Source organism: Pseudomonas sp. IT-P253, assembly GCF_949768125.1.
GTDB lineage: Bacteria > Pseudomonadota > Gammaproteobacteria > Pseudomonadales > Pseudomonadaceae > Aquipseudomonas.
In genome coordinates this window covers 457,633-513,487 of record NZ_CATKPT010000011.1, presented here as the reverse complement: position 1 = coordinate 513,487, position 55,855 = coordinate 457,633, and the positions used below count along the sequence as shown (strand labels likewise).

Sequence of the window (55,855 nt, the reverse complement as noted above, 5' to 3'; positions counted from 1 at the left end):
GGGAAGCCTGTTGTGGTAGTGCTCGACCAGCAGGGCAAACTCTCGGCGGCAACGCTTGATGAGCTGAAAGCAGAATTCGCAAACGACACGGCGTTCGCGCCGTTGATCGCAGGTAGCAAGGCATCTGGTGGCGGGGCCAACGGTGCTGGGAATGGCGGCGGGGCCGCGAAAGGAAAAATTGGCGGCACCAAGGAGGAACGACAGGCAGCAATTGCGAGCCGGTTCCCCGATCTCCCTCTCAAGTAAGGAATTAATTCATGTCTCTGGCTCAAATGCAGGTTTTCAACGAATTCGTCATGCCTGCCACCCTGGAAACGCTCGATCAGATGACCGATGCGTTCAACCAGGCAAGCAACGGCGCGATTGTGCTGTCTCCAGACGGCTTCACTGGCGACTTCTTGCAGGAGTCGTTCTTCCAAAACCTGGCCGCCGCTCAGCGCCGTGTTGATCGTTACGCAGCCAACAACACCGTGAGCGCAACCGACCTCACCGAGCTGAAAAACACCTCGGTGAAAATTGCCGGCGGCTTCGGCCCGCTGCGTTATGAGCCGGCCCAGATGACCTGGTTGCAGCGCCCAACCGCGCAAGGCATTGAGGTCGCCAGCCGTGCGTTCGCTGAAGTTCTGCTGAAGGACCAACTGAACACTGCCATTGCAGCACTGGTGGCTGCGATCACCGCCCAGGCGGCTGCGACCAACGATGTGTCGGCCACTCTGGGCATTACCCAATCGGCGCTGAACAACTCGCACGCGAAGTTCGGCGACTCCAGCCAGAACCTGGTCACCCAAGTAATGCAGGGCTCGACCTGGCACAAGCTGGTAGGCCAAGGCCTGGTCAACTCGGCGAATCTGTTCCTCGCTGGCAACGTTCGCGTTGTCGACATTCTGGGCAAGATTTCCATCGTGACCGATGCCCCTGCGCTGATGCAGGCAGGCACTCCAAACAAGGAAATCATCTTGTCCCTGGTGTCTGGCGCTGCGCTGGTTCACGACAACCGAGACATCATCTCGAACGTCGAGACCACCAACGGCAAGGGTCGCATCGAAACCACCATTCAGACCGACTACACCTTCGGCCTGGGCATGAAGGGTTACACCTGGGACACCACTGCTGGCGGCGCTTCGCCGACCGATGCTGAATTGGCGACCGGTACCAACTGGGACAAAACCGCTGCCAGCATCAAGCACACCGCTGGTGTGGCTCTGATCGGTGATGCCTCCAAGTAACCGCTGATGGCTGAGCCGGACTTACGTCCGGCTCAGCGAGGACATGATCATGAGCAACAAGAACATCTGGTATCTCCCGGGGCCGTTCCACCAGTACCATGAAGACGTGAAGGCGCTGGCTAAGAAGGCAGGTCTACGCATCATCGACGCGAATGTTACCGAGAGTCGCGACGATGAAGCCGACAACACGCCCGAAGTCACGCTGAAGGAAGTCCAGCAGCATCTGGTGCTGGTTGTTGGTGCTGGTGACAACCAGGCGGAACTGGAAGAGCTGATCGGCAAGCTGCGGATTGAAAGCGATACGGTCCGAGCTGTAATCGATGGGCTCGACGTCGGAGAGATTGAAAAGCCGGAAGCCGGCGAGCTCGCAATCCGTCTGTTTCATGCGCTCGATGGAATTCGCCTGCAAATGGTTGAGCTGGCCGATGCGCGTGACGATCTCGCAACGGAAAACGAGACGCTGCGCAATGAGCTCGCCGAGTTGAGGGCGGGCGAAGGCGCGGAAGTCGAAGCCCTGAAGGCTAAACTCGACGCTGCTGGCGTGACCTACCGGGCCAACGCCTCGAAAGAATCCTTGGAAAAGCTCGTCGCTGATCTGCCCAAGGCGTGATACTGCTGGCTGCCGGTAACTCGGCGGCCAATCATTCAAAACTCAATCCTGCGAGTTGATCCATGACACTCATCATCGAGGACGGCACCGGCAAGCCAGACAGCGAAAGCTACGCGAGCGCCGCGGACTTGGCCATGTATGCCGTGAAGTTCGGTGTGGTAATCCCTGCCGATGTTGTCGCACAAGAAGCGCTGCTTCGACGGGCCGCCTTGGCGATGGATGGAAAGACCTGGAAGGGGCGCAAGACGGACAGCGATCAGTCTCTGGCCTGGCCGCGCCGGGGTGTTGAACTGGACTGCCAGATCAAGCCCGACAATTACCTGCCTGCGCGCATCCAGTATGGCCAGATGGCCTTGGCCGCCGAGATTCATCAGGACGATATCGACCCCGTAGAGAAGCGCAAAGGGGCGGTTCTACTGGATCGCGTCGAGGGGGCGGTAACGCGCCAGTACGCTGCAATCCCAAACACCAGTAACAGGCTGCTGCCAGCAGCGCCGGATCGTCCGAGCGCCACGCAGTTTGCTGATTACCTACAGAAGCGGGGCCTGTTCGCCGTCCGCGCATAGCTGCAACGGAGCTTTCATGGCCACCTTCTACGACGAAATGGCCGCGATGGCTCTGGAGATGATCACAGAGTTCGGCCAGCCCGTGATCATTCGGGCGACCACCGTCGGCGAGTACGACCCTGACGCCGGTAGTGCGCCGCCTGACACAGTCACCGAGCAGATAGCCCAAGGCATCCTGCTCGACTTCACCGGCCAAGAATTCCAGAACAACAGCCTCATAAAGCAGGGCGACAAGAAGCTCAAGATCGCCGCGCAGGGGTTGGCGTGGGTGCCTGACCTGCTGAACAAGGTCATTGTCCATGGGAGAACCTGGTCAATCGTCCCGCCATTGAAAGAGATCAACCCAGCCGGCACGCCGATCCTGTACGAATTGCAGGTGCGATCATGAGCCGAGCAGGGGCCGGCCAGTCAGGTAGCTTCGCGCTGAGCCTCGCCGAGTTCGCGGCCCAGGCCACGGAAGCCATCGACGCCAGCCTGCGCGAGATCATCATCGAGGTAGGTAGCAGCGTCATCCGCATGTCGCCGGTGGGTAACCCTGAAATCTGGGCGGCGAACGTTGCGCACCGTTCGGCCAACACCCGGGCAGCAGACGACTATGACTTCAAGGTGGCGGTCCGCAACACGGTCATCAACCTGACCGACAGCAACTTCACCAAGTCCGGAAAGTTGAAGGCTGGCGTGAAGTACGCCAAGCCACTGACCAAAGCCGAGCGGGACCAGAACTTCAACGTGAACGGTTTGGTCGCCGGCAAGGATTACGTCGGCGGGCGGTTTCGGGCTAACTGGCACCTCTCAATTGATGTCGTCGAGAACGTGACCTTCGACGAGGCTGACCCGAGCGGCCAGGAGACGATCGCAGCGCTGGTTTCAGCGGTCTGCGACTTCACCGCCGGCCAGACTGCGTACCTCATCAACAACCTGCCATACGCGATTCCTTTGGAATACGGGCACTCGCAACAGGCTCCAGGCGGAATGGTGAGAATCACCGTGGCCCGCTTCCAGCAGATCGTCGATGAAGCCATCAGGAACAATCAGGTATGAGCCATAAAATCATCCGCTCCCTGCTTGAGGGTCGATTGAAGACGTGGGCGGCCTCGCGCAGCCCTGTCTTGCGCATTGCTTATCAGAACGTCGTTTTCACACCGACGGCGAACGAAACCTACCTTCGTGCGTTCCTGCTTCCTGCTGGCACAAACAGCAATGACCTGGCTGGAGCCCATCGGCTGTACACGGGCGTGTTTCAGGTCACGATCGTGACACCTGTTGGCGGCGGTACCGGTGCAGCAGAGGGACTGGCCGACGAATTGGCCGCGCTGTACCCGCTCAACGATCAGTTGACCAAGACAGACTTCAGTGTCCAGGTGATGACACCTGTAGACCCAGGCCCTGAGCAGCAAGAAGACACCGCCCTAGCTTTGCCGGTTTCGTTCCAGTACCGGGCTGACACCACCACTTAATTCGCCCATTGGGCAAACCCAGAACCCGCCATTGAGCGGGTTTTGTCATTTCTGTAAAGAGGAAACCCCCATGGGTTACAAGCTCCCCAATGGCGCGACGTTCGAACACGCCGCTACCTACGCAGCACCACTCGCATTCTCGGCCATCTCCAACGCCTCCGAAGCAATCTGTACCGTTGTCGGTGCGACCTTGGTGGCCGGCGACATCCTGTTGGTCACCTCCGGCTGGACTGCGCTGAACAACAAAGTTGTCCGTGTGAAGGTTGCGACTGCGACCGCTATCACTCTGGAAACGATCGACACCACCAGTACTGCGATCTACCCGGTCGGCTCCGGCGTGGGCAGCCTGAAGAAAGTGCTGACTTGGGTGCAAATCCCGCAGATCACCGACGTAGCGTTCTCCGGCGGTGATCAGAACTACGCAGACATTGTCTTCCTTGAAGATCAACAGGGTCGCCAACTGCCGACCGATAAGTCTGCCGCCAGCATGGTGCTGACTGTTGCCGACGATCCGACTCTGGCCTACGTGCCAATCGTGACGGCCGCTGACGTTGCCCAGACCGCGCAGGCGGCCCGTCTGAACCTACCAGGCACAGACAAGCTGTACTACGGCACCTACACCTCGTTCTCGCTCCAGCCGTCCGTGTCCCGCAACAATCTGCTAACCCGGACCGTGTCACTGGCGCTGCAATCCTCGCCAACCCGCTACCTGTCGTAAGGAATCCTCATGGCAAAGTTTTCCATCGCGCCGAAACCGACATTTACCGTCGACGTCGCTATTCCGCAGGTGGGCGGCAAGCCAGCAATGGTGCCGTTCACTTTCAAGTATCGCGACCGTACTGCCCTAGCTGAGTTGTTCGACTCCTGGAAAGAAAAAGCGGAGGCGATCGGTGAGCGCTTCAAGGGCGTACAGCCAACTCTTGCTGAAGTAACCGCCGCCGAAGTCGAGCAGGGCGCTGATCAAATCAAGGACCTGGTCGTGTCTTGGGGGTTCGACGACGAGCTGAGCGACGAGTCAATTACTGCGCTGGTGAAGAGTTGCATCGGCGTTTCAGATGAGGTGGTTAAGGCCTACAGCGAAGCCTTCGGAAAGGCCCGCCTGGGAAACTAACCGCCGCCGCCCGTGCGCTATACGAGCCCACCGGTTCAGCCGAACAGTTGGCATTGTTCGGACTTTCGCTGGAGGACTACGACGAGACTTTCGAAGTTTGGCCGGACAACTGGAAGGCGTTCCTCGTCATGGATTCGATGGGGACTCAATGGCGCACAGGTGCATGCGGCGCAACCGGCCTCGATTACGGTGTGCTGCCAGACGTGATGAAACTCGTCGGCGTCCCTGCAAAGGATCGCCCCGGCGTGTTTCAGGACATCCGCATCATGGAGTCGGAAGCCATTGCGGCGATGGCCGAAGCCCGCGACAACAGCCCGTGAAGACGGGCACTTATTCAAGGTGAGTCGATGAACATTGCAGAACTCGGCATCAAGGTCGACTCCGCTGATGCTGCCCAGGCTGCGACCGATCTCGACAAGCTGACGAAGTCTGGTGATCGGGCGGAGCAATCCGCCGTCGGGCTGATGAAAGAGATGGAGGTGCTGGAGAGGTCGCTGTCGAAAGGCGCGACCACCACGCAGGAACTGGCCAAACAGCGCGATGGCCTATCAAAACTCACTCAAACCGGGGCTTATGGCGAGGCTGAATTCGCCAGGATCACTGCACAGCTCGACAAGCAACAAGTGGCTCTGGCCAAGTCGACACTCGATGAACAGAAGGCACTGAACAGCCTGCTTAGTGCAATCGATCCGGCCAAGGCAGCAATGTCCAAGCTGGACACTCAGGTTGAACAGTTGGGTAAGCACCTCGATGCCGGGCGCATCAGTCAGGATCAGTACAACTCGTCGCTGAGCAAGATCGATAAGGATTACGCCAAGCTCGAAAAAACCACTACCGGGTTCGACAAGCTCCGTCTAGGAACGCGCCAGGCTCAAGAAAACGTTGTTCAGTTGGGCAACGCGCTTTCTTCGGGCGATTGGGGTAGCGGAGTCCGCGCAGTCGCTCAACTGGGTGCTGGTGCCGGCGCTTCTGCTGCCGGCCTGCTGGCCATTCTCGCACCTATCGCGCTGGTAACCGCCGCAGTAGCATCATTGGGCGTTGCCTACTACAAGGGCAGCGAAGAGCAGGACGCTTACAACAAATCGTTGGTCCTTACCGGGAATTTCGCCGGCGTCAGTGCAGGGCAAATGGGAGAGCTGGCCCGCCAGGTCAGTGCGACTGTCGGCACAACCGGACAGGCGGCCGAAGTGCTCGCCTTGCTGGCTGGCAACGGCAAGATCGCTGGCGAAAGTTTTGGTGACATTACCAAAGCAGCAGTCTCCATGCAGGAGGCTACTGGCAAAGCTGTCAGCGAAACCGTCGCCGAGTTCTCGAAGCTGGCAGACGATCCGGTCAAGGCGTCCGCGGCTCTAAACGAGCAATATCACTACCTGACTGCTTCGGTTTATTCGCAGATAGCCGCTCTGGAAGAGCAGGGCGACCATGCTGGCGCTGTCAAATTGGCCACCGAACAGTATGCGGACGCGATCAACGAGCGCACGCCAAAAATCCTTGAAAACCTGAGTTTCTGGGAGAAGGGTTACAACGCTGTTGCGCGTGCGGCTGACAACCTGAAAAACATCGGTCGTAGCAACATCGGCTCCGATATTGAGCAGGCTCAGCGTGATCTGACCCGAGCAGAGTCTGGGGATGTTGGCCTGTTTCAAAACAAGCAGGAAATGATCGACCTCTACCGCAATCGGCTGAACATGTTGGAGGACCAGAAGGCCGCAGAAGCTGACATTGCCAAGTACGAAGGTGAGCAGGCCAAGGCGCAGCAAAGTGCAGTAGTCGCTATGTCGAAAGTCGACGCGATCACTAAGTCTTCGCTGACCAACGAGCAGAAGCGCGCTGAGGCGATTCAGGACTACAAGAAAAGCCTGGATGATATTCGGAGGGTCAACCCGAACGACTCCCGGCTTGATCCGGCTGCAGTCGCCAAGAACATGGCGAACCTCAACGACAAATTCAAGGATCCGAAGGGGGCTGCCGGTAGTGTTGATCTGACCAGCTTCAACGACGCGAAAAACGTATTGGCTGAAACGCTGGTCTATTACAAAAACGCGGAAAAGGAACTCGAAGCCTCTCAGCGTGCCGGCGTCATCTCCCAGGCCAGTTTCACCCAGCAGCGTGTCAGTCTGCTGCAGCAGGAAGCCACTGAGGTCGCGCAAAGTTATCAGTCGGAAATCGACGCGCTCGAAGCGGCCAAGACCAAGAAGGGCACCACCGCAGCGCAGGTCATCCAGATCGATCAAAAAATCTCGGACGCTCGTTCCGCCATGGTCAAGGCGCAACAGGACAGCGACAGCGAACTGTCGATCATTGCCACCAACGAAGAGGGCCGGCTGCGCAAGCAGACCCTGGCCGTCAACACGTATACCAGCGCGCTGCAGCAACAGGTCGAGACACTTCGACGGCAAGGTTTACGCGCTGCTTCCAGCCTGGGGCAGGGCGATCGACAGCGCGGGCTGACGGATCAGCAAAACGGCATCGATGACCGCATCAACCAGCAGAAACTGGATCTGGCGAACCAATACGGTGATGGCTCGCGCGGCATGAGCCTCGACGAGTACAACCTGAAGCTGAAGGCCGTTGCACAAAGTCAGCAGGACCTGCGCAACACCGTGATCGCCAACTACGACGACATGACCTCTGCGCAAGGCAGTTGGACCGCCGGCGCATCGTCGGCCTGGGAAAACTACCTGGAATCGACGCGCGATGTGGCCGGGCAGACGAAAAGTCTGTTCACCAACGCGTTCAGCTCCATGGAAGACGCGATCGTCAACTTCGCGCTGACCGGCAAGCTGTCGTTTGCTGACTTCGCAAAGTCTGTTCTGTCGGATATTGCGCGCATTGCAACTCGGCAGGCTAGCTCGTCGGCTCTGAGTGGGTTGTTTGGGCTGGCTACCAGTGCTGCGAGTTCCTACTTCGGCGGCGGTTCGTCGGCAGGGTCGACGCAGGCCGGCTACACCGGATCGGACTACTCAAACTGGGCGAGCGCCCAAGCCAAAGGCGGGGCCTGGTCTGACGGCGTGCAGATGTTCGCTAAAGGCGGGGCGTTCTCCAATGGCGTTGTTAGTTCGCCTACCACCTTCGGGATGGCCAGCGGGAAAACCGGCGTGATGGGTGAGGCTGGGCCTGAGGCGATCGTCCCTCTGGCTCGAGACTCGCAAGGTCGCCTCGGCGTTCGTGGCGGTGCCAATTCAAGCACCCTGAGCATTACCGTCAACGTCGATGCCAGCGAAGGTGGCGGCACCATACCAGATCCTGCGCGTCTTGCGGCTGCTATGGCGGTGGTTGCCAAGCAGGAAATCGCACTCGCGCGCCGTAACGGCGGGCAACTCACCTAAGGGGGAATCATGCTGACATTTACATGGCGGGCAACATATGACGCCTCGCGGGTGATTACCCCGACCGTCAAGGTAATCAAGTTCGGCAATGGGTATGAGCAGCGGCAGGGGACCGGAATCAACCGGCAGCCGCGAAAATACTCGCTGACGTTCAAGCGGATCACGTCAGAGATCGATGCTATCGACGCCTTCCTGATCGCCCGAGGCGCCATCGATGCCTTCAGCTACACGCACCCCGGCCATCCTGCCGGGGTTTTTGTTTGTCGCGAGTGGACGCGTACCGATGTGGTGCGCGGCATCGACAGTCTGTCAGCGACCTTTGAAGAGGTTTACGAATGAGTGAACTACAAGGTCAGCTTTCGCTCGCGAAAGGCCTGACGATTTGGGAAGGCTTCGAACTTGTTTTGCCTGACCAGACGCTTCGCTTTCACGCCGGGGTCAACGAAATGTTGGGGGTAGTCATCTGGCAGGGCAACCCATACACGCCGTGGCCGATCCAGGCTCAGGAGTTCGCTACACCAAGCCAAGGCTCGCCGGCCCGCCCAAAACTGCAGGTCGGCAATTTTGGCGGGAACGTTTCGGCACTGTGCAGGCAGTACGAAGACCTGCTCGGCGTGAAGCTCAAGCGTCGTCGCACAATGGTCAAGTACCTGGATTCAGTCAATTTCGCCAAGAGCAACTATCTGTTGTGGTCGGAAGATGCGACGCAAGCGGTGTGGACGAAGTCGGGAGTGACCGCATCGCTGCCAGCGCTGACTGATCCGTATGGATCGCAGGTAAGCCAGCTGGTCGAGGGGGCGGGCACCACTCACCAAGTTAAACAGGTTGGAGCGGCATTCCCTGGCGAGTATTACACCGTGTCGGCCGTGGTCAAACTGCGCGACGTAAGCCGGCCCCAGGTGCGTATTCGCCTGGCTGATAATATTGGCTTCCGTGCTGACAACTACATGGATTTGCAAACTGGTCTGACGCTAGCCGCGGCAAGCCAGGACCGGGGCCTGCTGGATCTTGGCGGCGGATCTTATCTGATCTGGTGCTCTGGCCTGTTAGATCCGTCGGCAACCTCGTTCGATTTCCGAGTCATCCCTCGCGATGCTTCAGGAAGTGAAACATATGCGGGCGACGGGGTCAGCGGCGTGTACGTCTCAAGCATGCAGGTAACAAGGTCGCGTGGATTGCTGGCTTACCAGAAGACTGGCGCCAGCTGGAACCCAAACGCCAACCCGGCCGAAGAGTACCCAGTCGAAACCTGGAACATCACGCGCAAGGCCAACGAGACGCCGGCCGCCATCGAGTTCGAACTCGGCTCGCCGCTCGACCTGCAAGGCGTCAAGCTGCCGCGCCGCCAAGTGGTAGCCGGCACTTGCCTATGGGCGTACCGCTCTGGCGAGTGCGGCTATGGCGGCGGGCCGGTGGCGGACTATGCCGACCGGCCGACCAGCGATATCAGCAAGGATCAGTGCAGTCGCTCCATGATCGGCTGCAAGCTGCGTTTCGGTGAAAATGGCGAGCTTCCTTTCGCCGGCTTCCCGGGCATTGCCCGCGTTCCGAGGCTTTAACCATGAGCGAACTATTCAGCAAGTGCCGAGCTGACGCCGAAGCGCATGCCCGTGCCGAGTACCCGCGTGAGTCGGTCGGTCTGGTCGTCAGCGTGCGCGGCAAGCCGGCCTATGTGCCGTGCCGCAACCAGTCAGAAGAGGCTGATCACTTCATTCTGCACCCTGAGGACTACGCCGCCACCGAAGACCTGGGCGACATCATTGCCGTCGTGCATTCACACCCGGATGCCGGTCCCGAGCCGAGCCTGCATGACATCGCGAGTCACGCGGCCAGCCGCATGACCTGGTGGATTGTCGGGCTGAAGGATGGCGCTGCAACCTGGCACGTAATGCCGGCTGCCGGTGAAATGCCGCTGGAAGGCCGGGTCTTCGTTCACGGGGCAATCGACTGTTACACCCTGGTCCGCGACTACTACCGGCAGGAACTCGGAGTTGAGCTGATGGATTTCCACCGCAAGGATGATTGGTGGCACAACGGCGAGAGCCTGTATGTCGATAACTTCGCGAAGGCCGGCTTTGTTCCTGTTGCAACTCCAGAGCCGGGCGATTTGATTGTTATGGCCATCGGCAGCCCAACACCGTGTCACGGTGCCATCTGGCTTGAGGGCGATGTGTTGCTGCATCACCTATATGGTCGTTTGAGCTGCCGGGAGGTTTACGGTCGCGCCTACCGCGAATGCACGACCCATATCCTCAGGTACAAAGGTGTATTGCCAACCATTTGATGCTGTAACGCCGCAAGGCAGCACTACAAGAGAGAGAGCATCGAATGATGGCAAATTGACTAATGGTCTGAGGCCGCTGTAAGTTCCGAGTCGCGAGGGGTTCAAATAGAATCAGTAGTCGGATAACGCTTACCAAATAAGGGAATGAAATTGGCCAAGTTTATGTGGATTGTCACCATCATAATGTCGTTAATTGGTGCTGTTATTGGGTTCGGCGGCGTAGCCTTGGCGCAAGGCGCGCCGCAAGAAGCGGCTTCAGCTGCCATGGGCTTAGCTTGCGCAGTGATTCCATATTGCATTGCTCGGGCGCTAACCGAGATGCGCTCGCTCTAGAGTTCCGATGGCTGTACCCAGAGCCCGGCCCCGCGCCGGGCTTTTTGCATCTGGCACGCATGAAAAAGCCCGTGGAAACGGGCTCATGATCAAGACGGTTGCTTAGGTGGTGGTGGCGGTGGTTCCTTGGAGGGTGTCGCAGGCATCGGGCGCCTAAGAATGCTCTGCGGCGACAAGCCGTCTTGAGCCAGAGTAGACCCGGTCTTTTGTTTTGAAGTCATACGGCCCTCCTATCTAGAATTTTCCGGTGCCGGTGGCGGCGCCTTAGGAACAACTGACGGCAACGGCCGGCGTATTACATTGGGCCGCACGAAATTTTCGGGAGAATAGGTCAGCTCCCCACTCCTGAGCTTGCGAAGTACTTCCCGCTCTTCAGCAGTCATGTTGGGATCCTCAGCCATTTTTTGGTTTTTCTGGTGGCTGTGGTGGTGCTTTCGGGACGCTCGCGGGTAGTGCGTTTCTGTTGCCCGGCGGGTTGACATTGAAACCTTCATGCAGATCCCTCAGCAAGCCTTTCTGCAGAAGCTCTTCAGTAAGTCGCTTATCACTCATTATGTTCACCTCAGTTCAAGAATTCGACCCGCTGGACGTCTGTCCCTAGGATCATGTAGGAGTGTGTCTGCGTCGACGGGATCGCCACCTCGTCTTCTATCCAATGCGGGCTGCTTATCAAATAAGCACCTGTTTGCCTATCATTAGGGAAAGCGTCGATGTAACCCATCATTCGCCGCCCATCGTTGAAGTGAATTATCACTGCGTGCGCGGCCATTTGCTTGTAGATGTGGATGGCGTCCCCCTGCGAGGCGCGAGTGGTCAGGCTAAGCTTTCTAGCAAGGGAAAATGCAATGTCGTTATTGCACAAATACGCAAGGACAAGACCCGTCACAATGGCAAAAACAATAGAGGTCCAACTTGTCGAGGCTTCATCCCACTGACCGAAGGAATAAAAGTCGCCTATCAAGTAGCACAACCTCTCGGTGCCAGCGACGAAGACCTGAATAACTGCCGTGGTGATGAGCGCCTGTAATATCTTTTCAAAATATGCTGGCTTCGGAATTTCTGCAAACCAGTAGAAAACGATCATCGCCAAAAAACCAGGCATTAGCTGCTGGAGAACTGGTATCACCTCAGCGGAAAGGCCTTCCATTAAACACTCCTTGTTAGCTGACCCGGTATTTGATCTGAAAAAGCCCGGCGGGCCGGGCTTGAGTTATTCCTTCGGGTAACGCTTCCTAGATTTTGGCCCCTTTGGGGTGGCGGTTAGTCCCACCATCATGTCGATCTCCTCAAGCGCCTTGAAGGCCCGGCGTAAAGCTTCGCTAACTTTTTGGTCTGGGGCGCCCCCTGGGCCAAGGGCTGTTGTTCGGTGTACTTCATCGACAGCAATGAGCTTTTCCTTGTCGATTTTGAAGGTCACTCCGGGGTCACCCGCAGACTGGGTGTAAAAGACGCTTTCAGGATCCATTCGGTCGAGATCACATACCCCCATATTGTCCGGCTCAGTAAAGCTTCGCTCCAGTCGAGCAAGTATTTCTGCGGTAGCAGACCGTTTGTTCTGCTTTGCGGCTGTCATTACCCAATCGCGAAGAGACTCGGGTATGCGCAAATTGAATTGCGGGTCGGTTCGGCTCATGTCAACTCGGTCAACTATTTGTTTACTAGGTTTACCGGGGAGAATGCATCACGGTGGTATTGACGGCAATGCATCACCGTTATACATTTGTTTCGTGCACAACGGTGATGCACACGGAGGAGTGATGAAAGTACGCGAAATGGCTCAGGTAGTTTTCCGCGCAGAACCAGACATTAAAGCGTGGCTTGAAAAGAAGGCTCGGCGGGAACAGCGCAGCCAGAATTGGCTAGTCGGGAAGGCTCTGAGGGAGGCAATGCAGCGAGATGAACAAATCGGACAGGCATAAAAAAACCCCAAGCGTTCGAGCGCAAGGGGTTTCAGGTAACGAGATCAGTCTGGAGAAAGATCACATGCAAAATACTAACACAGTCGTGGATATGCGCAAATTTGTGGAAGCCCGAAACGGCGAGGCGTTCACGTCCACTCAGCAGGTCGCAGCAGCATTTGAAAAGCTGCATAACCACGTGATCGCAAAGGTGAGAAGCCTTGAGTGCTCTGCTCAATTTTTAACCGACAACTTTTCGTCGGTTCAATTTGAGCATCGCGGCAATACTTATGAAGCCTTTGAAATGACCAAAGACGGCTTCATGTTCCTGGTCATGGGCTTCACCGGCAAAAAGGCTGCAGCAATCAAGGAGGGCTACATTTCCGCCTTCAACTGGATGGCAGAGCGGCTTGGTCTTTCTAGCAAGGCGCTCGTAGCGAAGGCGGTATCAGAAGCTCTTGGAGCAGAAGGTGCGCGCACCCTCAGCAATGTGATGCGCTGCCGCGTAGCCAAGCTGGGTGTTGATCAACAGCGCAGTGCAACTGCCAAGCTTGCGTCTGCACTCCACGCGCGATTCGATGTTCCTCGCATGGAGCTGATACCCGCTGACCAGATGGATGCAGCCTGCAATTTCATCGCGAGCTATGCGATCGAGGGTGAATACATCCCTCGTCTGTCGAGCGCGATCCCGAAGAAGCTTGGCGAATGCGAGCGCTATCTGATCAGCGCCGATCCTAACGGTAATAAGCAAATCACCCCTGTGCCAATGAATGCGTTCGTCCTGTCGCGACAGCAGTTTATGAAATCGATGCTAGTGGATGGGGATATGCCAGTCTCGACGGAGGAGATGTTCCAGTTCGTAGCGTTGGCGACCGAGAACCTGCGTAGGCGATCACTCTTCAAAGCTACCCGAAGGGAGGCAGCATGAACTCGACGATCATCCCGTTTGATTACGATGGCAAAGAGATCAGCTTTAATACTGACGGCTGGATAAATGCTACCGAAATCGCCAGACCTTTTGGTAAGCGTCCTGTCGACTGGCTCAAGCAGGATGAGACGAGGCAATATCTCAAGATCCTGGGCGAGGTTCTTAATTGTGATCCTGAGTCACTTTTAGAAACTCGCCGGGGGCGCCACCACGGCGGGACATGGCTTCACCCGAAGCTGGGCGTTCGATTTGCGCAATGGCTGGATGTCAGATTCGCTGTTTGGTGCGACCTTCAAATTGACTCGATTCTCCATGGTGATTTGGGGGCTCGGCAGCAATTTGAAAACGCATGCAAAGCGCTCGATCATCGTAAAGACCTTGCAAGCCTCCAAGGAAGGGGCCTTGCCGCATGGCGATGGCAAAAACCTGCTCTTGAGAATCGCGTGGAGTATTGGCGAGAGCAATTACAGCTCACGCTAACGCTCGACGCCGCCTAACATCTCACGAACCCGAAGAACCCCGCCTATGCGGGGCTTTCGTGTTGCTCCCACGTTGATGATAAAGTCTTGCGATATCTCAACGAGGGACCGACATGAAAATATTTGTAGGTGCTTTGGCGCTTATTGCGCTGGCTGGGTGCGTTACATCGCCAGTACCAGCGGAAAAAGCAAAGCCAGTACCGGCTGATCGTGCTGTATTGCTCCAGAGCAAGCCAACTGTGCCGTATGGAACGATACTCGTAACACGCGATACCGGCTTCTTGGGTGGAGGATGCTTCCTGGCTGTCCATGTTGATGGGCAACTTGCAGCGAGGATCGATACTGGCGAGGTAGTCAGCTTTTTTGTTCCCGTTGGCGACCACCTTGTTGGCATGGGGGTCGACAAAAGTGGCGGCGGAATGTGTAGCTGGACAAACATGCTCAAAGAGCAATCAGTCAGCCTGACAAATAACCAGACCAAGCGATTTCGTATCGGCGGCGACTCACAGGCAGGGCTGGATATCAGGCCTAGCTCTTTTTAACTCAGATAGCTTACAAACCGCCTCCGGGCGGTTTTTTATTGCCCGGAGAAAAGCATGTCTGCTTCCAATAACCAACCAATTACCACCATCAAACTGTCCGGCAGCCTGGCTCAGAAATTTGGCAGAAAGCATGAGAAATTGCTCGAAAGTGGCACCGCCAATGAGGTGTTCGGCGCCCTAAGGAACACCGTTGAAGGTTTTACGGATGAGATCATGCGACTGTCGCGCCTGGGCATACGCTTCGCCATCTTCCGTAACCGCGAGAATGTCGGGGAGGGTGAGTTCACCTTGAGCGGAACGAGGGAAATTCGCATCGTTCCCATCATTGCAGGCAGTAAGAATGGTGGCTTGTTCCAGACTGTAATGGGAGTTGCACTGATCGTGGTTGGCGCCGCTATCAACTACTTCTCCGGCGGCGCCCTGGCGTGGATTGGTACGCCAATGATGCAGGTCGGCATCGCCATGACCATTGGCGGCGTCGTGCAGATGCTCACACCAGTCCCAAGTTCGAAGTCAGGCAGCCAGCAAGAGCAGGCCAGCACCGAAAACAAACCCAGCTACCTGTTCAACGGCGCTTTCAACTCGACGCAGCAGGGCCTGCCGGTCCCGGTGGTCTACGGCAAGATGCTGGTCGGCTCCAGCGTTATCACAGTTGGCACCTGGTCGGAGGCTCTACCGGTATGAGCGAAGTAATTGTCGGCAGAAAGGGGGGCGGGAAGGGTGGTGGAAGCAGTAGTAACAGTAGCTCCGTGCGCGCCGCCGTAGAGGCCCCGGATAGCCTGCGTTCACGTCAACATGTGCGGGTGCTGCATGCAATCTGCGAGGGTGAGATAGAAGGCATCGTCGGCGGCGACCAGGGGATCTTCTTCGACGATGTGCCGCTGCAGAACTCCGACGGCAGCTACAACTTTTCCAGCGTCAGCATCGATACGCGCACCGGCACCCAATGGCAGGGCTATATGCCGATCACTGGACTTGAGGCCGAGCAGTCCGTTGGCGTCGAGCTGAAAGGATGGATTCCTATCGAGCGCGCCATCACTGATACCGATGCTGATGCAGTCCGCGTGACTGTCAGCGTTCCGCAGCTGTTCTCACAGAACACGCAGAACGGCGACACGGGTGGCTCTTCTGCGCTTTTTCGCCTAGAGGCCAAGCTTGGCAGCGGCGCGTGGTATCAGATGTGCGAAGACATTTTGATCAATGGCAAAACCATGAGCCGCACGCAGTTTTCGTACTATCTGCGTTTGCCGGTATCTGGCGGCCTGCCGCGCTATATCCGCGCAACCCGAATGGGGGGCGACTCGACAAGTTCTACGATCCAGAACCGCACCTTCTTCGACAGCATGACCCTGTTGTGGGACGAGAAGCTGCGCTATCCGAATACCGCGCTGTGCGGCGTCAGCATTGATGCTCAGCAGTTCGCCAGCATTCCGCGCATGGCCTTCATGGTGCGCGGCCTAAAGGTTTTGGTTCCAAGCAACTACAACCCCGCAACACGCACTTACAGCGGATCATGGAACGGCTCGTTTAAGCGCGCATGGTCTGATAATCCGGCCTGGGTCTGGTACGACATGCTGACCAATACCCGCTATGGGTTGGGCGGCTTGCTCGACACGGCGCTGGTCGATAAGTGGTCGCTGTACAACATCGCCCAGTATTGCGATGCGATGGTTCCAAACGGTTACGGCGGCTGGGAGCCGCGTTTTACCTGCAACCTCGCGCTGACCACTCAGCAGGACGCCTGGAAGCTGATAAACGATATGGTTTCTGTGTTCCGCGCTATTTGCTTTTGGGCGGGCGGCACGCTTACAGCGGTGCAGGACGCGCCGCGCTCCAGTCGATACCTGTTCAATAACTCCAGCGTGGTCGGTGGTGACTTCAATTACCAGTCGGTTTCCTCCGATCAGCGCTATAACGTTGCTGCCGTCACCTGGAACGACCCGAACCAGCAATACAAGCAGACGGTCGAGGTGGTCGAGCGTCCCGAGCTGATCGCGAAGTGGGGACGCATTCAGCAGAGCGACGTTGTGGCCATCGGTTGCACTTCGCGCGGTCAGGCTCGACGCTTGGGTCGTTGGCTGCTGTACGCCGAGTCTGAGGCTGTTACGTTTGCTGTCGGTGCAGACGGCGCAATTCCGCTTCCGGGCGATATCATCGACGTCGCTGATGCCAATCGGGCCGGCGCACGCAATGGTGGGCGACTGCTGACTGGCAGCACGGCTTCAACCCTCCTGCTGGATGCTCCTATCGGTATGGCGGGTGCTGGTGTGGTCAGCGTGATAATGCGTGATGGCAGCTATGCCCGTGCGAATGTCACGGTTCCGGTCGGTGCAACACAAATCGACGTATCGCCACCGCTGGCCTCTGCACCTCTGGCCTCTGCTCCATGGGTGTTCTCGACAGCTGCGCTGGATACGCAGAAGTTTCGCGTTGTTGGTATTAGCGAGGGCGACGATGGAACGTACGCGATCAGCGCCGTAGCATTCGATCCGGACAAGTTCAATGAGGTCGAGTACGGCACGCCGGACATCGACAACCCGACCAGCATCGTTAACCTGGCCAAGCCTGATCCAGTTGGTCAGCTGACATTCTTCGAGTCGCTCTATGACACCGGAACCGGTATGGCTGCCGCACGACTATCGGTCAGCTGGACGCAACCGGCGCGGGCGATGCGCTATCAGATCGAGGTAATGAGGCCGGGTGGCAACTGGGAGTATGTCGGGGAAGTGTCGACGCCTAGCATCGACTTCGATTCTGCAGCCTCTGGCTTGTGGTCGGTTCGCATTACGCCGAAATCGGCCCTTGGCCTTTCTGGTGCGGCCTCAATTCAAACCTATACCGCGCTGGCGCTACTGGTGCCGCCATCGGCTCTGACTGATCTGCGGCTCGATGTAATTAACAGCGTGGCGACTCTAGCATGGAACCCCGTTCCAGAGTTGGACGTGAAGCTTGGCGGCAGTATCGAAGTTCGTCATGCGCGCAACACCGCGGCTACCTGGGACGCTGCTTTGCCACTAATCGAAGTGGCGGGGCGCTCTACGTCGTCAGTCGTGGCGTTGCTGCCGGGCAAGTACCTGGCGAGAGCCGTCGACTCGTCGGGCGTTGGCGGCCCTATCACAGAGGTCTGGTCGGATGCTCAAGTGCCTTTGCCGGCCAACGTGATGCTGACCATCACCGAGTCGCCCGATTTCACGGGGGTAGCAGTTAACGCAGTAGCTACCGACGGGCTACTCAAGCTCTCGGGTGCCGGACTGCTGGACGACGTGTCGGACATCGATGCGCTGCTCTCGGAAGTCGATAAATTCGGCGGCTCGCAGCTGTCGGCATCCTATCGCTTTGCGGCGCCGGCCGACCTTGGCTACGTCTACGACTGCCGACTGACCGCCGATGTAGAGGCCGCGATTTACGACGACGGAACCTATATCGACCCGGTGCTGGATTTCGATTCACTGATCAGCATTGATGGCGACCCGCCAAACGGCGTGTCGCTGTCGCTGTGGGTGCGTACATCAGACGTTTCCCCAGCAGCGTGGTCGGCATGGAAGCCTTTTGTTGTTGGCGACTATCGCGCTCGCCTGTTCGATTTTGAGCTGCGCGGGTCGGTACCGCAGACCACAAACTGGATCGAGGTTTCCAAGCTTGAGGTCGTTATCGACATGCCCGATCGCATTGATAGCGGCAATGACGTGGCCGTTCCTGCCGCGGGTCTGGTCATTAGCTATTCGCCGCCGTTCGCCGCGCCGCCAGCTATCAGCCTGACCGCGCAAGGGCTATCGACTGGTGACTGGCTCGACGTTTCTGGCAAGAGCGCAACCGGCTTCACCGTGTTCATCCGAAATTCCAGCGGAGTAGCCCAGTCGGGCCGCTCGATTGACTACATCGCAAAAGGATACTGATATGTCGCAACACGATATGGATATTGCAAACGGTCCGGGGTTGACGTTTCGAACTGACGTTAACGCCGCACTGAAGGCGCTCATGACGCTTAGCAGCGGCGCGGCAACGCCAAACCCTACCTTCCCATGCCAGCTATGGGCGGACACGGGCACGGGCCGGTTAAAGCAGCGCAACAGCGCTAATACGGCATGGCTTGATATGGGGACGCTTGACTCTGCACTGCGCGACGCAGTTGATTCAACCTCGTCAGCCATCGATACCGGCGTCGCCAACGCCTATGTTTGCGCCTTCACTCCAGCGCTAACCGCTCGCAACGAACAGCAAGTTCTCCGCTTCAAGGCCAAGAACGCAAACGCGGGCGCATGCACGCTAAATGATGGCGTGGGTACGGTTTCACTCGTAGGCGGTGGTCACAGCGCTTTACAGGGCGGCGAGATCGTTGCCAACGGCGATTGCTGGGCTCAGTGGAATAGCTCCGTTGGCGGAGGCTCTTACATCTTGCTGTTCTGCACCGGGGCTGCCGAGCAAGTGGCCAACGCAACGCAAAGTCAGCACGCGCTGCCGCTTGGTCAAGCGATGACTTTGCTTAATCAGCCGGGGCGCGTCGATTGGTTTGCGACAATGTCTCCGCCAAGTGGATATTTGGCGGCGTATGGCACAGCAGTATCGCGCACCACTTACGCCGCGCTGTTCGCCGCGATAACGGCACAAGTTACGGGCACGGTTACATCGGGCAGCAACATCATTTCAAGCGTGACCAGCCCGCAAGCTATGTGGGTCGGAATGCCGATTAGCGGCCCTGGTATTCCAGCTGGCGCGACTATCACTGCTGTAGGTGCAAGCACCATCACGCTATCTGCAAATGCAACGGCCACCTCTACAACAACCGTTGTTATCTGCCCGTTTGGTGTTGGTGATGGATCGACCACGTTTAACGTTCCTGATGCTCGCGGCAGGTCAGCTCGCGGCTGGGATGGCGGCGCCGGCCTCGACCCTGGCCGCGTGTTCGGTAGCCTGCAGGCAGATCAATTCCCTGCTCACACCCACACGTACGGCTCTGCGACATTCTTCACTACAGCCACCGGCGGTGGCAGTACCACAGTTGCTGCCTGGTCCTCTGGTGTCACGAGCCCGACGGGTAGTGGTTCAGAAACGCGGGTGAAGAACATTGCATTGCTGCCTTGCATTAAATATTGAGGATAAAGAAAGATGATTGTTTTCAGCTTTGACCCAACAAATATGGAGTTTATCGGGGTAGCAGACGCCTTTGAGTCTCCGCTGGAGCCGGGTGTTTTTCCTCTCCCGGCAAACTCTACAGAAGTTGCCCCGCCCGACTTTGATAACGTCACTCAAATCTGCACATTCAATGGTACTGACTGGACTCTTACCGCCCGCCCGTTGCCAGAGCCAGATCCGGTACCAACACCAGAAGAAATTCACGCTGCAAAGGTGTCCGCCCTTTTGAATGAGCGCGTACAACTTCTGAATTCGTCGGACTGGATGACAATCAGGCATCAAGACGAGTTGCTGGCCGGCGCAACACCAACACTAACAGCCACCAAACTCAAAGCCGTATTGGATTATCGTCAAGCGCTTCGCGATCTGCCAAAAGCTGATGGCTTCCCTGAGTGCAGTCTGCCAGCGCTGACTTGGCCTGCCTCCCCGTAATCCGTTCATTTTTCCGATGCCCGCCAAGTGCGGGTTTATTTTTGCCTGGAGAAAAGTATGCCTGTCACTGAAAAAGATCGAGACATCCTCGCTCGCACGTTATGGGGTGAGGCCCGCGGCGAAGCGCTGGTCGGGCAGATCGCCGTGGCTTGGTCGATCCGCAATCGTGTGGACGACGGCAAGGACAAGTCATGGTGGGGCGAGGGCTATGCCGGTGTGTGCCAGAAGCCGTACCAGTTCAGCTGTTGGAACAAGAACGACCCGAACTACGCCTACCTGAGCGGCACGAAACCAATCCCTTTCCGCGAGCTGGCCCAAGCGCGGATTGCCGCTGACCAGGTGATCGATGGCAAGGTTCCAGATCCCACAGGGGGAGCCACACACTATTACGCGACCACCATGCCGAAGGCTCCGGACTGGGCGGCGAAGGCCAAGCAGACGCTGAAGCTCGGTCACCACGTGTTTTTCAAGGATGTGCCATGAAACCACTCTGGCTACGCATCCTTCCTTATATAGCTGCGCTGGCACTGGTGGCCGGCGCGCTATTCGGCACCTACCACCACGGCGTGACGGTCACAGATGGAAAATGGCAGGCCGAGTGGAATGCCCGAGACACCCGAGACGCTCAGGCAAAGGCAGTAAACGAAGCCGTCGAGCGCACGAAAGAACAGGCCTATCAACAATCCATCAATAAGGCGATCCAGAATGGCCAACAGCTCATTGATCAAGCAACTGCTGATGCTACCGCCGCTCGCGCTACTGTTGTCGGCCTGCGCGGGGCAGCCGACAACCTTGCCAATCGCCTCGCAGCCAGTGAAGCCAGCGGCAATTCCTGCACTGCCGCCGCAAGCGCGGCAGCTACCCGCGCCGCAATGGTGCTTGCCGACGTGCTCAAGCGCGCTGACCAGCGAGCGGGCGATTTGGCTGAAGCTGCTGACCAAGCCCGAGCCAGGGGAGTGACCTGCGAGCAGGCTTACGATGGATTGGGGAAATAGGGATTGTGTTAGGTCGGCAGAACGCCGGGATGGTGTGCGATGTATTCAGCCGGTGGCTGCTCAGTGCCAACCGTTACCGAAGCCGGCAGCGTGGTTCATGGAGGAACGCGCGCCCGACTTGACCCAGCGCATGCTCAACGAGTTATTGGCATCACCGATGCCGGCGACCAAGGATTGATTGCATTGGCGGCGTGCCAGGCATACGTCCGGGAAATCACGTGTTGAGTGTTACCCGTTATTGACCACATCACCGCCATCGCCGCCGAATCGCTCTATCAGGTTGGCTCCTTGGTTATGCACATTGCCAATGGCTGCACTGACCTTGAACCATTCGAAGACCTCGGACGGCTCTCCCTGTTGAATCATCATATGCTCGGCGCGCTCCTTGGGCGTGGCCGGGTCAAGCCATTCTCGGGCCAGCTCCGGTGCCAGTATTACCGGGCGTCGGTCGTGGATGTCCACCATTCCGCCGGCCGAATCGGCGGTGATGATCACGAAACCGTCATACTCGCTGGGCGCGTGGTCGCCGGTCGTAAACTGGCCGATTGAGGCGCAGAAGGCAGGGGCACCATCTCGGCGCCGGATAAGGTAGGGCTGTTTCTTGGGGCCACCTTCATCGACCCACTCATACCACCCGTCGATTGGCGTAATGGCGCGGTGTGGCCAGATCGCCCGATAGAATGGGCTATGCGCTACTTTTTCGACTCTGCCGTTCGGTTTCGCTGGCCGGTCAGTTGCCCAATGCGGTCGCCAACACCACCTGACCAGGTCGGCGCGCAGCGTGTCGCCTTCCTGGCGAAAGAGGGCGACCCTTGTTGTAGGTGCGACGTTGTACTGCTCGAGCGGCTGATCGCCGACGCTGTTGACCAGAGCATTGGGCATGCTCAGCGCCGCCACGAAGTCGTGGATACCCCGGTACTGGGAAAGTCTTCCGCACATTGGCGAGTCCTCCACTTGAAATATCAGCTTAGCTCGTCTGGCATTACGATGGATGATTAGGAACCGTGTTCGGTCGGCAGAACGCCGGAGAAGGGGAACTACTGTAGGAATATACAACGCTAAGTTATTGATTCTTATAGGGTGATGTGGCTGATTTGTACTTCGTTAAAAATGGCAATTTTTCCTTTTGTATCAATAGCTTGCGTCAGCCTAGGGGCACCTTGACATGGTGGCGGCTTAAATCATCTATGTCCGACTGCAGTCAAACACGAAGGACGGCAACCGACCCATTGCGGACGCTCAGGCAATAGAAGACTGACTTATTTTTATCATTTTCAAGCGCCTTTCACTCATCAGGGCGGCAATAAGCTAGTACGGGTCACGCTCACAGCCACTCTTCATGCTGATGTAGGAATGCGTCACATTGTGGGAACCGTTCCACCATCAATCACATATTCAGTGCCAGTGATGACGCTCGCAAGCGGCGAGACGAGGAATGCGATGAGATCGGCGACTTCGCTTGGTCTAGCGGGGCGTCCGATCGGGATGCCTCCCAGTGAGCCCATCACTATTTGACGGCCACCCTCATAATCCGTGTCGTTCTGCCTCGCGATTTCCTCTACAAACGCAACTGAGGCCTTGGTCTCCACCCATCCCGGTGAAACCCTGACTACGCGAACACCCTTGGGACTGACCTCTTTGGAAAGACCCTTGCTGTAGTTCGAAAGCGCGGCCTTGGCGGCAGCGTATGCAAGTGTGGATTCAGGTAGCGGCAGCTGGCTCTGGATAGAAGTGACATGGATGATGACGCCCGAACCCTGCTTGAGCAGCATGGGCAGTAGTGCTCGGTCGAGGCGAACTGCCGGGAGCAGGTTCAGGTCCAGAGCCCGTTGCCATTCCTGATCGTCGAGCATCGCATAGCCACCGGCGGGAGCCGATGATCCGCCAGCGACATGAACGATGATATCGAGCCCGCCGAGACGATCATGGACGGCATCAACGACGCTGGCACAACCCTCGGTGGTGCTGATGTCCGCCGCGACGAAGATGTCCTCGGGAATGTGCTCGGGACGTGAACGCGCAGCAGTCAGGACTTTTACACCAGCCTCGCGCAAGCGAAAGACAACGGCTTCACCAATACCCTTGGTCCCGCCGGTGACCAACGCCCGGCGGCCTTCAAGTCCCAGTGCCATGCTCATCAGCGAATCTCCAGGGATGCGATCTTGTCGTCGGCAAGTTCAACAGTGTAGGTGAGCTCGATCGGGCTACCAGGGAAGTTCCCGGTAAGCCGGGCAAGCAGGGTCACGATCTGTCCTTTCTGCGAGCTACTCAATGGCTCGATGCTGTATTGATACTTGGCCTGCGAAGCTTGCTTCCAGGCTTTGATGGCCTCCAGCCCATTGTACGTCTGGCCTTCGTCGCGCACGGTGGCGTCCTTGCTAAAGCAGCGCTCTAATATCTCGATGTCGGTATTTTTTTCGGCGGCAAGGTAGCTGGCGAGCGGTTCAGGCAATTCGATTTTCATGGCGCATTACCTCGCTGATGTGAGGATTGCTTCACCCACATACTCGCTATAGGGTTACCAAATGGCAAGAACGCACGAAAAAGTAAGTTAGGTAAATATGAGAGAGATTTATACACCGTCGACCGCGGCCTGCAGCGTGGAAGCAGTGCTCAGGCAACTCGAAGGACGATGGAAGTTGGTGATCCTGTTCCACCTCTTCGGAGGCCAGGTGCAACGTTTTTCCGAGCTCGAAAAGCTGATCCCCGAGATATCCCAGAAGATGCTCGCCCAGCAGTTACGCCAGTTGGAAGCGGATGGCATCGTGCATCGCACCGCCTATCCGCAAGTACCGCCTAAAGTGGAATATCGCATGACAGAGTGGGGCCAGGCGCTGTGTCCGGCACTAGATGCACTGTTGAGATGGGCGGAACTACGCGAGACGCTCAAACCAGGAGGTTGCTCCACCCAGGATTCACAGCCCAGCTGAGAGGCGGCTTCTGGCCGATTTCTGCCTGTGAGCGATCACTCTGGTGTCATCAGTACCGCGAGCGTCATCTTGATGAACTCTTCATTCTTGTCGATCGTTTCCAAGGCGCCACGCACATTTCCACCGACCTCGGTTGCTCCGCGTTGCTCGACCCAAAGCGTCAGCTCCATGATGGCAGCCTCCAGGGCGAGCTGGTTTTCGTTGATCTTGAACAGCAGGGAAGGGAGCAGGTCTGAGTTTGGCATCGTGAATCCTCGGCGATGAGGTCAGCGTAGCATCGTGTTACATGAAGGATATTTAACGATCGGCAGGACGCCGGAGAGGGGGTAGAACGTGGCGAGTTATGGAACACGTCCAGAATAGTTATGGAACACATGCCGAGGGGCATCGCCTTTGCCAAACCCCAGAAACGACAAAGCCCTGAAAAATCAGGGCTTTGACGTATAAAGATGGCGGAGGCGATGGGATTCGAACTCATGGACCTGTTACAGTCGACGGTTTTCAAGACCGTTGCCTTAAACCACTCGGCCACACCTCCGTTTGCGTTGCGGGCGCCATAATACCTGAATGAAACACACTGTCAAACTCTCTCCATCGCTTGTTACAGAGCGTCTGTTATGATCTTTGCGACTGAACGTTTCAAACCAACAGGAGTGTCGCCATGCGCGAACAGGATTACGCAGTTAATAACAGCGTGCAGGCTGAGCAGCTAGAGGTTAGCCGCGTCCTGCGCAACACTTACGGCTTACTCGCACTCACCCTCGCATTCAGCGGCGTGATGGCGTACGTTGCCCAGCAGATGCGTGTCGGCTATCCGAACGTTTTCGTGGTGCTGATCGGCTTCTACGGGCTGTTCTTTCTCACCAACAAGCTTCGTGATTCGGCCTGGGGCCTGGTGTCGGCATTTGCCCTGACCGGTTTCATGGGTTTCCTGCTCGGCCCGATCCTCAACCGCTACCTGGGCATGCAGGGCGGCGCTGAAGTGGTCAGTTCGGCCTTCGCAATGACCGCACTGGTATTCGGCGGCCTGTCGGCCTATGTGCTGATTACCCGCAAAGACATGAGCTTCCTCGGCGGCTTCATCACCGCAGGGTTCTTCGTGCTGCTGGGGGCAACGCTGGCCAGCTTCTTCTTCAAGATCAGCGGGCTGCAACTGGCGATCAGCGCAGGTTTCGTGCTGTTCTCCTCAGTCTGCATTTTGTTCCAGACTAGCGCCATCATTCAGGGCGGTGAGCGCAACTACATCATGGCGACCATCAGCCTGTATGTATCGATCTACAACCTGTTCATCAGCTTGTTGCAGCTGTTCGGCATCATGAGCCGCGATGATTAATCGCCAGCCATGAGTAAAAAACCCGTTACGGCGGGTTTTTTATTGTCTGCGATTTGGATCAAGGGCTTATGCCATAGGGGGCAGCCGGCGCTTGACCGGAGTTTTCTTGACGATCGCCGTGTTGGTTTCGGCGTGGGTGTTGAGGCGGTCGAGCAGGGTGTCCAGTTGTTCCATCGAACGCACATGCAGGCGCGCGATGAAGCAGTCGTCGCCAGTGACTTTGTCGCACTCGGTGAATTCGGGGATGGACTGGATTTGCCTCTCAACTTCCTGCAACTGTCCTGGCAGTGGGCGGATGCGGACAATCGCCTGGAGTTGATAGCCGAAACATTTGGGGTCTATCTCCACGGTGTAGCCCTTGAGCACGCCTCGTTCTTCAAGGCGGCGCAGACGCTCTGCAACACTCGGTGAGGACAGGCCGCTGATTTGCGCCAGAGCCTTGAGCGATCGCCGTGAGTCCTCCATCAATGCGCTGATCAGCACTTGGTCGATGTCGTCGGTCATGGCGAAACCCCAATTAGGTGATTAATGAAAACTGCCTTGATAAAAAAGGCAGATGCGAAGTTTAGCCTGCTTTTTGCGCTGGAGAAGACCCTTGGTGGATTGGCATACTTTGGTCTCAAACACAGGAGTCTGATGATGGACAAAACAATTCGTCACGGGTCATTCGAAATGACCGCCGCCATGCTGATTTCCGGGACTATCGGCTGGTTCGTGCTGGTTTCCGGGCAGCCGGTGCTGGATGTGGTGTTCTGGCGTTGCGTTTTCGGTGCTGGCACCTTGTTGCTGATTTGCGCGGCATTCGGCTTCCTGCGTCCCGGTATTTTGACCCGTACCACCTTCTTGCTGGCCGTTGTCAGCGGGGTGGCGATTGTCGGTAACTGGGTGCTGTTGTTTGCGTCCTACTCCCGTGCCTCGATTGCTATCGGCACCGCTGTCTATAACGTTCAGCCGTTCATGCTGGTGGGGTTGGCCGCCTTATTCCTCAACGAGAAGATCACCCTGCAGAAACTGTTTTGGTTGGGCATTTCGTTTCTCGGAATGCTGGCGATTGTCAGTGCTCACGGAACGGCGGGCGAGGGCGGCAATGACTACCTGATGGGGATCGGACTGGCGCTGGGCGCCGCCTTCCTTTACGCGATTGCCGCGCTGATCATCAAACGCCTGACCGGCACGCCTCCCCATCTGATCGCGTTGATCCAGGTATCCACCGGCGTCTTGTTGCTGGCGCCATTGGCGCACCTTTCGGCGCTGCCGCAAGCGCCGAGTGCATGGGCCAGCCTGATAACACTGGGCATCGTTCATACCGGTGTGATGTACGTTCTGCTGTACGGCGCGATACAGAAATTACCGACAGCATTGACCGGCGCGTTGTCGTTTATTTATCCGATTGCGGCGATTTTTGTCGATTGGTTTGCCTTCGGCCATCGCCTGGAGCCGTTGCAATGGATCGGTGTCGCCGCGATTCTGCTGGCAGCTGCCGGGATGCAACAGGGCTGGAGTTTGAGGTTTCGGCGGGCGGTTGAGCAGTAGATAAAAAGTCAGTTTTCAAATAAATTTTTAATAGTATCAATGTGTTCAGCAGTTACACCGTAAGTAGCATAATATTCTTGCGCTCCCTTTCTGTTGAACACTTCGGATTTCGGAGTATTGGCAATAAATATACCGCAGGACTCCAGCCATCCGGGAGTAGAATCAATGTCGTGTGGTGTCATGTTCCACTCAGTCGAGCAGTCTTTTTTGAAGATCATATACAGATCAATTTTTTTATCCTCCAGCAGTCTAAACACCGGGGTGGTGCTGATGTGTTGACTGGACAATAAATGTTGGCATTGGTCTTGTAGGTATTTAGTTGTTTCCTTCCAGTCAGGCTGCTGTGTATCAATTGTCTTCAGCAGCGCGGGAAGATGCCAGTCTACAATGCGTAACTCTGAACCGTCGCTGCTCCGGGGAGGATGGTAAAAAATAGGGAGGGGGACGTCGCCTGGAATGAATTGGAAATGGGGCATGTTCTTGTCACTACTGCTCTCAAGTGGATTTTGCACAATAAAATCGCCAGGTGTTCCTCTCTGGGTTAAAAAGTCTGCCATCTCAATAAAATACTGTGTTTTATTGGTTGATTTTCCAGCGTTGTGCGAGCTGGATTCTTTCAAATATATTTGTTCGTTGTAGTGTTCCAGCCGCTTGATCGGAGCTGGATTAAAAAAAATCCCGCTATCGTCCCTGAACTTGCAGTACAGCAGGTTTGTTTTTTGCGCGTTTTCATTGATTCGATGTATCGTAAAATCCGGTGTAATTATTTTTTGATTAAAAAAATAAGGTTTTGTGGGGGGCTGCTCGATAAAAGGAGAGCCGTTCAATGTCATCGAGGTAGGTCGCGTTTCTGCTGTGTGGGCATAAAATCTGGAAATTACGTTCTGGTCAGCGTTCAAACGAACCAGACGTTCTTTTTTTTGAGTGTCGTCAATTCCTAACTTGTCCAGCAGTTGTTTTCTTGGCGCTTGAAGCGCTTTTTCAGCAAAGGCTACTGCCGACGGCTCGCCAAGTAAATACATCATGTACGGCGAACAAGGTTCTGACTCACTGGGGCCGGCGAGGGGATGGGTCATTTTCTCAATATGACTATTGCCTTTTCCCGGTACGTCAGAAATTTCTATATGCGCACCTTTTTTTTTGCTCTCGATTAATTGCTCTGAATGAGGTTGAGTATTTCGGGCTGGCGGAAAGAACTGGCGGACACTCATTCGATCATTGTTAATTGTCATTTGGGTGATCCCTTTTAGGCCGGGTTGCTGTCATTTAACATTCGGTGGGTGATGAAATGTTGCAGTAAAGGTATTTTATTGGCGGTAATGGCGCTGACCAAATTGCTGTCTATCTGGATGCCGCTCTCGGCGAATGTCCGACAGGCTTCGTCAAGGTCACCAATCATGTAGTACAGAAAGAGAGAAAGTGTTTGGTGGGTTTCAGGGTGTGTTGCTCTGAGTGGAAGTTGGCTTACATATTCGTTGGCAAGTTCTGCTCGGCTTTCAAAGAGACTAAAGAATTTGTTGTCGGGTTGTGCATCTTTCAATTTTGAGTTGTGCTGTATGTAAAACTCATTGAGGTCTTTTGCAATGCCAATGATTTCGTTCATGGGAAGCAGGAGTTGAGGGTCTATCATGAATTGAATTTTTTCAAGGTCGCGAGTCAACGGTGCGCAAAGGACCTCATTTGTTCTTTCTCTAAGCTGAGTACGCGCAGGAAAGGCCTTGTTTTCCGAGCAGTCAGGTTTAAGCTCCGCGTTTTGGTCATGGTTCATAAGCATCGGAACCATTTCGAATACTGTTTTTTTCAGTCCATCGCTTCCTTGTATCAAGCGAGGGATTTTTTCAAGTACTTCTGGGAGGTTGTCGTATGTATTAATTTGTTTTTTGAAAAGGGATTCGTCGGTCATATCGATACCGTTTTTGCTAAATTTTGCGACAGTTATGCTTTCAAGAGGTTTGATTCCATTTTCTTTAATCAGTGTTCGTATTTGAGAATTAAGAAGCTGTTTCTGATTTGCCATGTGTTCCATGAATTTTTCTGGAGTGCTATTTTTAAATCCACCTAACACGAAATTTTGCAAGGGTGTGAGATTGACGGCCTGCGCCAATTCTTGATGAGAAAGAAATGGCTGGCATCGGTCTAGACCATGAAATGTCATTAATTCGGCACTCCTGGACTCTCCGTGATCCAGTCCATCCTTGTTGCTGGCCGAACGATGGTGCGCAATCATTTCAGTGCGAATTCCAGTCTCTATCGGAGTATCGTTATGTGGGTTTCTTATGACTACATAACGTGCACCAGGGACCTCTCGAAATTCATTTTCCAGGCTTTCCAATGTTGGGAATTTTGTCGCAGCTTCGGTGCGGGTGAAGCGAATGAATTGGTTGGTGTCGTAAGGGAAGGCTGCCAGGCACTGCTCTCTATTTGCGTCTAGTGTTCCCGTTTTACGGGTGGTTATGATTTTGAATTCTGCAGCATAATTGCTGTTGTCAAAATGAAACATCCATTCCCTGTACTTGCCGTCATCTTTGCTGGCAGGATTGTCCATAAAGCGAAAGTTGGAAACGGCAGGGATGTCACCCAGTTGGAAAGCGGCTTTAAAGAGTTGCAGTGGCGTTAATTTTGCGTTGAGGCAGCGGGTATCTGTGATTTTTGGTTTTATATTTTGGGAGGAGAAATCAACTTTTGAATAGTCTTCTTTTGTGATGGAGTGGTTGTCCATAATTTCATCGTAGAATGCCTTGAAGACTATGTACGCTGGTAGGTCAACCTCGCTTGCAGATACACCGAAAGTCTCCCACTCTTTTAATATTAATAAAAATTCAGATTTCAAGTCTTCATCTATCAGCGATATGAGGTCGCAGCGGAGAGCCTCTGTTCGTTCCAGGTTGGACAGTTGTTTGTAATTTGTTCTTTCAGATTGACTCAAATCTATGATGGCTTGAAATCGATTGGGGATGGTACTGGTCGTGTTGAATTGCCCTAGGATTGTATTGATCAGGCTGGGTTCTTTTACCATCTCCGCAGGCTTGCAATGAATGATTTTATCTACGAAGGTTATGTTCAGATTCTGTATGTCTGTTTTTGTGATTTTGTGTAGTATGAGTTCGGATCCGGCAGTATTGAGTGTTTCGCTTAGTTGATAATAAACTTTATTGATGTCGTCATATATGAGTCGTTTGTTTCCTTTAACAGTTTGTACTTCTATGCACTGAAAGGATTTGAAGGGAAGGTGGGATTCACAAACACTGTTGATTGGCAATGTAAATTTCTTTTTTGTTGATCTAATGAACGCGCCATTCTAATTAAGGAGGGTGTTCTGTCTATAAAGAAAGGCTCATTATTGCTGGTCGTTCATTAGCCGCCACCACGGCGTCAACCCTGTAGCAGCAGGCTTCGGCAGCTGTTACAGATTGTGTACGGCTTAGACGGGTGTCAGATGTTCCAGTACGGCGCAGTCTTGGCCAGTCGCTGACGCATCTCGCCGATGTTGGCCGCTAACTGGCGGACCAATAATCGGTAGCCGTCCAGAGGGCTGTAGACCGGAGTGTCCAGACTTGAATCCGACGTCAGTTCTACGGGCCGACTGAGCCGTTGGGCCCCACCGGATTTCAGCGCCCGCGCCATCCCCACCAGTTGTACCCGAATCAGTCGATGTTCCGCTTTCAGCGACGATTGCAAATGGGCCATCGCGTCCGGATCATTCGCATCTGGTCGGGTGTTGCCGAGGATTTCCAGGGTACTGACACACATTCGCAGATGGCGCTGGATAGCGTCGAGTTCGGTCATGGAGATTCGCACTTCCTTGGACACCGATGGCATCAGTGAGCGCAGTTGCACCATCACCGTGTTCAGGCGACCCACGAGTTTGTGGTGTTCGTCATCGGTAACCGATTGGCCATTGATGATGCGCCCGTAGATTGTCGCGCAGTCGCGCAAGGCATCGGCGAGGTTGTAGCGCCAGGAATAAACCGCGTAGAGCGGCAAGGCGAAGGAGAACGCCAGGGCCAGGGCGATGCCGATCAGGATGTCCACCCCGCGCCACAATCCGTCGGTAATCGGATTGTCTCCATGCCCCGCGACGATGAACACAGTAATTGCTGACAGCAGCGCGGTGTAACCTCCCTTGCCAATGGCGTGATACGAAAAGAAGCCGCAAATCACCGCCATCGCGAAATAGGTCAGCCACGGCAGGCCGAGCCAGGCCTGTTGCGCCACCAGCAGCAAGCCGACGCCAGCCCCGATCAAGGTGCCGGTGGCGCGCTCGGCGGCTTTTTTGCCGATGTTGCCGTGGTGCTGCAAACCGCCGATCACCACCAGCATCGTCACCGACGCCCACTCGCCGTGGGGCAGGTTGATGCCGGTGGTCAGCAGAATCGTTGCCAGCAACCCCAGCGACACCCGCACCGCGTGGATGACTCTGGCGTGGCGATAGCGCTGATACGGATCCAGCAACGGACGCAGTAGTCGGCGCATCAGCGGTGGCAGGCGATTGGCTCCGAATGTACTCAGGCTCGGTCTCCTCAGAAGATGTAATCAGTGGTCAGGAAACTTGAACTCCGTCCGCTGATGATCTCGCTGATCAGCTCTTTATTGGTTTCCTGGAACTTGGTCGCGACCAGCGTGCGGATCGAAAACACCCGCAATGCATCATGCACTGACAGTGTGCCCTCGGCGGAGTTCTTGCGGCCGTTGAACGGGAAGGTGTCCGGGCCGCGCTGGCATTGGGCGTTGAGGTTGATGCGTCCGACCTGATTGGCAAAGGTGTCCACCAATCGGCCGACGGCCACCGGGTTGCTGCCAAAGATACTCAACTGCTGGCCGAAGTCCGATTCCAGGACGTAATCAATCACGGTATCTAAATGCCGGTAAGGCACGATCGGCACGACCGGGCCAAATTGCTCCTCCTGGTAGACGCGCATCTGCGGGGTTACCGGGTACAACACGGCGGGGTAGAAAAACGAAGCGCGGGCTTCACCGCCGTTAGGGTTCACCACGGTGGCACCTTTGCCGACGGCATCCGCCACCAGCGAGTGCAGGTAATCGACCTTGCCCGACTCCGGCAATGGGGTCAGTGCCACGCCGCTTTCCCAAGGCATGCCGGGTTTGAGGCTGGCGAGTTTGATGTTGAGTTTCTCGATGAAGGCCTCGACCACGTCTTCGTGGACGAAGAGGATTTTCAGCGCGGTGCAGCGCTGGCCATTGAATGACAGGGCGCCGGTGAGCGCTTCGCTGACGGCGTTGTCGAGATCCACCTCGGGCAATACGATGCCGGGATTTTTCGCATCCAGGCCCAGCGCCGCGCGCAAACGGTGCGGTCTCGGATGGAGTTTTTTCAGATCGCTGGCGGCCTTGTTGGTGCCAATGAACGCAAAGATATCGATCTTGCCGCTGGCCATCAGCGCGCTGACGGTCTCGCGACCGCTGCCATAGATCACGTTGATTACCCCGGCCGGGAAGCTGTCGCGGAAGGCTTCGAGCAGCGGGCGGATCAGCAATACCCCAAGCTTGGCCGGCTTGAACACCACGGTGTTACCCATGATCAGCGCCGGAATCAGCGTGGTGAAGGTTTCATTAAGCGGGTAGTTGTAAGGCCCCATGCATAGCGCTACGCCCATCGGGACGCGGCGGATCTGGCCAAGGGTGTCCTGTTCCAGTTCGAAGCGACTGGAGCGGCGGTCGAGGTCCTTGAGGGCGTTGACGGTGTCGACGATGTAGTCGCAGGTGCGGTCGAACTCTTTTTCCGAGTCCTTGAGGTTTTTGCCGATTTCCCACATCAGCAACTTGACCACGGCGTCGCGTTGTTCGCGCATGCGTCCCAGGAACGCTTCGACGTGCTGGATACGTTCGGCCACGCGCATCGTCGGCCACAGGCCCTGGCCACGGTCATAGGCCCGGACGGCGGCATCGAGGGCGGTCAGCGCGGTGTCGGCATCGAGCAGCGGTGTGCTGCCGAGGATGACTTGTTCATCGCCATGCTCGCCGGCCAAATACACTGGGCTACGGACTTGGGCGAGGGGGCCGGACCAGGTTTTCAACTCGCCATCGACCAAGTATTCACGTTGCTCGGTCTGGCCGTCGAGGCGGTACTTTTCCGGGATGCTGCTGGCGTCAGGAAACAGGTTGCCAAGGATAGGTGCTGGGGTCATATCGCTACTCCATGTGATGTCAGCCATGCGCTGGCGGCTCGCCGTTGAGAATTCACTTCAAAGGTTATACGCCTTAATGGGCCGGTTTTTTAAGTGCGCGTTGGCGCAACAGGCGAACTTTTTACCTGGGAACACACAACGGCCGATGCTGCGGTTAAACTTCGGGCTCTTTCTAAAAGGAGTTCATATGAGTTATTACCAGCCGGGCATTCTCGCCACCCCAGTTCCGCCTCAAGCCCGTCATATGTTCTTCGCACTCGAATCCGCCGCTGCACTGCCCGCAGCCCTCGAAAACCTGAAGGCGCTGGTGGACGGGAAGTCCGCCGTGGTCGGTTTCGGTGAATCCCTGGTTAAAGCCCTGCAGGGCCAAATCGAAGGCCTGCGGATCTTTCCTGCGCTGACCGGCGTCGGCGTCGACAACCCGTCGACCCAGCACGCCCTTTGGTGCTGGCTGCACGGGGTCGACCGTGGCGAATTGCTCAATCGCAGCAACGCCATCGCAGCGGCATTGGCACCGGCCTTGCGCCTGGTGCAGATGAACGAAACCTTCCGCCACATGAATGGCCACGACCTTACCGGTTACGAAGACGGCACCGAGAATCCTCACGACGAAGCCGCCGTAGCGGCTGCGTTGGTGGGTGAAGGCGCAGACGGCATGGTCGGCGGCAGCTTCGCCGCGATCCAGCAATGGCAGCATGACCTGAAGGGCTTTCACGCGATGCCCTCCCATGAAAAGGACAACATCATGGGCCGCCGCTTGAGCGACAACGAAGAACTCGATGACGCGCCGATCTCGGCCCACGTCAAACGCACCGCCCAGGAAAGCTTTGCCCCTGAAGCGTTCGTGGTTCGCCGCTCGATGCCGTGGATCGAAGGCGACCGCGCCGGTCTGATGTTCCTGGCCTTCGGTTTTTCCCTCGACGCCTTTGAAGCTCAACTGCGCAGGATGAGCGGCCTGGAAGACGGCATCACCGACGGTTTGTACCGCATCAGTCGCCCAATCACCGGCGGCTACTACTGGTGCCCGCCGCTCAAGGACGGTCGTCTGGATCTGCGCGCACTGCGCGTGGTTTGAACCTCAGGAACTGACAACGCATGTAGCAGCTGCCGAGCACCGCGAGGCTGCGTTCGGCGGCAAAGCAGTCGTGAAATCAGAAGGCGCTGCTGGACGACACCTGGCAAGTCCGCGAAGAAGCGGCCACCACATTGGGCAAGGTCGGGCATGCCGACGCCGGCCCTATCTGGCACAACTCTCCCAGTAAAACGACTGAAATCCCTGTGGGAGCTTGCTCCTACAAGGTCAATCGACGCGCCGGCAACTGAGCTGACTGTCGGCGCTTGCCAGAAAAAAACCAAAAGAGTACAAATGTACTCCATGACGACTCTCACTCCCCGCCGTACCGCCATCCTGACCTTTATCCGCGATCGAATCGCCGAACATGGCCAGTCCCCGAGCCTCGCTGAAATCAGCGAGGCGTTTGGTTTCGCTTCTCGCAGCGTGGCGCGCAAGCATGTGCTGGCGCTGACCGAGGCCGGTTTCATCGAGGTCAACCCGCATCAGGCCCGGGGTATTCGTTTGCTCGGACAACCGGCGCGCCCCGAACTGTTGGACATTCCGGTGCTGGGCCGGGTGGCGGCGGGGGCGCCGATCGGGGCCGACGCCGAGGTCCATAGCCGGTTGATGCTCGACCCGTCGATCTTCTCGCGAGTGCCGGACTACATGCTGCGGGTCCAGGGTGATTCGATGATCGAGGACGGCATTCTCGATGGCGATCTGGTCGGCGTACACCGCAATCCCGAGGCGATCAACGGCCAGATTGTTGTGGCCCGACTGGACGGGGAAGTCACCATCAAGCGGTTTGAGCGAGTCGGCGACGTGGTCCGGTTGCTGCCACGCAATCCGGCCTATCAGCCGATCATCGTCGAAGCCGATCAGGACCTGGCCATCGAAGGGGTGTTCTGCGGTCTCGTGAGGCAAGGGTGATGGGCGCCGTCGTTGCGCTGGATACGCTGTTCAATGGCGGCCAGGTCTGGAAGGGCCGGCCTGCGCCGCCGACCGTCAGCCCGCAACCCACCGGGCATGCCACCCTGGATGCGGCGTTGCCCACCGGTGGCTGGCCGGAAGCGGCGCTGACCGAAATCCTTTTGGCCGGGCAGGGCGTGGGTGAGTTGCAACTGGTGTGGCCGGCGCTGGCACGGTTGTCGGCGGCGGGCGAGCGCATCGTGCTGGTGGCGCCGCCTTACGTGCCGTATCCCCAGGCGTGGCAGAACGCCGGGGTCGATCTTCGGCAGTTGTCGATCATCCAGGCCAGCGAGCGCGATGCGCTGTGGGCGGTGGAACAATGCCTGCGTTCGGGCAGTTGCGGCGCGGTGCTGTGCTGGCCGCACAAAGCGGATGATCGTGCGTTGCGTCGCTTGCAGGTGGCGGCGGAAACCGGCTCGACCCTGGCGTTCGCCTACCGTTCGATCAGTGAAGCGATCAACCCTTCGCCAGCGGCCCTGCGCATCGCCATCGATGCCCAACCTGCGCAATTGCGCGTGCTCAAGTGCCGCGGCGGGTTGGCGCGCTCGGCACCGATTGCCTTTCCTGTGGGGCATTGAGGTTGCCATGCGCTGGGTTTGCATACTTTTCCCGCAATTGGCGCTGGACGCGGTACTGCGTCAGCGTGCCGACCCCGATGAGCCGCTGGCACTGCTGACCGGCCCGGCCCAGCGTCGGGTGTTGCAAGCGGTCAACGCTTCGGCACGGGCGCTGGGCTTGCGTCCGGGCCAATCAATGACCGCCGCACAGGCCTTGAGCAAAGGTTTTGTCACGGCCGAGTACGACGTCACCGAGATCGAACACTGGCAGCAGTTTCTCGCCGCTTGGGCTTACCGGTTCAGTTCACAGGTCAGCGTGCATTACCCGCGTGCCGTGGTGTTTGAAATCGAATCCAGTCTGGGGTTGTTCGGGCCCTGGCCGCAGTTCGAGGCGCGGTTACGCACCGAACTCGACGAGCTGGGTTTTCGCCATCGGATTGTCGCCGCACCGAACCCGGTGGCTGCGCGGGTATTGGCCAATGCGTATGACGGTCTGGTGGTGCCCGACGATCAAGCTCTGCAACACTATCTCGGTCAGTTGCCCGTCGACCGGATCTCTCTGGAACCGGCGGTGGCCACGGCGTTGTCGCGGATGGGGTTGCGCACCTTGAGCCAGGTGCAGGCGTTGCCTCGTCATAGTCTGGCCCGGCGTTTCGAGGCGCAGGTGCTCAAGCATCTGGATGCCTTGTTCGGCGCGCGGCAACTGGCGCTGGCGTTCTACTTGCCGCCGGACCGCTTCGATGTGCGCATCGAGCTCAATTTCGATGTGCAGTCCCATCAGGCGTTGCTGTTTCCTTTAAGACGCCTGACCAGTGATTTGTCGGCATTCCTCTGCGGTCGGGACAGTGGCGTCCAGCATTTCGACCTGCATCTGGAACACGCCGGGTTGCCGGATAGCGTGATCAAGGTCGGCCTGCTCAGTGCCGAGCGCGATCCGGCGATGCTCTTCGAACTGGCCCGGGGACGGCTGGAGCAGGTTCAGGTCGAGGCGCCCGTCCGGGGTTTCCGTCTGCGCGCCGAAGATCTGCCGAGCTTTGTCCCACAGCGCCAAGAGCTATTCGACGCCCGCCCGCAGCAGTCATTGCCCTGGGAGCAACTGCGCGAACGCTTGCGCGCGCGGCTCGGGGATGACGCGGTGCAGGGCTTGCGGTTCCAGGCGGATCATCGCCCGGAGTGTGCGTGGCAGGCGCGTGCCGATAGCCAGCCTTGTGCGGGGGTGTCGGGTGTGCAGCGTCCGGGCTGGTTGCTGACACAACCGCAGGCGATCCACGAAGGCTCGACGCGCATCCTCATGGGGCCGGAACGTATTGAGTCCGGTTGGTGGGACGGCGCCGACGTTCGCCGCGATTATTACCTGATCCAGACCCGTACCGGCCAGCAGGGCTGGGCCTATCGCGCAGTGGGCGAGGGCGGTCCCTTGTGGCTGCAAGGCTGGTTCGCATGAGCGTCGAGTATGCCGAGCTGCACTGCCTGTCGAACTTCAGTTTCCAGCGCGGTGCTTCCAGTGCCCTTGAGCTCTTTCAACGGGCGAAACAGCAGGGCTATCAGGCCCTGGCGATCACCGATGAATGCACGTTGGCCGGCATCGTTCGCGCCTGGCAAGCGGCCAGGTCCGTTGAGCTGCCGCTGATCATCGGCAGCGAAATCCGTATCGAGAACGGCCCGAAACTGGTGCTGCTGGTGGAAAATCTCGAGGGTTACCAAAACCTGTGCCGACTGATTACCCGAGCCCGGCGCCGCACGCACAAAGGCCAGTATCAAGTAGTGCGCGAAGACTTCAGCGAACCCTTGTCGGGTCTGTTGGCGTTATGGGTGCCGGATACGATCGATGATGTGGCAAACGGTCACTGGCTGAAACAGACCTTCGCTGAACGCCTGTGGCTGGCGGTGCAGTTGCATTGTGGCCAGGACGATACCCGACGGCTGGCTGCACTGCTGACCCTGGCCGGCGACCTGCGAATTCCGGCAGTGGCCAGTGGCGATGTACACATGCACGCTCGCGGGCGGCGTGCCTTGCAGGACACCATGACCGCAATCCGGCATCACCTGCCGGTGGCCGAGGCCGGGTTACGCTTGCATCCCAATGGCGAGCGTCATTTGCGTAGCCTTGAGGTGCTGCAATCGATCTACCCGCCAGCACTGCTGGCTGAAACGTTGACCATCGCCCGGCGCTGCACCTTTGACCTCGGCCAGCTGCGTTATCAGTATCCCCGGGAGTTGGTGCCGGACGGTTACAGCGCGGACTCCTGGCTGCGCGAACTGACCAAGCGTGGCCTGCGCGAGCGCTGGCCCGAAGGCGCGAGCGAGAAGGTGCGCAAGTTGATCGACAAGGAACTGGGGCTGATCGCCGAGCTGGGTTACGAAAGTTATTTTCTCACCGTGCAGGACATCGTCGCCTTCGCCCGGCGCCAGAAAATTCTCTGTCAGGGGCGAGGCTCTGCGGCCAACTCGGCGGTGTGTTTCGCCTTGGGCATCACCGAGATCGACCCCGACCGGATGAACATGCTGTTCGAGCGCTTTCTGTCCAAGGAGCGCAATGAACCGCCGGACATCGACGTCGATTTCGAGCACGAGCGCCGCGAAGAAGTCCTCCAATACGTGTTCCAGCGTTACGGCCGCACCCGTGCGGCGCTGACTGCCGTGGTCAGCACTTATCACGCTGCCGGGGCGGTGCGCGACGTGGCTAAAGCGCTGGGTTTGCCGCCGGATCAAATCAATGCCCTGGCCGATTGCTGCGGTCACTGGAGCGACCAGACACCGCCTGTCGAGCGCCTGCTTGAAGGCGGGTTCGACCCCGAGAGCCCGGTGTTGCGTCGGGTACTCAGCCTGACTCAACAGTTGATTGGATTCCCCCGGCACCTGTCCCAACACCCCGGCGGCTTCGTGATTTGCGAACAACCATTGGACAGTCTGGTGCCGGTGGAAAACGCTGCCATGGCCGACCGCACCATCATCCAGTGGGACAAGGACGATCTCGACGTGGTGGGGCTGCTCAAAGTGGACATTCTGGCCTTGGGCATGCTCAGCGCGATTCGTCGCTGTTTCGATTTGCTGCGTCGTCATCGCAATCTGGACTTGAGTCTGGCGACGGTGCCCTCCGAAGACTCGCTGACTTACGACATGATCGGCCGTGCCGACACCATCGGCGTGTTCCAGATCGAGTCCCGGGCACAAATGTCGATGCTGCCCAGGCTCAAGCCCCGTCAGTTCTATGATCTGGTGATTGAGGTGGCCATCGTCCGTCCAGGGCCTATTCAGGGCGGCATGGTGCACCCGTACCTGCGGCGGCGAAACAAGGAGGAGCCCGAGACCTATCCGTCCCCGGCACTGGAAGCCGTGCTCAAGCGCACCTTGGGCGTGCCGTTGTTTCAAGAACAGGTGATGCAAATTGCAATCGTCGCCGCCGACTACAGCCCCGGGGAGTCCGATCAATTGCGGCGCTCGATGGCCGCCTGGAAACGCCACGGTGGCCTGGAACCGCACAAGGAACGTCTAGCCGCCGGGATGAAAAAAAACGGCTACACGGCCGAGTTCGCTGCGCAAATCTTCGAGCAGATCAAAGGCTTTGGCAGCTATGGTTTTCCCGAGTCCCACGCTGCCAGTTTTGCTTTGCTGACCTACGCCAGCTGCTGGTTGAAATGCCACGAGCCTGCGGCCTTCGCCTGTGCGCTGATCAACAGTTGGCCGATGGGTTTTTACAGCCCGGACCAGATTCTGCAGGACGCGCGGCGGCATCATTTGCAGATTCACCCGGTGGACGTGCGGGCCAGCGATTGGGACTGCAGCCTCGAACCGGTCACCGGCGCACAGCCGGCGATACGCATGGGGATGCGGATGATCAAGGGCTTTCGCGAGGACGATGCCCGACGCATCGAGACGGCACGGTCCAGGGGCGCATTTGTCGACATTGCCGACCTTGGCGAACGGGCGCAGCTCGATGCGCGTGCGCAAGAACAATTAGCCGATGCCGGGGCGCTGCGCGGTCTGGCGGGTGACCGGCATCGGGCGCGCTGGGAAGTGGCGGGTGTGCAGAAGCAACTCGGCTTGTTCGCCGGCTTGCCGAGTCAGGAAGAAGACGCGGTGTCGTTGCCCAAACCCACGGTGGGTGAAGACCTGCTGGCGGATTACAACAGTGTCGGCACCACCCTGGGGCCGCATCCGCTGGCGTTGCTGCGGGCTCAATTGAAAGCCCGACGCTGCCGCAGTTCGAAAGAACTGATGACGGTCGAACATGGCCGTCCGGTCAGCGTCGCCGGGCTGGTGACCGGTCGACAACGTCCGGGCACCGCCAGTGGCGTAACGTTCGTCACCCTTGAGGACGAGTTCGGCAACGTCAACGTCATCGTCTGGCGCGACCTGGCCGAGCGACAGCGGCAGGTGTTGGTCGGCTCGCAGTTGCTCAAGGTCGATGGTCGCTGGGAAAAGGAAGGGGAGGTGCGGCATTTGATTGCCGGACGTCTGAGTGACCTGAGCCCGTTGCTCGACGGCATCAGCGTGCGCAGCCGGGATTTCCACTGATCCTCTTTTGTTTGATAAGAGCGAGCTTGCTCGCGATGAACGTCAAGGCTCCGTGTTCATCCAGGCAACCCGCGTCTTCGTTAACGTCCATCGCGAGCAAGCTCGCTCCTACAGGAGGTGAATCAGCTATACCTCTATGAAACCATTGGCGCGCACGATGCTCGAAACAGACGGGCGCCAATGACAGGGACACAGACCAGGCGATGCAGTTTCTAGACGATAGCCACGGGTGCGCGGGTTGGAGCGGTGAAATGGCCGGGCGAATTCGCGCGTTCGACTGGAGCTTGACCGAGCTTGGCCATATCGACTCTTGGCCCAGGAGCCTGCGCGCTGCGGTGCAGTTGATGCTCGCCTCGCCACTGCCGATGGTGATGCTGTGGGGCCGGCCCGGTTACATGATCTATAACGACGCTTACTCGATATTTGCCGGTGGCCGTCATCCTTACCTGTTGGGTTCCCCGGTGGAACTGGGCTGGCCGGAAGTTGCCGAGTTCAATCGGCATGTGGTCGATACGTGCCTGGCGGGCGGCACCTTGTCCTATAGCAATAAACACCTGGTGCTGTTGCGCGATGGCGTCCCCGAAGACGTCTGGATGGACCTTCATTACAGCCCGGCCGCCAATGACGAGGGCATGCCGGCCGGAGTCATGGCTATAGTGGTCGAAACTACAGACCATGTGATTTCCGAACGCCGGCGCCTGGCCGCCGAAGTGGCCTATCGTGCCGACAACGAACGGGTGCGTCTGGCGCTGAACGCCGGTGCGTTGCTCGGCTCGTTCGTCTGGGACATCAAGGCCAATGTGCTATCCGGCGACGAACGCTTCGCCCGCACGTTTTCCTACCTTCCCGATCAGGATCTGGCCGACTTACCCATCGAAATCGCCGAAGCGCGGATCCATCCGGACGACCACAGTTGGGTCCAGGAGCAGGTCAATCAATCGGTGGCAACCGGTGAACCGTATAACGCCGAATACCGCGTGCTGCGTCCTGATGGCAGTTACTCATGGGTGCTGGCGAGTGGCTGCTGCGAGTTCAATGCGCAGGGCGAGCCGTTTCGATTTCCCGGCGTGTTGATTGACATCCATGAACGCAAAATCGCCGAAGAATCCTTGCTCAAGTTCACCCGCAATCTGGAGCAACGCGTCGCCGACGAAGTTGAGGCGCGGCTGGCGGCCGAAGAGCAATTGCGCCAGTCCCAGAAGCTTGAAGCCATTGGCGGGCTCACCGGCGGGGTGGCCCATGATTTCAATAACCTGTTGCAAGTGATCGCCGGCAACCTGCATTTGCTGGCGCGACACGAACCAGACAATGCCAACGTGCAGCGTCGGGTCAGCGCTTCGATTGCCGCCGTCGAGCGCGGCGCGAAACTGTCCTCGCAATTGCTCGCATTCGCGCGTCGCCAGCCATTGTCGCCGGCCGTCTTCATTGCGCGGCAGATCTTCGAAGGCCTGGCGGAACTGTTGCAGCGAGCACTGGGGGAAACCATCCAGATCAATGTGACCACACCTGAAGTGCCCTGGCACCTCTATGTGGATCGCAACCAACTGGAGAACGCCATCCTCAATCTGGCGATCAATGCCCGTGACGCGATGAACGGTGAGGGGACCATCGGCCTGAGCGCCGAGAACATCCACCTCGATCACTATTTTTGTGCGGGCAAGGGCATCGTTGCCGGCGATTACGTCTGCGTTACGGTGACGGACACCGGTGTCGGCATGTCATCGCAGGTGCTCGCACAGGCTTTCGAACCGTTCTTCACCACCAAGGCCGACGGCCAAGGCACCGGCCTGGGGCTGAGCATGGTGTTTGGTTTCGTCAAACAGAGCGGCGGGCATATCGAGATGTCCAGCATCGAGGGGCAGGGCACTCGGGTGCAGCTGTATTTCCCCCGCAGCCTGCGTCCGTTGCAGAGTGAAACGACGAGCCATGATGTGCAGCACCGAGGCGGACACGAAACCATTCTGGTGGTCGAGGACAATGAAGCGGTGCGCGTTTCGGCCGTGGAATTATTGCGTGATGAGGGTTATCAGGTACTGACCGCCACCAACGGCGATGTCGCCATGCAGATGTTGCTGGAAGGTGTGGCGGTGGACCTGATCTTCACCGACGTGGTCATGCCCGGGCTGATCAAAAGTTCCGACCTGGCCGCCTGGGCCAAGGTGCAGACGCCACCGGTGGCGGTGCTGTTCACCTCCGGCCACACCCGTGACATTATTTCGCGCAACCACCAACTCAGCCCCGATACGTATTTGCTGAGCAAACCCTATGGGCCAGAAGCACTCACCCGAATGGTACGCACAGTCCTGAACGGCTGAACACCTCCAATGTGGGAGCGAGCCTGCTCGCGAAAGCAGTGTGTCAGACAGCATCAATATTGAATGATAAATTGCCTTCGCGAGCAGGCTCGCTCCCACACTGGACCAGCGTTTATTCTGAAATTTAATCAAGGCCATTTGATGACATCCAAGCGCACCTCCACTCCACCCTCCGGCATGGTCAGGGTGCGCGGCGCCCGGGAGCACAACCTCAAAAACGTCGATGTCGACATCCCACGGGACGCCTTGGTGGTGTTCACCGGTGTCTCTGGTTCCGGGAAGTCGTCGCTGGCGTTCTCGACCCTCTACGCTGAAGCACAGCGCCGCTATTTCGAATCCGTGGCGCCGTATGCGCGCCGGTTGATCGATCAAGTCGGGGTGCCGGACGTCGACTCCATCGAAGGCTTGCCACCCGCCGTCGCCTTGCAGCAACAGCGCGGCACGCCGAGCACGCGGTCTTCGGTGGGCAGCGTGACTACGTTGTCGAGCCTGATCCGCATGCTTTACTCCCGGGCCGGCAGTTACCCGCCGGGGCAGCCGATGCTGTATGCCGAAGACTTTTCGCCGAACACACCCCAGGGCGCGTGCCATGAGTGCCATGGCCTGGGCCGAGTGTACGAAGTCACCGAAGCGCTGATGGTGCCCGATCCGAGCCTGACCATTCGCCAGCGCGCCGTCGCTTCCTGGCCCATGGCCTGGCAGGGGCAAAACCTGCGCGACATTCTGGTCACCCTGGGTTACGACGTCGACATACCCTGGCGCGATCTGCCGAAAAAGCTGCGCGACTGGATTCTCTTCACCGAAGAAACACCGACGGTCCCGGTGTATGCCGGGCTCACACCGGCTGAAACCAAAGTCGCCCTGCAGCGCAACATGGAACCGAGTTATCAGGGCACGTTCACCGGTGCCCGGCGCTACATCCTGCATACCTTCAGCCATTCCCAAAGCGCGCTGATGAAGAAGCGCGTCTCGCAATTCATGCTTGGCAGTCCTTGCCCTTTATGCGACGGCAAACGCCTCAAGCGCGAAGCGTTGTCGGTGACCTTCGCCGGGTATGACATCGGCGAGCTGTCGCAGATGCCCTTGCTGCAAGTGGCGCATGTGCTGAAACCGGTGGCGGCTCACAGCTACCTTGAACAGGCGGATGAGGCGGGCGAGGTGCTGACCCACACGCAAACCCGTGAGGCTCGTGAGCAACGCGTAGCCCACGGCGCCAGTGGTCACGGCAATGCGCCCGATGTGCGCCACACGCCCAACCTGTCGGTGGAGAAGCGCCTGGCCGCGCAACGCATTGCCCAGGACTTGCTGGAGCGGGTCAGCACGCTCACCGATCTGGGGCTCGGTTACCTGGCGCTGGAGCGCAGCACGCCGACGTTATCGTCCGGCGAATTGCAGCGGCTGCGCCTGGCGACGCAGTTGGGCTCACAGTTGTTCGGTGTGATCTACGTGCTGGATGAACCGTCGGCCGGCCTGCACCCGGCGGATGGCGAGGCGCTGTTCGAAGCGCTGCAGCGCTTGAAAGCCGCTGGCAACACGTTGTTTGTGGTTGAGCACGATCTGGAAACCATGCGCCGTGCCGACTGGCTGATCGACGTCGGCCCGGCGGCGGGTGAGCATGGCGGGCAAATTCTATACAGCGGACCGCCGCCAGGACTGGCGGCTGTGACGAACTCGCAGACCAGCGCTTACCTGTTCGCCGAACACGTAACCGAGCCCCAAGTCAGCCGCAAGGCAACCGATTGGCTGCGCCTGGAAGGTATCACGCGCAATAACCTGAACAACCTCAGCGCGGAGTTTCCGTTAGGTTGTTTCACGTCGGTGACCGGTGTTTCCGGTTCCGGTAAATCGAGCCTGGTCAGCCAGGCGCTGCTGGAATTGGTCGGTGCACATCTCGGGCGTACGGCCAGTGACAACGATGCCGAAGCATTGAGCCTTGAGGACGATGCACCGCAAGTCAGTGGCGGTCAGGTCACCGCGGGGCTGGACTCGATCAAGCGCCTGGTGCAAGTCGATCAGAAACCCATCGGTCGCACGCCACGCTCGAACCTCGCGACCTACACTGGCCTGTTCGACAACGTGCGCAAGCTGTACTCGGCGACTCCCCAGGCACAGTCCGCGGGTTACGACGCGGGTCAGTTCTCCTTCAACGTCGCCAAGGGCCGTTGCCCGACTTGCGAAGGCGAAGGCTTTGTCAGTGTCGAATTGCTGTTCATGCCCAGCGTTTACGCGCCATGCCCGACTTGCCACGGCGCTCGCTACAACCCCGAGACGCTGGCCATTAGCTGGCAGGGTTTGAACATTGCCCAGGTGTTGCAGTTGACGGTGGATGAAGCGGTCGAGGTGTTCGCCGAGCAACCGGGCATTCGCCGCTCGCTAGAGGTGCTGCGGGATATCGGGCTGGGTTACCTGCGCCTGGGGCAGCCCGCGACCGAGTTGTCGGGCGGTGAAGCCCAGCGCATCAAACTGGCGACCGAGCTGCAACGCAATCAGCGTGGGGCGACGCTTTACGTACTCGACGAGCCCACCACCGGCTTGCATCCACGTGATGTCGATCGTTTGCTTGAACAGTTGAATACGCTGGTGACCGCGGGGCACACGGTGATCGTTGTCGAGCACGAAATGCGCGTGGTGGCGCAGAGTGACTGGGTGATCGATATCGGACCGGGGGCCGGGGATCAGGGTGGGAAGATTGTGCTGGCGGGGACGCCGGAAACAGTCGCCAAAAGCAAAAAGAGCCGGACGGCGCCGTTTTTGGCCAGAGTGCTTGGTATTGCTTGATTGGGGGATGTTTCCGCTGGCCCCTTCGCGAGCAGGCTCCCACATCGGATTGCGGTCAACTGTGGGAGCCTGCTCGCGAAGGGGCCTGTCAGGCACCGTCAAAACCTGGGCTATTTACCTGGATGTGCAGCCTGCAGTGTTTTCGCCATATCCAGATGCTTTTCCAGCGCCGGTAACATTTTTTGTGCGAAACCTTTCAGTTCCGTGGCCCCTGCGACTCTGTCGTCGGTCACCGTGTTGGCTTCCTTCTTGAATAGTTCGATGGCTTCTTCGTGGGCCTTGACCTGATTGTTGGCGTAGGCCGCATCGAAAGACTCACCGCGCATATCGAGTATTTTTTCCTTGGCCTGTTTCACCAGCGTCGTGTTGTCCGGCACTGTCAGGTCATGCTTTTTCGCCAGCGCCGCGAGTTCATCGTTGGCCGCGGAGTGGTCGGTGATCATCATGTTGGCGAACGCCTTGATGTCGGCCGATGCGCTTTTTTCCAAGGCGAGTTTGCTGGTTTCGACCTCCGAAATGCCGCCGGCAGCCGCCTTGTCGACGAAGTTATTCGACGTGGCAGCACTGGCCAGGCCCATGTTTGTGCTCAAAGCGACGGCCAGCGTGAGATGGCGCAGGGTCAATCCGTCCATTGGTTATTCTCCATACGGTTTTTATGGTTGATCGAGCGATCGTTATTCAATGGAGGCGGACGCTGAGACAAAGGTTTTATCGCAAATGCAATATGACGACGAACGGACACCGCTGGTCCGATAGGCGGTCGACAGAACCGGCTAACCGAGGCCATTCTGATAGTTGGTGAACGCAATTGATCGCGTTTGCTACCGATTAACAAACGGAGGTGTTCCATGCCGGTGCCACACGACCTTTATCAGGACTTGAAACTCTCAAAGGAAGATATCCAGCAAAGACGCACCAAGGATCCGTTATTGGATTCACTGATCAACAAGTATTCGCAAGCGGACGCTGAGGTGGTTAGGGCTGAAACCGCCAAAACGGATGCACCCACTGACGACGCGCTGAAAAAACTCAAGGAAAAACGCTTGCTGGTCAAGGACAAGATCGTCCAGCAACTCCGGGCGCCGTACTGAACCACCGACGACCGGTGACTGCATAATTGGAACGACAATAGATACCGGCACCTCGAATGAACAGAGTCCGAATTTACGGCTCCATGCGAGGTGCCTTATGAGCGGTCCGAAATTTCCCAGCGAAGAACAGGGCGGGTATGACCCGATCCCGACTCATCCCGAGCCTCTGAGTCCAGGACGCACTGCCGTTCACCCCAACGATGAACCGGGAATCGACGAATTACCGGACGACGAAGGTGCCGCGTTGCCGGACGAGGATGACACCACCGCCATCGACCCCGCGAAGAAACGGAAAACGCGTGATCCCCGCTGATCCCATGACCCTGTGTAGCAGCAGCCGAACGCAGGCTTCGCCAGCTGCTGCAAGTCATTGTAATGGGTTGTTTAATGCCTTGCTCAGCGGCATCCGGGCCATGTGTTTGGCCTTCAATGACCCGAAATACAACCAATCGCCATACTCGCGTACGGTGGTGATCGGCGAGTAGTTGTCGCTGCTCCCGTCTTGCAAGTTGGCGATCACTTTACCGTCCAGATCCAGCCCCAACGCAAACGCTCGTTTCTCCACTGGTTTGGGCAGGAAGGTCATCGCCCGCACAATGATCTTGCGCACGAACGGGTGTGGCGCCATGGAATCGAGTAGTGCGTTGCGCGGTGCATACAGCGCCACCCAGAAGCGATCCCGGCCATTGAACGCGAGGTTGTCCGGCAGCCCCGGCAAATTATCGATGAACAGGTCGTGGGTTCTGATCTTCGGCCCGCTCAACCAGTAGCGACTGATGCGATAGGCACCGGTTTCGTTCACCAGTACATAGGCCTCGTCCGGCCCCAGGGTCACACCGTTGGCAAACTCCAGTTTGTCCAGCAGGACCTCGGTCTTGCCGGTCTGGAAGTCATACCGCAGCAAGCGGCCGTCGCCGCCGTGTTCGATGATGGCCTCACCGTCCTGGCCGTAGCCAAAGCGACTGGAAGCATCACTGAAATAGGCGTAATGCCCGGACTTGTCGATGGCCACATCGTCTGTGAAACCAAAGGGCACACCGTTGGCGGCGGTGGTCAATGTAATCAACCGGCCCTGGGCATCCAGCGATAGCAAACCCTTGACCCCATCGGCAATCACCAGCAGCCCATTGGGGTGGCGGGCCAGGCCCAACGGGCGGCCGCCGGTATCGGCCAGGACCTTGGTGATGGTGCCGTCGAGGTTGGTACGAATCAATCGACCGTCATGCAGGCCGGTGATGAGGAAGTTGTCTTCCAGCAGCAATGCTTCCGGCCCGTCGATATTAGGCGCACCGACACGCTTCATGCCTTTGAGGCGCTGGTTGTCGGCGTAGATTCCACTGGTGAGGGAAGGCGCCGGTGGCGGCGTCCAGGCCACCGGTTGCACCTTGGTCGGCATCAGCAGCAGGAACCCGCCGATGGCAACGATGACCAGCAACACGACGTGGCGGAACTTCACGGATCGTTTCATGCGGGGACTCCTGTCGGAGTGAGGTGTTTTTGCGTCATCTCGCACAAGGCCAGCATCGATGCAGCCGACTCATCATCGATGCGCCGCTTGAGCAGCAGTCGGTTGGCAATGCTCATCAGCAGGCCGCTGAACTGATACTCCAGCGTGCGAACAAACCGTGTGCCGTTACCCTCGCACTCGCATTCATAAGTGAGCGTCAATGAAAGGCCATTGTCACCCTGAGCGCGCGCGCACCAACGACGCCCCGGCAGATACTCGTCAACCACCCAACTCAAATGCCCCTCACGCCCGCCGGCCCGAATCTCTTCTTCGAACCGCGCCCCGGCATGCAACGGGCCTCGCGGTCCCTCGACCTTGAGGGACGACGGATGCCATTGCGGCCAGAGGGTCACGGTGCTGGCGTAGGCGAGCACGTCAATCGGATTTCCAATAATGTCGATCTGATGCTGCAGGCGGGTTATGGAAGTTCTCGTCGGGTGTGGGGAGATCGGCTCCGGTTCCCAGTAGAGGGTACCGAACAGGTAGTCCATCAGCGGAAAAACGATGTTGAAATTGCGCGTCTGCATCAGCTCGCGGCGGTGATGCAGTTCATGCAGGCGGCGCATCTGGCGGATCCACGGCAGACGGGTGAGTGGATTCTTGGGTGGCAAGTGCTCGCAGGCATGGAACACTTCATAGGCCAGGTAACCGAGAATCAGGCAGCCGCCAAACAACCCCGCGACGTTGGCATCGAACTGCTCGAGCAGCCACCACAGGGGCAGGGTGATCACAACGGTGTGCAGCACGATCAGCCAGGCCGGAAACAGAATCACCCGCCAGTCACGGGCGCTGTCGTAGGTCATGTACCCCGGGGCGAAAAAGCTGTGATGGTCGCCTGTATGTCGGGCATGGAACATTCGTACGAAGCTTTTTTTGTGATGCCCCAGATGCCGATGCACGCTGTACACGCCGAAGTTGAAAAACAGCAGGGTCAGGGGCAGTGTCGCCCACTCCAGCGGCCTGACCTGGTGCACCGTGCTCCAGAATCCGGCGATGGCCAGCAACCCGAACAGCAGCACAAATGTGCCGTGTAGCCATGGGTTGTAAAACCGATGAATGTCGGCGCGATAGCGGCTGCGGAATGCGTCGGTGGTCTGCCTCACTGCAATCACCTGTATTTTGTTGTTATCTTCAGCAGATTAGCCGATCCCTGCGTTTCGGCTGGCTGAACCTGCAACACAAACGCCATGATCCTCTGAAGCAACAAACGCTGGTCAGGGCTCCAGCGGCTTCGGCGGCGGTGACAGGCAGGGTTCAGCACTGCTGCTGGCTGACGCACTACACTGCAAGCGTCTCTCATCCAACGGATTCAACCATGACGGCCAAACCCGCAGCGAACATCCTGGGTACTGTCGAAGGCCAGCGTCTGGCCGGGGGCGAAGCCGGGGCCTGGCGCGAATGGGGACCTTATCTGAGCGAGCGCCAGTGGGGCACGGTGCGCGAGGACTACAGCGCCGATGGCGACGCCTGGCGGTATTTTCCTCACGATCACGCCCGCAGTCGGGCTTACCGCTGGGGCGAGGACGGGCTCGCGGGGTTTTCCCACAAGGCCCAGCATTGGTGCCTGGGGTTGGGTTTATGGAACGAGCGCGACCCGATTCTCAAGGAGCGCCTGTTCGGCCTGAACAATGCCGAGGGTAATCACGGCGAAGATGTCAAAGAGTTGTATTTCTATGTCGATGGTGTGCCGAGCCATGCCTACATGCGCGTGCTCTACAAATACCCTCAGGCCGAATTTCCCTACGCTGACCTGATCGCTGAAAATGCTCGCCGGGGCCTGGCGGATACCGAGTATGAAATCCTCGACACCGGTGTCTTCGAAGACGACCGTTATTTCGATGTCATGGTGGAATACGCCAAACACACGGCAGACGATATCTTCATGCGTGTCACGGTGCACAATCGCTCCGATCAACCCGCGCGCCTGCACGTATTGCCGCAATTATGGGCACGCAATACCTGGAGCTGGGTGGTCGACGGGCCGAAGCCGAGCTTGACCCTGGATGGCGGTCAGGTTCTGGCCCGGCACCCGCAACTGGCCGATCGGCAGGCCAGCGCCTGGGGTGAGGAAGACTGCGAATGGCTGTTCTGCGAAAACCAGAGCAACTTCCCCAAGCTTGATGGCGTGGCGGCGCAGGGACCGTTCAAAGACGGGATCAACGACTTTCTGGTCTCTGGCAGCAACGAGGCGATCCGCCGCGACGCGGGAACACGGGTGGCGGCGCATTTCGTACTGAGTTTCGAGGGCGGCCAAAGTCGCAGCGTCAACCTGCGGTTTGCCCCGGCAGGTGTTGCCCGTGTGAATGCCAAGACCCTGTTTGAACGTCGCCGTGGTGAAGCCGATGCTTTTTATGCGGCGTTGCAAAGCGCGATCGGCAACCCGGATGCGCGCAACGTTCAGCGCCAGGCCCTGGCCGGCTTGCTCTGGTCGAAGCAGCTGTATTACTTCGACGTCAATCAGTGGCTCGACGGCGATCCGACTCAACCTGCGCCGCCGCCCGGGCGCTTGCACATCCGCAATACCCATTGGCGACACCTGTCGAATGTCGACATCGTGTCCATGCCCGACACGTGGGAATATCCGTGGTACGCCTCATGGGATCTGGGCTTGCAGGCCGTGGCGTTCGCCCTGATCGATCCTGAGTTTGCCAAGCATCAATTGTTGCTGCTGGTCAAAGACCGCTTCATGCACCCCAACGGCCAGTTGCCGGCCTATGAATGGCGCTTCGACGATGCCAACCCCCCGGTTCACGCGTGGGCCTGCTGGCGGGTGTATCAACAGGACAAGGCGCTGACCGGCGTCGGGGACATGGACTTCCTCGAGCGGATTTTCCATAAGCTGCTGCTGAATTTTTCCTGGTGGGTCAACCGCAAGGACGCCGAAGGTCGCAATGTGTTTCAGGGTGGTTTTCTCGGCCTGGATAACATCGCGCTGTTCGACCGCTCGGCAATCTTGCCGCCCGGCTTCCAGCTCGATCAGGCCGATGGCACGGCGTGGGTGGCCGGCTATGCGCTGGACCTGATGCGTATCGCCCTGGAACTGGCCAAACGCAACAATGTGTACGTCGACATCGCGGTGAAGTTTTTCGAGCATTTCCTCTACATCGCCGGGGCAATCAATCGGGTCGACTCCGAGGCCGAAGGTTTATGGGACGAACAGGACCGGTTTTTCTACGACGTGCTGCACCGTCCTGATGGCGTGAACGAACCGCTACGCCTGCGCTCGATCGTCGGCCTGATGCCGCTGTTTGCCGTGCAAGTGCTGGAGCAACACGAACACGAGGGCCTGCCGGGATTGCGTGAACGACTGTTCGGGTTTATGCGCCATCGACCGGACCTCGCCAGCCTGGTGTCGCGCTGGACCGAACCGGGCGAAGGCAACCGGATGCTGCTGGCGCTGTTGCGCGGTGAACGCACCAAAGACTTGCTCAAACGCATGCTCGACGAAAGCGAGTTCCTCAGCGAATTCGGTGTTCGTTCACTGTCCAAGGCCTACGCTGGACTGCCCTTTGGCCTGAAAATCAACGGTGACAAGCTCTGCGCGCACTACGAGCCGGCGGAATCGGAGTCGCGGCTGTATGGCGGCAACTCCAACTGGCGGGGACCTGTGTGGATGCCGATCAATTACATGCTGATCGAATCCTTGCGCGAATTTCACCGCTATTACGATCAGAATTTCTCGGTGGAATACCCCACGGGATCAGGTTTTTTTGCATCGTTGGAAGAAGTTGCCGACGGCCTGAGCCAGCGCCTGACCCGTCTGTTTTTACGCGACGAAGAGGGCAATCGCCCCTCGATGGCGGCGTATGCGCAGTTGCAGGCTGATCCCGCCAGTCGTGATCTGGTGTTGTTCCATGAATATTTTCATGGCGAGACGGGACGCGGTTTGGGCGCCAGTCACCAGACCGGGTGGACGGCGCTGGTAGCGCTGTTATTACAGCCTTGAGCCCAACACAGATTCAATGTGGGAGCCTGCTCGCTCCCACATTGGATTGTTGATGTTGCAGGATCATCATTAAAACGCAAAACACGAACAGCCAAAGGCCCCCCAGAAACCGGCGAAATCGCTGACCGGTGCCGAGGATAATCTCGCCCGTTCATGGCTATGGGCATGCACCGCACATGCCCCGATGCACTGGTGAACCTGCGCCGTCAAAGGCGCCAGCGGTTTCCAGTGGCCGGGTACTTTGGCCACCGGTGACCATTCAGGCACCACCGGAATGGGCGGCGGGCCGAGCTTCTCAAACTCGACGCTGCCATAGACGACCTTTCCGTCGACAATCGTCAGCACCGATTCGATCGACTTGATCGCTTCGTCCTCGATATGGAAATAGTCCGCCGACAGCGCGATCAAATCCGCCAGTTGCCCGACCTTGATCTGGCCTTTATTACCTTGCTCGGAAGAAAACCAGGCGCTGCCGTGGGTGTAGAGTTCCAGCGCGGTGTCGCGGCTCAAGCCTCGTGGGTAAAGTTCCAGGCCGCCGACCGTGCGGCCGCTGACCAGCCAGTACAGCGAGGTCCAGGGGTTGTAGCTGGACACCCGCGTGGCATCGGTGCCGGCTCCGACCGGAATGCCCTCAGCCAGCATGCGAGCGATGGGTGGTGTGTGTTCGGCTGCCTTGGCACCGTAACGGTCGACGAAATACTCACCCTGGAATGCCATGCGGTCCTGGATCGCAATGCCGCCGCCCAGGGCTTTCACCCGTTCGATGTTCTGTGGCGTGATGGTTTCGGCGTGATCGAAGAACCACGGCAAACCATTGAACGGGATGTCGCGATTGACCTTCTCGAACACGTCGAGCATGCGACTGATGGATTCGTTGTAGGTGGCGTGCAGACGAAAGGGCCAGCGTTGCTCAACGAGGTGGCGGACCACGGGTTCGAGTTCTTGCTCCATGGTTTGCGGCAGATCGGGGCGTGGTTCGAGGAAGTCTTCGAAATCCGCCGCCGAGAACACCAACATTTCCCCGGCACCGTTGTGCCGCAGGAAGTCGTCGCCCTGACCGTAGTGGGAGGTGTTGGTCCAGTTTTTGAAGTCGCTCAGTTCTTCTTTGGGTTTTTGAGTGAACAGGTTGTAGGCGATACGCACCGTGAGCTGTTGGTCTTTGGCCAGTTGCTGGATGACGTGATAGTCGTCCGGGTAGTTCTGAAAACCGCCACCGGCATCGATGGCGCTGGTCAGGCCGAGGCGATTGAGTTCACGCATGAACTGGCGGGTCGAGTTGACCTGGTATTCCAGCGGCAGTTTCGGCCCCTTGGCCAGGGTCGAGTAGAGAATCATCGCGTTAGGGCGGGCGATCAGCATGCCGGTTGGATCGCCATTGGCATCGCGCTGGATTTCTCCGCCCGGCGGGTTCGGTGTGTCGCGGGTATAACCGACGACCTTCAACGCGGCGCGGTTAAGCAGGGCTCGGTCGTAGAGGTGCAGGACGAACACTGGCGTGTCTGGCGCGGCCTTGTTCAGCTCTTCGAGGGTCGGCAGGCGTTTTTCGGCGAACTGGAATTCGGTCCAGCCCCCGACCACCCGCACCCATTGCGGTGTGGGGGTGCGGTCTGCCTGGTCCTTGAGCAGGCGCAACGCGTCGGCCAGTGACGGCACGCCTTCCCAGCGCAGTTCGAGGTTGTAATTGAGGCCGCCGCGAATCAGGTGCAGGTGCGAATCGTTGAGGCCGGGAACCACGGTGCGCCCGTGCAGGTCGATGATTTGACTGCCGGGGCCTTGCAAGGCCATGGCCTGAGCATCGCTGCCGACCGCCACGAAGCGGCCGTCCTTGATCGCGACGGCACTGGCCTGGGGTTTCTTGTGATCGACGGTGTGCAGGCGTCCGTTATACAGAATGAGGTCGGCCGGGGCATCGGGCATGGTTTTACTCCCTGCGGTTAGCGGGCTGATCCAGGCGCCGACGGCGCCTGCCGAAAGGCTTTGCAGTACACGTTGGTGGTTGAGACCGTCGCCGTCGTCAGGTGGGCTCATGGCCGTGCACTCCGTCCGTCAATTAATCGGGGGGCAAACAGCCGATGTCTGACATATGCGGCCTGAAGGAATATAGACGGCAAATCCACAGACAGCCGCTTCTTGAGGGTGAAAAACGACGAATCCCGCCACAAGGGCGGGATTCGTTTGCAGCCAGGCGTGCTCCCTGCGATTGGGAGCGGCGCGCTTAGCTCGGGAACAGCTCGGACAGTTTCATGGCCAGCATCATGTCGCCTTCAGCGCGCAGTTTGCCACCCATGAACGCTTGCATGCCGTCGGTCGAACCGTCAACGATGCCTTCCAGGGTTTCGCCGTCCATCACCAGGGTGACCTGTGCGTCAGGGTTTTCGCCTTCTTTCAGCTCGCATGTGCTGTCTTTGATAATCAGCGAGAAGTTCTTGGTGTCGTCGATGCGGAAACCGAAAACCAGGTCCAGACCGGCAGCGGCGGCTGGGTTGAACTTGGCTTTCATTGCTTGTACGGCATCAGCTACGGAGGTCATGGTTCGATCCTTTTTTGGGTGAATACAGCCAGGGTCACAATAGTCCGGACTCAGCGAAACGTAATGAGGTCCGGGGTCTTCAACAGTTGCAAATGCGCATGACTGTTGAAGGAAGCCAGCGTCACCTCGCGACCACGAAACTTCAGGTGGTTGAGCGAGGTGTTGACGATTTGCCAGTTCAGTTCAAATGCCTGTCTGGCAGGCATTTGCGTAATGAGGTGGAGCAGGGCAGTGATGGTGCCGCCGGAGGTGAACACGGCGATTTTCTGGGTGTTGTCGGCGCTGTCGAGAATTCGCTGCAAACCGGCCTGCACCCCCTCGACGAAGCCCAGCCAGCTTTCCAAGCCTGGTGTGTCGTAAGTGCCGACGAGCCAGCGCTCGATGATCAAGGCAAAGATCCGCTGGAATTCACCACGGTTTTGCGCGGCGTTGCGCAGGATGTGCAGCGCTTGAGGTTCGTTCGGTAACATGGCCGGCAGAAGGGCGCGGATCACCGCGTCGGCGTCGAATTCGTTGAAGGCGCAATCGATTTCCAGCGTCGGCACTGGCAGGCCAACGGCAGCGAACTGTTCCAGCGCGCTGTTGGCCGTATGTTGCTGGCGGCGCAGATCACCCGAGAGGCAGCGATCGAAGCTGATACCCAGTTCAGCCAGGTGCTGGCCCAGGATTTCTGCCTGGCGAATACCGGTCGGCGACAGGACGTCATAGTCGTCTGCACCAAAGGAGGCCTGGCCATGTCGAATCAAATAGATACTGCCCACGTCCGCTTCATCCCGGTACGTTGAAGGTTTGGCGAGGTTATGAGGATGGCGGTGAGCTGTCAATGAAAAAACATACGCTTGTTTGAAATGTTCGTTGCAGGCTTGTTGCCTGAGGTTTCACGGCTGGCCGCCGAGCCGGCGCATGGGTATGCTGGAGGTATCCCGCGCGCTTTTACGCAGCGCATCGTTTAAAGGAGTCCCTGTGGAGTTTTTGTCCGAGTACGCCAGTTTCCTGGCTAAAACCGTGACACTGGTGATCGCCATTCTGGTGGTCCTGGCCAGTTTTGCGGCGTTGCGCAGCAAGGGGCGACGCAAGTCGGCCGGCCAGTTGCAAGTCAGCAAACTCAATGATTTCTACAAAGGGCTGCGCGAACGCCTGGAGCAAACCTTGCTCGACAAGGACCAGCTCAAGGCCTTGCGCAAGGTCGAAGCTAAAACCGAGAAGAAGCAAAAGAAAAAAACCGAAGCCAGATCCCGGGTGTTCGTGCTGGATTTTGATGGCGACATCAAGGCTTCGGCCACTGAAAGTCTGCGCCATGAAATCACTGCGCTGCTGACCCTGGC

Annotated in this window: 55 protein-coding genes, 1 tRNA gene and 1 pseudogene (2 of these 57 running past the window's edge); 38 read left to right on the top strand and 19 right to left on the bottom strand. The window is 58.0% G+C overall.

Going from position 1 to position 55,855, the window contains the following annotated elements:
- The 14 genes from ACM6IR_RS08180 to ACM6IR_RS08115 all read left to right on the top strand — a co-directional run.
- Nucleotides 1-246 carry the end of a hypothetical protein gene (locus ACM6IR_RS08180; protein WP_414907224.1) on the top strand. 465 nt of this gene lie to the left of the window's left edge, so the window shows 246 of its 711 coding nt (coding positions 466-711); the start codon falls outside the window, past its left edge; its stop codon occupies nt 244-246.
- Nucleotides 247-257: 11 nt separating this feature from the next.
- The gene (locus tag ACM6IR_RS08175) at nt 258-1,226 is read left to right on the top strand and encodes a major capsid protein (RefSeq protein ID WP_414907223.1); all 969 of its coding nucleotides are present in this window, start codon (nt 258-260) and stop codon (nt 1,224-1,226) included.
- A 49-nt stretch (nt 1,227-1,275) separates the two neighbouring features.
- Nucleotides 1,276-1,836: a hypothetical protein gene (locus ACM6IR_RS08170; protein WP_414907222.1), complete on the top strand. Its 561-nt coding sequence runs from the start codon at nt 1,276-1,278 to the stop codon at nt 1,834-1,836.
- Nucleotides 1,837-1,898: 62 nt separating this feature from the next.
- Nucleotides 1,899-2,402: a DnaT-like ssDNA-binding protein gene (locus tag ACM6IR_RS08165; RefSeq protein WP_414907221.1), complete on the top strand. Its 504-nt coding sequence runs from the start codon at nt 1,899-1,901 to the stop codon at nt 2,400-2,402.
- A 16-nt stretch (nt 2,403-2,418) separates the two neighbouring features.
- A complete protein-coding gene (locus tag ACM6IR_RS08160; protein ID WP_414907220.1) occupies nt 2,419-2,790 on the top strand; it encodes a hypothetical protein in 372 nt (123 codons plus the stop codon).
- Nucleotides 2,787-3,443: a hypothetical protein gene (locus tag ACM6IR_RS08155; RefSeq protein ID WP_414907219.1), complete on the top strand. Its 657-nt coding sequence runs from the start codon at nt 2,787-2,789 to the stop codon at nt 3,441-3,443. Before ACM6IR_RS08160 ends, ACM6IR_RS08155 begins: the two co-directional genes overlap by 4 nt.
- Complete coding sequence (locus ACM6IR_RS08150; RefSeq protein WP_414907218.1) at nt 3,440-3,859, top strand: phage tail terminator-like protein; 420 nt, start codon at nt 3,440-3,442, stop codon at nt 3,857-3,859. Before ACM6IR_RS08155 ends, ACM6IR_RS08150 begins: the two co-directional genes overlap by 4 nt.
- A gap of 70 nt (nt 3,860-3,929) precedes the next feature.
- Nucleotides 3,930-4,577, top strand: a complete 648-nt coding sequence (locus tag ACM6IR_RS08145; RefSeq protein ID WP_414907217.1) for a phage tail protein — start codon at nt 3,930-3,932, stop codon at nt 4,575-4,577.
- Between the two features lie 9 nt (nt 4,578-4,586).
- On the top strand, nt 4,587-4,970 hold the full coding sequence (locus ACM6IR_RS08140; RefSeq protein ID WP_414907216.1) for a phage tail assembly chaperone: 384 nt from the start codon (nt 4,587-4,589) through the stop codon (nt 4,968-4,970).
- Nucleotides 4,971-5,017: 47 nt separating this feature from the next.
- Nucleotides 5,018-5,290 carry a DUF1799 domain-containing protein gene (locus tag ACM6IR_RS08135; RefSeq protein WP_414907215.1) on the top strand — a complete coding sequence of 91 codons (273 nt, stop codon included), beginning with the start codon at nt 5,018-5,020 and terminating at the stop codon, nt 5,288-5,290.
- 27 nt (nt 5,291-5,317) lie between these two features.
- Nucleotides 5,318-8,299, top strand: coding sequence for a phage tail tape measure protein (locus ACM6IR_RS08130; protein ID WP_414907214.1), 2,982 nt, complete (start codon nt 5,318-5,320; stop codon nt 8,297-8,299).
- Nucleotides 8,300-8,308: 9 nt separating this feature from the next.
- Nucleotides 8,309-8,638: a phage tail protein gene (locus ACM6IR_RS08125; protein WP_414907213.1), complete on the top strand. Its 330-nt coding sequence runs from the start codon at nt 8,309-8,311 to the stop codon at nt 8,636-8,638.
- Nucleotides 8,635-9,858, top strand: a complete 1,224-nt coding sequence (locus ACM6IR_RS08120; RefSeq protein ID WP_414907212.1) for a phage minor tail protein L — start codon at nt 8,635-8,637, stop codon at nt 9,856-9,858. The genes ACM6IR_RS08125 and ACM6IR_RS08120 overlap by 4 nt, the downstream gene beginning before the upstream one ends.
- A gap of 2 nt (nt 9,859-9,860) precedes the next feature.
- Complete coding sequence (locus ACM6IR_RS08115; protein ID WP_414907211.1) at nt 9,861-10,583, top strand: C40 family peptidase; 723 nt, start codon at nt 9,861-9,863, stop codon at nt 10,581-10,583.
- Between the two features lie 726 nt (nt 10,584-11,309).
- Here the strand turns inward: ACM6IR_RS08115 and ACM6IR_RS08110 are convergent.
- The 3 genes from ACM6IR_RS08110 to ACM6IR_RS08100 all read right to left on the bottom strand — a co-directional run bounded on the left by ACM6IR_RS08110 (nt 11,310) and on the right by ACM6IR_RS08100 (nt 12,549).
- Nucleotides 11,310-11,468, bottom strand: coding sequence for a hypothetical protein (locus tag ACM6IR_RS08110; RefSeq protein ID WP_414907210.1), 159 nt, complete (start codon nt 11,466-11,468; stop codon nt 11,310-11,312).
- Between the two features lie 10 nt (nt 11,469-11,478).
- On the bottom strand, nt 11,479-12,063 hold the full coding sequence (locus ACM6IR_RS08105) for a DUF6338 family protein (protein WP_414907209.1): 585 nt from the start codon (nt 12,061-12,063) through the stop codon (nt 11,479-11,481).
- A 63-nt stretch (nt 12,064-12,126) separates the two neighbouring features.
- A complete protein-coding gene (locus tag ACM6IR_RS08100; protein ID WP_414907208.1) occupies nt 12,127-12,549 on the bottom strand; it encodes an Arc family DNA-binding protein in 423 nt (140 codons plus the stop codon).
- 350 nt (nt 12,550-12,899) lie between these two features.
- Here ACM6IR_RS08100 and ACM6IR_RS08095 point away from each other — a divergent pair, with 350 nt between their 5' ends.
- The 10 genes and pseudogenes from ACM6IR_RS08095 to ACM6IR_RS08050 form a co-directional block, all read left to right on the top strand.
- The gene (locus ACM6IR_RS08095) at nt 12,900-13,742 is read left to right on the top strand and encodes a Rha family transcriptional regulator (RefSeq protein WP_414907207.1); all 843 of its coding nucleotides are present in this window, start codon (nt 12,900-12,902) and stop codon (nt 13,740-13,742) included.
- Nucleotides 13,739-14,239: a KilA-N domain-containing protein gene (locus ACM6IR_RS08090; RefSeq protein ID WP_414907206.1), complete on the top strand. Its 501-nt coding sequence runs from the start codon at nt 13,739-13,741 to the stop codon at nt 14,237-14,239. Before ACM6IR_RS08095 ends, ACM6IR_RS08090 begins: the two co-directional genes overlap by 4 nt.
- Nucleotides 14,240-14,334: 95 nt before the next feature.
- Complete coding sequence (locus tag ACM6IR_RS08085; protein WP_414907205.1) at nt 14,335-14,763, top strand: hypothetical protein; 429 nt, start codon at nt 14,335-14,337, stop codon at nt 14,761-14,763.
- 54 nt (nt 14,764-14,817) lie between these two features.
- Nucleotides 14,818-15,447, top strand: a complete 630-nt coding sequence (locus tag ACM6IR_RS08080; protein WP_414907204.1) for a tail assembly protein — start codon at nt 14,818-14,820, stop codon at nt 15,445-15,447.
- Nucleotides 15,444-18,659, top strand: a complete 3,216-nt coding sequence (locus ACM6IR_RS08075) for a host specificity protein J (protein WP_414907203.1) — start codon at nt 15,444-15,446, stop codon at nt 18,657-18,659. The genes ACM6IR_RS08080 and ACM6IR_RS08075 overlap by 4 nt, the downstream gene beginning before the upstream one ends.
- A 1-nt stretch (nt 18,660) precedes the next feature.
- On the top strand, nt 18,661-19,857 hold the full coding sequence (locus ACM6IR_RS08070; RefSeq protein ID WP_414907202.1) for a hypothetical protein: 1,197 nt from the start codon (nt 18,661-18,663) through the stop codon (nt 19,855-19,857).
- Between the two features lie 12 nt (nt 19,858-19,869).
- Entirely contained in the window at nt 19,870-20,328 is a 459-nt protein-coding gene (locus ACM6IR_RS08065; protein ID WP_414907201.1) for a phage tail assembly chaperone, read from the top strand.
- Between the two features lie 57 nt (nt 20,329-20,385).
- Nucleotides 20,386-20,811: a cell wall hydrolase gene (locus ACM6IR_RS08060; protein ID WP_414907200.1), complete on the top strand. Its 426-nt coding sequence runs from the start codon at nt 20,386-20,388 to the stop codon at nt 20,809-20,811.
- Nucleotides 20,808-21,323: a DUF2514 family protein gene (locus ACM6IR_RS08055; RefSeq protein WP_414907199.1), complete on the top strand. Its 516-nt coding sequence runs from the start codon at nt 20,808-20,810 to the stop codon at nt 21,321-21,323. The genes ACM6IR_RS08060 and ACM6IR_RS08055 overlap by 4 nt, the downstream gene beginning before the upstream one ends.
- Before the next feature lie 45 nt (nt 21,324-21,368).
- Nucleotides 21,369-21,548: pseudogene (locus tag ACM6IR_RS08050) on the top strand (lysis protein); the annotation flags it as partial.
- Between the two features lie 3 nt (nt 21,549-21,551).
- Here the strand turns inward: ACM6IR_RS08050 and ACM6IR_RS08045 are convergent.
- From ACM6IR_RS08045 to ACM6IR_RS08035, 3 genes are all read right to left on the bottom strand, one after another.
- The gene (locus ACM6IR_RS08045) at nt 21,552-22,262 is read right to left on the bottom strand and encodes an SOS response-associated peptidase family protein (protein WP_414907198.1); all 711 of its coding nucleotides are present in this window, start codon (nt 22,260-22,262) and stop codon (nt 21,552-21,554) included.
- Between the two features lie 419 nt (nt 22,263-22,681).
- Nucleotides 22,682-23,461, bottom strand: coding sequence for an SDR family oxidoreductase (locus ACM6IR_RS08040; protein ID WP_414907197.1), 780 nt, complete (start codon nt 23,459-23,461; stop codon nt 22,682-22,684).
- Nucleotides 23,461-23,787, bottom strand: coding sequence for a nuclear transport factor 2 family protein (locus ACM6IR_RS08035; RefSeq protein WP_414907196.1), 327 nt, complete (start codon nt 23,785-23,787; stop codon nt 23,461-23,463). Before ACM6IR_RS08035 ends, ACM6IR_RS08040 begins: the two co-directional genes overlap by 1 nt.
- A 97-nt stretch (nt 23,788-23,884) precedes the next feature.
- On the opposite strand from ACM6IR_RS08035, the gene ACM6IR_RS08030 reads away from it, so the two are divergent.
- Nucleotides 23,885-24,253: a winged helix-turn-helix transcriptional regulator gene (locus tag ACM6IR_RS08030; RefSeq protein WP_414907195.1), complete on the top strand. Its 369-nt coding sequence runs from the start codon at nt 23,885-23,887 to the stop codon at nt 24,251-24,253.
- A gap of 35 nt (nt 24,254-24,288) precedes the next feature.
- On the opposite strand, the gene ACM6IR_RS08025 is transcribed toward ACM6IR_RS08030, so the two are convergent.
- Together ACM6IR_RS08025 and ACM6IR_RS08020 are read right to left on the bottom strand one after the other, a co-directional pair.
- Nucleotides 24,289-24,498 (bottom strand): hypothetical protein, encoded by a 210-nt coding sequence (locus ACM6IR_RS08025; RefSeq protein WP_090321379.1) that lies wholly within the window; start codon nt 24,496-24,498, stop codon nt 24,289-24,291.
- 205 nt (nt 24,499-24,703) lie between these two features.
- A tRNA-Ser gene (locus ACM6IR_RS08020) sits at nt 24,704-24,791 on the bottom strand.
- A 123-nt stretch (nt 24,792-24,914) separates the two neighbouring features.
- Here ACM6IR_RS08020 and ACM6IR_RS08015 point away from each other — a divergent pair.
- On the top strand, nt 24,915-25,586 hold the full coding sequence (locus ACM6IR_RS08015; RefSeq protein WP_414907194.1) for a Bax inhibitor-1/YccA family protein: 672 nt from the start codon (nt 24,915-24,917) through the stop codon (nt 25,584-25,586).
- Between the two features lie 66 nt (nt 25,587-25,652).
- Here the strand turns inward: ACM6IR_RS08015 and ACM6IR_RS08010 are convergent, their stop codons facing one another.
- A complete protein-coding gene (locus ACM6IR_RS08010; RefSeq protein ID WP_414907193.1) occupies nt 25,653-26,090 on the bottom strand; it encodes an Lrp/AsnC family transcriptional regulator in 438 nt (145 codons plus the stop codon).
- Nucleotides 26,091-26,225: 135 nt separating this feature from the next.
- Between ACM6IR_RS08010 and ACM6IR_RS08005 the strand changes: the two genes are divergently transcribed.
- Nucleotides 26,226-27,119, top strand: coding sequence for a DMT family transporter (locus ACM6IR_RS08005; RefSeq protein ID WP_414907192.1), 894 nt, complete (start codon nt 26,226-26,228; stop codon nt 27,117-27,119).
- An 8-nt stretch (nt 27,120-27,127) separates the two neighbouring features.
- Here ACM6IR_RS08005 and ACM6IR_RS08000 read toward each other — a convergent pair whose 3' ends face one another.
- From ACM6IR_RS08000 to ACM6IR_RS07985, 4 genes are all read right to left on the bottom strand, one after another.
- Nucleotides 27,128-28,351, bottom strand: a complete 1,224-nt coding sequence (locus tag ACM6IR_RS08000) for a hypothetical protein (RefSeq protein WP_414907191.1) — start codon at nt 28,349-28,351, stop codon at nt 27,128-27,130.
- A 14-nt stretch (nt 28,352-28,365) separates the two neighbouring features.
- Complete coding sequence (locus ACM6IR_RS07995) at nt 28,366-30,378, bottom strand: hypothetical protein (protein ID WP_414907190.1); 2,013 nt, start codon at nt 30,376-30,378, stop codon at nt 28,366-28,368.
- Between the two features lie 173 nt (nt 30,379-30,551).
- Nucleotides 30,552-31,592, bottom strand: coding sequence for an FUSC family protein (locus ACM6IR_RS07990; RefSeq protein WP_414907189.1), 1,041 nt, complete (start codon nt 31,590-31,592; stop codon nt 30,552-30,554).
- 47 nt (nt 31,593-31,639) lie between these two features.
- Entirely contained in the window at nt 31,640-33,265 is a 1,626-nt protein-coding gene (locus ACM6IR_RS07985; protein ID WP_414907188.1) for an NADP-dependent glyceraldehyde-3-phosphate dehydrogenase, read from the bottom strand.
- Between the two features lie 187 nt (nt 33,266-33,452).
- Between ACM6IR_RS07985 and ACM6IR_RS07980 the strand changes: the two genes are divergently transcribed.
- From ACM6IR_RS07980 to ACM6IR_RS07950, 7 genes are all read left to right on the top strand, one after another.
- Nucleotides 33,453-34,340: a Dyp-type peroxidase gene (locus ACM6IR_RS07980; protein ID WP_414907187.1), complete on the top strand. Its 888-nt coding sequence runs from the start codon at nt 33,453-33,455 to the stop codon at nt 34,338-34,340.
- A 291-nt stretch (nt 34,341-34,631) separates the two neighbouring features.
- A complete protein-coding gene (gene lexA / locus ACM6IR_RS07975) occupies nt 34,632-35,249 on the top strand; it encodes a transcriptional repressor LexA (RefSeq protein WP_414907186.1) in 618 nt (205 codons plus the stop codon).
- Entirely contained in the window at nt 35,249-35,866 is a 618-nt protein-coding gene (imuA, locus tag ACM6IR_RS07970; RefSeq protein ID WP_414907185.1) for a translesion DNA synthesis-associated protein ImuA, read from the top strand. Before lexA ends, imuA begins: the two co-directional genes overlap by 1 nt.
- A 7-nt stretch (nt 35,867-35,873) precedes the next feature.
- Nucleotides 35,874-37,289, top strand: a complete 1,416-nt coding sequence (locus ACM6IR_RS07965; protein ID WP_414907184.1) for a Y-family DNA polymerase — start codon at nt 35,874-35,876, stop codon at nt 37,287-37,289.
- Nucleotides 37,265-40,363 carry an error-prone DNA polymerase gene (locus tag ACM6IR_RS07960; protein WP_414907183.1) on the top strand — a complete coding sequence of 1,033 codons (3,099 nt, stop codon included), beginning with the start codon at nt 37,265-37,267 and terminating at the stop codon, nt 40,361-40,363. The genes ACM6IR_RS07965 and ACM6IR_RS07960 overlap by 25 nt, the downstream gene beginning before the upstream one ends.
- Nucleotides 40,364-40,614: 251 nt before the next feature.
- Complete coding sequence (locus ACM6IR_RS07955; RefSeq protein WP_414907305.1) at nt 40,615-42,678, top strand: ATP-binding protein; 2,064 nt, start codon at nt 40,615-40,617, stop codon at nt 42,676-42,678.
- A gap of 141 nt (nt 42,679-42,819) precedes the next feature.
- Entirely contained in the window at nt 42,820-45,456 is a 2,637-nt protein-coding gene (locus ACM6IR_RS07950; RefSeq protein ID WP_414907182.1) for an excinuclease ABC subunit A, read from the top strand.
- 110 nt (nt 45,457-45,566) lie between these two features.
- Here ACM6IR_RS07950 and ACM6IR_RS07945 read toward each other — a convergent pair whose 3' ends face one another.
- Nucleotides 45,567-46,088: a DUF4142 domain-containing protein gene (locus ACM6IR_RS07945; protein WP_414907181.1), complete on the bottom strand. Its 522-nt coding sequence runs from the start codon at nt 46,086-46,088 to the stop codon at nt 45,567-45,569.
- A 216-nt stretch (nt 46,089-46,304) separates the two neighbouring features.
- On the opposite strand from ACM6IR_RS07945, the gene ACM6IR_RS07940 reads away from it, so the two are divergent.
- Both ACM6IR_RS07940 and ACM6IR_RS07935 read left to right on the top strand, forming a co-directional pair.
- Complete coding sequence (locus ACM6IR_RS07940; protein WP_414907180.1) at nt 46,305-46,547, top strand: DUF465 domain-containing protein; 243 nt, start codon at nt 46,305-46,307, stop codon at nt 46,545-46,547.
- A gap of 97 nt (nt 46,548-46,644) precedes the next feature.
- Nucleotides 46,645-46,860 (top strand): hypothetical protein, encoded by a 216-nt coding sequence (locus tag ACM6IR_RS07935; protein WP_414907179.1) that lies wholly within the window; start codon nt 46,645-46,647, stop codon nt 46,858-46,860.
- A gap of 54 nt (nt 46,861-46,914) precedes the next feature.
- On the opposite strand, the gene ACM6IR_RS07930 is transcribed toward ACM6IR_RS07935, so the two are convergent.
- Together ACM6IR_RS07930 and ACM6IR_RS07925 are read right to left on the bottom strand one after the other, a co-directional pair.
- Nucleotides 46,915-48,015, bottom strand: coding sequence for an SMP-30/gluconolactonase/LRE family protein (locus ACM6IR_RS07930; protein ID WP_414907178.1), 1,101 nt, complete (start codon nt 48,013-48,015; stop codon nt 46,915-46,917).
- Nucleotides 48,012-49,157, bottom strand: a complete 1,146-nt coding sequence (locus ACM6IR_RS07925; RefSeq protein WP_414907177.1) for a sterol desaturase/SRPBCC family protein — start codon at nt 49,155-49,157, stop codon at nt 48,012-48,014. Before ACM6IR_RS07925 ends, ACM6IR_RS07930 begins: the two co-directional genes overlap by 4 nt.
- Before the next feature lie 212 nt (nt 49,158-49,369).
- Between ACM6IR_RS07925 and ACM6IR_RS07920 the strand changes: the two genes are divergently transcribed.
- Nucleotides 49,370-52,000: an MGH1-like glycoside hydrolase domain-containing protein gene (locus tag ACM6IR_RS07920; RefSeq protein ID WP_414907176.1), complete on the top strand. Its 2,631-nt coding sequence runs from the start codon at nt 49,370-49,372 to the stop codon at nt 51,998-52,000.
- 69 nt (nt 52,001-52,069) lie between these two features.
- Here ACM6IR_RS07920 and ACM6IR_RS07915 read toward each other — a convergent pair whose 3' ends face one another.
- The 3 genes from ACM6IR_RS07915 to ACM6IR_RS07905 all read right to left on the bottom strand — a co-directional run bounded on the left by ACM6IR_RS07915 (nt 52,070) and on the right by ACM6IR_RS07905 (nt 55,291).
- Entirely contained in the window at nt 52,070-53,917 is a 1,848-nt protein-coding gene (locus ACM6IR_RS07915) for an amidohydrolase (protein ID WP_414907304.1), read from the bottom strand.
- Between the two features lie 298 nt (nt 53,918-54,215).
- Nucleotides 54,216-54,530 carry an SCP2 sterol-binding domain-containing protein gene (locus ACM6IR_RS07910; RefSeq protein WP_017339181.1) on the bottom strand — a complete coding sequence of 105 codons (315 nt, stop codon included), beginning with the start codon at nt 54,528-54,530 and terminating at the stop codon, nt 54,216-54,218.
- Between the two features lie 50 nt (nt 54,531-54,580).
- A complete protein-coding gene (locus ACM6IR_RS07905) occupies nt 54,581-55,291 on the bottom strand; it encodes a histidine phosphatase family protein (RefSeq protein WP_414907175.1) in 711 nt (236 codons plus the stop codon).
- A gap of 202 nt (nt 55,292-55,493) precedes the next feature.
- Between ACM6IR_RS07905 and sohB the strand changes: the two genes are divergently transcribed.
- Nucleotides 55,494-55,855 carry the 5' portion of a protease SohB gene (gene sohB, locus ACM6IR_RS07900; RefSeq protein WP_414907174.1) on the top strand. Its footprint extends 661 nt past the window's final position, so only the first 362 of its 1,023 coding nucleotides appear in the window; the start codon lies at nt 55,494-55,496; its stop codon lies beyond the right edge, outside the window.

Excerpts from the sequence above, each read along its gene's own strand:
- ACM6IR_RS08175 (WP_414907223.1), top strand. The coding sequence starts at position 258 with ATGTCTCTGGCTCAAATGCAGGTTTTCAACGAATTCGTCATGCCTGCC.
- ACM6IR_RS08170 (WP_414907222.1), top strand. The coding sequence starts at position 1,276 with ATGAGCAACAAGAACATCTGGTATCTCCCGGGGCCGTTCCACCAGTAC.
- ACM6IR_RS08165 (WP_414907221.1), top strand. The coding sequence starts at position 1,899 with ATGACACTCATCATCGAGGACGGCACCGGCAAGCCAGACAGCGAAAGC.
- ACM6IR_RS08160 (WP_414907220.1), top strand. The coding sequence starts at position 2,419 with ATGGCCACCTTCTACGACGAAATGGCCGCGATGGCTCTGGAGATGATC.
- ACM6IR_RS08155 (WP_414907219.1), top strand. The coding sequence starts at position 2,787 with ATGAGCCGAGCAGGGGCCGGCCAGTCAGGTAGCTTCGCGCTGAGCCTC.
- ACM6IR_RS08150 (WP_414907218.1), top strand. The coding sequence starts at position 3,440 with ATGAGCCATAAAATCATCCGCTCCCTGCTTGAGGGTCGATTGAAGACG.
- ACM6IR_RS08145 (WP_414907217.1), top strand. The coding sequence starts at position 3,930 with ATGGGTTACAAGCTCCCCAATGGCGCGACGTTCGAACACGCCGCTACC.
- ACM6IR_RS08140 (WP_414907216.1), top strand. The coding sequence starts at position 4,587 with ATGGCAAAGTTTTCCATCGCGCCGAAACCGACATTTACCGTCGACGTC.
- ACM6IR_RS08130 (WP_414907214.1), top strand. The coding sequence starts at position 5,318 with ATGAACATTGCAGAACTCGGCATCAAGGTCGACTCCGCTGATGCTGCC.
- ACM6IR_RS08125 (WP_414907213.1), top strand. The coding sequence starts at position 8,309 with ATGCTGACATTTACATGGCGGGCAACATATGACGCCTCGCGGGTGATT.
- ACM6IR_RS08120 (WP_414907212.1), top strand. The coding sequence starts at position 8,635 with ATGAGTGAACTACAAGGTCAGCTTTCGCTCGCGAAAGGCCTGACGATT.
- ACM6IR_RS08115 (WP_414907211.1), top strand. The coding sequence starts at position 9,861 with ATGAGCGAACTATTCAGCAAGTGCCGAGCTGACGCCGAAGCGCATGCC.
- ACM6IR_RS08110 (WP_414907210.1), bottom strand. The coding sequence starts at position 11,468 with ATGAGTGATAAGCGACTTACTGAAGAGCTTCTGCAGAAAGGCTTGCTG.
- ACM6IR_RS08105 (WP_414907209.1), bottom strand. The coding sequence starts at position 12,063 with ATGGAAGGCCTTTCCGCTGAGGTGATACCAGTTCTCCAGCAGCTAATG.
- ACM6IR_RS08100 (WP_414907208.1), bottom strand. The coding sequence starts at position 12,549 with ATGAGCCGAACCGACCCGCAATTCAATTTGCGCATACCCGAGTCTCTT.
- ACM6IR_RS08095 (WP_414907207.1), top strand. The coding sequence starts at position 12,900 with ATGCAAAATACTAACACAGTCGTGGATATGCGCAAATTTGTGGAAGCC.
- ACM6IR_RS08090 (WP_414907206.1), top strand. The coding sequence starts at position 13,739 with ATGAACTCGACGATCATCCCGTTTGATTACGATGGCAAAGAGATCAGC.
- ACM6IR_RS08085 (WP_414907205.1), top strand. The coding sequence starts at position 14,335 with ATGAAAATATTTGTAGGTGCTTTGGCGCTTATTGCGCTGGCTGGGTGC.
- ACM6IR_RS08080 (WP_414907204.1), top strand. The coding sequence starts at position 14,818 with ATGTCTGCTTCCAATAACCAACCAATTACCACCATCAAACTGTCCGGC.
- ACM6IR_RS08075 (WP_414907203.1), top strand. The coding sequence starts at position 15,444 with ATGAGCGAAGTAATTGTCGGCAGAAAGGGGGGCGGGAAGGGTGGTGGA.
- ACM6IR_RS08070 (WP_414907202.1), top strand. The coding sequence starts at position 18,661 with ATGTCGCAACACGATATGGATATTGCAAACGGTCCGGGGTTGACGTTT.
- ACM6IR_RS08065 (WP_414907201.1), top strand. The coding sequence starts at position 19,870 with ATGATTGTTTTCAGCTTTGACCCAACAAATATGGAGTTTATCGGGGTA.
- ACM6IR_RS08060 (WP_414907200.1), top strand. The coding sequence starts at position 20,386 with ATGCCTGTCACTGAAAAAGATCGAGACATCCTCGCTCGCACGTTATGG.
- ACM6IR_RS08055 (WP_414907199.1), top strand. The coding sequence starts at position 20,808 with ATGAAACCACTCTGGCTACGCATCCTTCCTTATATAGCTGCGCTGGCA.
- ACM6IR_RS08045 (WP_414907198.1), bottom strand. The coding sequence starts at position 22,262 with ATGTGCGGAAGACTTTCCCAGTACCGGGGTATCCACGACTTCGTGGCG.
- ACM6IR_RS08040 (WP_414907197.1), bottom strand. The coding sequence starts at position 23,461 with ATGAGCATGGCACTGGGACTTGAAGGCCGCCGGGCGTTGGTCACCGGC.
- ACM6IR_RS08035 (WP_414907196.1), bottom strand. The coding sequence starts at position 23,787 with ATGAAAATCGAATTGCCTGAACCGCTCGCCAGCTACCTTGCCGCCGAA.
- ACM6IR_RS08030 (WP_414907195.1), top strand. The coding sequence starts at position 23,885 with ATGAGAGAGATTTATACACCGTCGACCGCGGCCTGCAGCGTGGAAGCA.
- ACM6IR_RS08025 (WP_090321379.1), bottom strand. The coding sequence starts at position 24,498 with ATGCCAAACTCAGACCTGCTCCCTTCCCTGCTGTTCAAGATCAACGAA.
- ACM6IR_RS08015 (WP_414907194.1), top strand. The coding sequence starts at position 24,915 with ATGCGCGAACAGGATTACGCAGTTAATAACAGCGTGCAGGCTGAGCAG.
- ACM6IR_RS08010 (WP_414907193.1), bottom strand. The coding sequence starts at position 26,090 with ATGACCGACGACATCGACCAAGTGCTGATCAGCGCATTGATGGAGGAC.
- ACM6IR_RS08005 (WP_414907192.1), top strand. The coding sequence starts at position 26,226 with ATGGACAAAACAATTCGTCACGGGTCATTCGAAATGACCGCCGCCATG.
- ACM6IR_RS08000 (WP_414907191.1), bottom strand. The coding sequence starts at position 28,351 with ATGACAATTAACAATGATCGAATGAGTGTCCGCCAGTTCTTTCCGCCA.
- ACM6IR_RS07990 (WP_414907189.1), bottom strand. The coding sequence starts at position 31,592 with ATGCGCCGACTACTGCGTCCGTTGCTGGATCCGTATCAGCGCTATCGC.
- ACM6IR_RS07985 (WP_414907188.1), bottom strand. The coding sequence starts at position 33,265 with ATGACCCCAGCACCTATCCTTGGCAACCTGTTTCCTGACGCCAGCAGC.
- ACM6IR_RS07980 (WP_414907187.1), top strand. The coding sequence starts at position 33,453 with ATGAGTTATTACCAGCCGGGCATTCTCGCCACCCCAGTTCCGCCTCAA.
- lexA (WP_414907186.1), top strand. The coding sequence starts at position 34,632 with ATGTACTCCATGACGACTCTCACTCCCCGCCGTACCGCCATCCTGACC.
- imuA (WP_414907185.1), top strand. The coding sequence starts at position 35,249 with ATGGGCGCCGTCGTTGCGCTGGATACGCTGTTCAATGGCGGCCAGGTC.
- ACM6IR_RS07965 (WP_414907184.1), top strand. The coding sequence starts at position 35,874 with ATGCGCTGGGTTTGCATACTTTTCCCGCAATTGGCGCTGGACGCGGTA.
- ACM6IR_RS07955 (WP_414907305.1), top strand. The coding sequence starts at position 40,615 with ATGGCCGGGCGAATTCGCGCGTTCGACTGGAGCTTGACCGAGCTTGGC.
- ACM6IR_RS07950 (WP_414907182.1), top strand. The coding sequence starts at position 42,820 with ATGACATCCAAGCGCACCTCCACTCCACCCTCCGGCATGGTCAGGGTG.
- ACM6IR_RS07945 (WP_414907181.1), bottom strand. The coding sequence starts at position 46,088 with ATGGACGGATTGACCCTGCGCCATCTCACGCTGGCCGTCGCTTTGAGC.
- ACM6IR_RS07940 (WP_414907180.1), top strand. The coding sequence starts at position 46,305 with ATGCCGGTGCCACACGACCTTTATCAGGACTTGAAACTCTCAAAGGAA.
- ACM6IR_RS07935 (WP_414907179.1), top strand. The coding sequence starts at position 46,645 with ATGAGCGGTCCGAAATTTCCCAGCGAAGAACAGGGCGGGTATGACCCG.
- ACM6IR_RS07930 (WP_414907178.1), bottom strand. The coding sequence starts at position 48,015 with ATGAAACGATCCGTGAAGTTCCGCCACGTCGTGTTGCTGGTCATCGTT.
- ACM6IR_RS07920 (WP_414907176.1), top strand. The coding sequence starts at position 49,370 with ATGACGGCCAAACCCGCAGCGAACATCCTGGGTACTGTCGAAGGCCAG.
- ACM6IR_RS07915 (WP_414907304.1), bottom strand. The coding sequence starts at position 53,917 with ATGCCCGATGCCCCGGCCGACCTCATTCTGTATAACGGACGCCTGCAC.
- ACM6IR_RS07910 (WP_017339181.1), bottom strand. The coding sequence starts at position 54,530 with ATGACCTCCGTAGCTGATGCCGTACAAGCAATGAAAGCCAAGTTCAAC.